The sequence below is a fragment of the Streptococcus sp. 2020WUSS084 genome (genome assembly GCF_044427445.1).
Lineage (GTDB): Bacteria > Bacillota > Bacilli > Lactobacillales > Streptococcaceae > Streptococcus > Streptococcus suis.
On the sequence record NZ_JAOTGC010000017.1, the window covers coordinates 1 to 40,732 of the forward strand.

Genomic DNA, 40,732 nt, shown 5'->3' on the forward strand with positions numbered 1-40,732 from the left:
CTAGTTATTATGGACAGAGGGTATGAATCCTACAATGTCATGGCACACTGTCAAGAAAGAAATTGGTCCTATATTATCCGTATTCGTGACGGGAATCATTCTATGAAGTCAGGATTTAATCTCCCTGACACCTCTTGTTTTGATGAAAAATTTGACCTAAACATCTGCCGGAAACAAACCAATGAGATGAAACAACAGTATCAAAATTTACCTAATCACTATCGCTGTTTACCTAATCACTCACCCTTTGACTTTCTACCAAGCTCTAGCCGAAAAAATGATCCACTCCAGTTTTACGAACTTCATTTCCGAATGGTGCGTCTCGAAATCAAGCCGGGAGTCTTTGAAACTTTGGTGACAAACACCGATTATTCTCCGGAAAAATTAAAAGATCTCTATGCTTACAGATGGGGCATAGAGACCAGTTTTCGTGACCTAAAATACAGCATCGGTCTGACTCATTTTCACGCGAAAAAGAAGGAAGGGATTCTCCAAGAAATCTACGCTCGCTTTATCAATTTTAATGTTTGTAAATGGCTAACCTCATACGTTGCTATTAAAACATCAAAGTTAAAACAGGCTTATAAAATTTGTTTTTCAGACGCTGTTTATGCCTGTCGAAAATTTCTTAGAGCTGAACTCACTTCCTTCCAATTGGAAACTTACATTGCCAAACATTTATCCATCGTCCGACCCAATCGAACCTTCCAAAGAAAGATAAAAAGCAAGGTACCTGTAAGCTTCACTTATAGAGTAACATAATAGTTGAAAAATAGGGTTAAAAAACCTCCTTTTTGTGCGCCCTAAATACAAAAACTATTCCCGTTTTGTCATGAACTGCTCAGACGAGAATAGTTTCTTTTATTGCTTAAATGCTTAACTTAATGACATTGGGCAAAAAGCCCAGCACCGCTTCTCAAAGTTAGTATCAACATCTAAACGCAGTGGTTGATTGGGTTTAACAGTCCAGTGGACTGTTAAAGGTTGGAGATAAGATTTGCGAAGCAAATCTCAGCAATTCGTTTTTCACACTCCAAATCTGACCATTACGACTGTTGCGAACAAAGTTCGCTTCACCTCCAACCTCAAACTGTCTCCCAGGCAGTTTGAGCTGTGCGGGGGTGGGAGTGAAACAATATGGGAATAGACTGTTTCAGCTCAACAACTAGAAATAAAGACTTGTTGACGAACTCTTCTATGAATGGTCGAGTTCTGTCCCACTCCCTTTTTAATAATATTATTCTTCAACCCATGTTCCCCAGTTACCGCCAAGACGACCAAAAAATTTCAAATAGTTAAACATGTTACTAATCTCCTTTAATCTTTATGAGTTTAGTATAATGCTTTTCACAATTCTTCAACAGGACAAAAATGTCACTTTATTGATTGTCAACTCTCCAATCTTCTTCAATCTTTTGTTCTAACTCTCTATTTTCTATCAATTTTGCAAATAGCACCGCATCTAGATAATGCTTTTCAGCCTCATCCCGATCCTTATCCACAAAAAGTGCATATTTCCATTTTAATACACTAACAATGGGCTTTTTCTGAAAATCTTGTGTCGACTGTATAATCTTATCTACACTGTCAAATATCTTTGGTATTGGTTCGTAATATTTTTTACTTCCCAAAATGTTTACACAAGATAATAATGTATCCCTTAGAACAAATAAATCATTTGAATTGATGATATTGATTTGCTCATGTAAATGCTCTATAATTTTCAAAAACTGTCTAAATATTTCTGAATCACAGCTAGATAACCTAACATATTCAAGATGGAGCCTAACAATCAACAAATCATTCAATTCATACTTTCGTTTGCGAAAAATTTGTTCAAAGTAGTCTTCCAGTATCTCTTTTCCAAAGCCTGCTGTACCTGACTCTAAAGTATCAATTCGTGATTGAATCGCATCTATTGCTATCTTCTCCTCCTCAGGCAATTCATCATAATAATCGTCATAGATTTCTGTCATCATGGCATCTCGCTTTTCCGCCAAATCTTCATTACCATAAGTTGGGGTGCGAAGTACATCAAACTTCAGCTTGGAATATCTTTCGGGTAAGGATACGTAATCTGGCATAAGTTCGTAAAGTCCCATACCTAAACGAGTTGCAATATACTGAATCTTTGAAAAAGTCGGCTTGGAAGTACCTGCTTCAATACGAGTTAATTGGCGCACAGAGAGTTCCAGTTCATCGTCACAAAACTGTTCACGTGTCATGCTAACAGATTCTCGTAATTGACGTACACGCTGTCCAAATTCCTTATCGTTCATAAACCACACCTCCAAATATACTTTTTAAATTATATCAAATATATTACACAAATTCCATATCATGCTCTTCTTAAAACAGACGGCTGGATTCGTTTTTTATTATAGCTTGAAGCCATAACAAGATAAAGGCCCGATATTACGGGCATTAATCAAGTAGTCATAGCACTAGCCTAAACGAAGTTCAGCGGACGTCTTTAGATGTTGCTGGAGAGAAACAGCTTATAGCTGGTATACAAGCCACCCGTTTTCACAGGTTGTTATGACTTGATTTATCTGTTAATACTTGTTTTATGTCCAATAAAGAAACAATCTTCCAATTCTGCTCCACGCCATCAATTTGCAGATTGATACTATGAATACCTGCATTAATAGCCGTTTCCACATCAAGCCGACGGTCACCAATATAGTAAGTACGTTCCTTTTCCAGGTCGTATTTTTCGATGAGAAATAGCAGAGCTTCTGGACTTGGTTTGCGGGAAAAACCAGAATCGCTGGTCAAGATTTCTGTGAAATGGTGAGCAATGCCCAACTCCTCCAAAACCTGAAAAGCATTGTCACTCTTGTGAGTATAGACAAAGTTTTGAATACCTTGTTGAGCTGTCCAGTCCAAGATTTCCGCCGCACCAGTCATCAAAGGAATTTGCGTATTTTTCTCCTTCAAGGAAGTCGCTCGTACGCGATTAAGCTCATCACTATCTAGACCGTACTTGTCCGCATCACGCACCAGCAAGTCTTTAACAGAATAGCGGAGAATATATTTTCTCACTTCTTCACGGTTAAAAGGAAGTTCATATTGCTCATAAGTTTCCTGGATGCCAGCTAAAATCGCTTCATACGAATCTAGAAGTGTTCCATCCAAATCCCAAATAAATGTCGGTGTCATCTTATCTCCATTCAAATGCTTGATAAGGCTTGTCCAATTGGTAGCCCAATTTTTCAGCCAGTTTCAAGGAAGTCAGAGTATGGGCATCCCAGCTAGGATAGAGATTACGGTCTAAACAAGCTAAGATTAACTGAGCAGCACAAGCTCTAGCTAAACCCAAACCTCGATAGTCTTCCCTAGTATCCACTTCTATCTCAATCCCACCTGAATAACTGGCATAGGATGAGGCACCTGACACCACCTGTTCCTTATGCAAGATGACATAGCCTAGCCCCAAGTCTAAAAACTGCTCCACATCAGCATAATTACCAACCAAATCGCGTGACCAGTCTTCCACCAGACAGGCATCATACAGATTACGGTCAATCACTTTCAGGTCAAACTCTTCAGGTAGGGCATCAATCAGTTTCTGCAAATGCCCAAGGTCAAAACTAGTATCTTTTTTCGTAGCATAACGGGTAAAGGACCGGATACTGTCTCCGTAAGTCCCTTCTATCAAGTCTGACCAGGCCTGGTTTTGAGGGACTAAAATAATATCCTTTCCCTCACACATTTTTACCAAGTCTCGATGTGGCTGGCCAGCTAAAAAACTAAAGAAGCTCTGCCGTCCATAGAGAGCTAGAGCTGACTGGGTCAATTGACTGTCATCAACATAAATGTCTCCCATGACACCTTCTAAACAGGTCCAAATAATTGCCTCAGGCCAATCTCCAAATAAACTAGCTACTCGTCTCATCTGCTCTGCCATTATTTTTCCGTATAAGGATAACCCAAGTGCTCGTAAGCCTTAGCTGTCGCAACCCGCCCCGTCCGTGTCCGCATGAGGAAGCCCTGCTGAATCAGGTAAGGCTCGTACATGTCCTCCACCGTTTCACGCTCCTCGGCGATATTGACCGACAGGGTGTTGAGGCCGACGGGACCGCCACCGTACATCTCAATCATGGTACGGAGAATCTTCTGGTCCACATAGTCCAGACCTTCACGGTCCACATCCAGCATAGTCAGGGCCTTATCCGTAATGCTATCGTCAATCAGGCCGTCGCCCATAATCTGGGCAAAATCCCGCACTCGCTTGAGCAGGCGGTTGGCGATACGTGGAGTTCCGCGGGAACGACGAGCCAGCTCGATAGCTGCTTCATGGGTAATCTCCATCTCAAAGATGTCCGCTGTCCGCTCGACAATCTCCGTCAAATCAGCCAGTTCGTAATACTCCATGTGACCAGTGATACCAAAACGGGCCCGCAGGGGATTGGACAGCATCCCCGCACGAGTGGTCGCTCCAATCAGGGTAAAAGGCGGCAACTCCAGATGCACAGAGCGACTGGCCTCCCCAGCCCCAATCATGATGTCAATGTAAAAATCTTCCATGGCAGAGTAGAGAATCTCCTCAACCGCCATGGGCATACGGTGGATTTCATCGATAAATAGGACATCTCCTGGCTCCAAATCGTTGAGAAGGGCCACTAAATCGCCTGCCTTTTCAATGACGGGACCACTGGTCTGCTTGATATTGACCCCTAGTTCGTTTGCAATGACAAAGGCCATGGTGGTCTTACCCAGACCCGGAGGACCAAAAAGAAGAGTATGGTCTAAGGCTTCATCACGGAGTTTTGCCGCCTCGATAAAGATTTTCAACTGGTCCTTGACCTTGTCCTGACCGATGTATTCATTTAATTTCTGTGGACGCAAGGTACGCTCGACATATTCCTCGTCCTGCATTTGTTCCATGTCTAAAATTCGATTTGTCATGAAACCATTATAGCATAAAATGAAAATACCAGACTCAGTGAGTCCAGTATTTCCAGGAGATTATACGATCCCTAGCTCTTGTCGCTTGCGACTTAGAGCTAGGGACACCTTTAGGTGAAAAGTATTTCTGCTATTTCTAGCTTGGATATAGTATAGCACGCCAAACTTAAGGGAAAGTAAAACAGAATTCATTTTATGTGTTTTTCATTATTTATAAAAACATCTGTGATTTTTGCTCATAGCTACTTTACTCCTCAATCCGCACATGAACAAACCATTTGTCAATACTCCTCTTCCCAGAACGCCGTAACCGCTCTGCGATTCCCTCCATATATTTTTCAAACCTTTCTTCCATTTTTAAGACTCTAGAGCTCCCTCTGTCACTTCCTCCCAAAGATAATGTATATGTTGTTTGTTTCATTCTCTTCTCCTATCTATTTATTATACAAGTAATCATTAGTGTTCCATTTTATTATTAGGTAACCCTAGACTTAGACTGGTCGGTCCATCGACTCCCATTCACTAACTGGCTTGCGGTAAGCCTCTTAAGAAATCTTGATAGAGATGATTTCTCTCCACTAACTGCTGGTGAGGACCATAATCGGCTACTTGCCCATTTTTATCTAAGACCAGAATCGCATCCGCCTCACGCACTGTGTGCAAACGGTGAGCAATGGTTAGCCTTGTTTTCCCAGCTGTTAAACGGTCAATCGCTTTGCTAATGACACGTTCTGTGACAGTATCTAAACTCGCTGTCGCCTCATCCAACAAATAGATAGGATGCTCTAACAACAAGGCTCTCGCAATGCTAAACCGTTGTTTTTGGCCTTCCGACAAACCTGTCCCATTTTCTGAAATCCGAGTATCTAAACCATCTTCCAACTCAGCTACTAAATGAGACAATCCCAACTCCTTGAGAATATGAGCAATACGCTCTTCAGACACAGACTCGTTCTTTCCATACAATAGATTTTCTCTAATCGTTCCATGGAAGAGAGTATTGTCTTGAGGTATGAAGGAAATCAATCTTCTCATCTCCTTGGTTGAAATATCACTTAAGCATTGTTGACCAATCCGAATCTCTCCTTGGTAGTCTTGATAGTATTTCATCAGCAAGGCAAAAATAGTTGACTTTCCTGCCCCACTTGGACCAACAATCGCCACATGAGAACCCGCAGGAATGTCAACAGATAAACCGTTCAACACTGGTTCTTCACGGTAAGAAAAATGAAGATTCTTTAATTGAATACCCGTATTCTCAATAACCATCTCTGTATCTACTTGTTCTTCCTTGTACAATTCCAATAATTCTACCAAGCGTTTAGAAACCGCACGAAACTCTGTCAACTCGTTTAAGGAAGAAGCAATATCTGTCACAGGCTCAATCAATTGCATCATATATAAGACAAATGTTGTCAGTGTTGCCATAGTCATCACACCCTTGGTCACTTCTATACCTGCTACAAGTAACACCAGGATGATAAAACCCGTCATCAGACTACTAACTAATGCGTGTTGCAAAACTGAAAATTTAATAATTCTTTCAAAACTAAGAGCTAAATGGTCAAATGCTCTGCCCATGTTATGGAATTCAGCCTTTTCACCTTGAAAAGCTTTCATTAAACGAATATTAGTAAACTTATGACTGATGCGACTAGAAATATTTCCTAATCCCTCTTGATAATCTACGTAGCTATTTTCTAATTTTTGACTCATAGGTACCATGATCAAAGCCAGAAGAGGAACAAGCAACAAACTCATAAGGGTAAGAGAGGGACTAATCATCCAAAGAAAATAAACAGACCCTCCCAGAGTTAGGACATTCATCAAGAAATTTGGAAGAATAACGGTGATGAAGTTCAGAACAACCGACATATCATTGGTCAAACGACTAGCAAGATCACCTGATTGGTATTGATCCAGTTCTGAAACTGATGTTTTTAACAGAGACTGATAAATGAATTTTTGAAGACGGTTCAGAGACTGGCTGCCACTTCGACCAATTAGATAGCCCGATAAAGCCTGTATTGTATAGACTGATATAAAGAAAAGGATGAAGCCACTTAGTAATAGTGGTTGTGCTAATAGACTTCTTAAATAAGTTTGATCTAGCAACTTACCAATAAACTGGGGCAGGAACAAGCTCATTCCAACCCCAAGAACACTCAGCGCTATTCCAAACAAGAACATCGTTTTATTGAGCGATTTCAACAACACTCCGACGAGTCTTCTATTCATACCTAGAACTCCAAATTCTTGAACTTTTTCGCAGCAATTTTAGTAAATACGAGTGCGTAAACAAGCGTCACACCAATAGCTCCTAAGTAAGCAAGTCCCGCTCCTGTAAGACCTTCGCTCGCCAAAGGCATATAACTAGTTGGAAAAAGCATCGCAACTGGACCGCCAACAACTGCTAAAATCATCATCGTAATCGTCACCAAAAATCCTGTGACCATTGTGGTAATATTTTTCAGATACAAACAAAGAGCAGTTGCCAAACTAACCGATAAAATATCTTTTAGCAAATAAGCGACAATACAAAACACATTACTCAAACTCTCTGCCAAACTAGTATCAAAAACGGACGGACTACCAAAAGGCAGATGGATTACCCTGACATAATGTACAAATGCAGATGTCGCAAAGAAGAGACCATAGAAAATAACAATTGTTGCTAAGAGACCCAAATATTTAGACCAGAAAATCTGTTTCCGCCCAAGATCTCTGTATAAAAACATGGTATGTTCATCTACTTCTTTCCTAAAGACAGAGATAGCCAAGAAATACAGGGTCAAACTAGGAAGAATAAAACTATCCACAGAGCTCATCATCATATTCGTAAAGGCAACAAGGCTAACCGACCCCTCACTAGCATGAATTTGCATAAAATTCGACCCTTCAATAAATGAAGTGACTAGATAAATAAAAGGAAACAAAGTGAACAGGAGATAAATCTGCGTCTCCTTTCGCTTCCAAATCGTTCTAAAGATAGCTGGAAAAATTTGCTTCATACTCACTACCCTTTCGTAAAGATTTCTTTCAAGTGATTCTCTTTCATTTCTAGTTTCACAATCAATTCTTGACGAGCCAGCACACCAAAAATCTGATTTAGCTCACTTGTAGGTGTAGCAGTGGAAATCTCTAACACTTCCCCCTCTAGCACCACATGGTCATTGAGCAAAGCCTCTACAGAATCTAGGTTTTTAGTCGTATCCAACTGCACGAGCACACTTGGATGAGATTTGCCTTCAAAAGCCTCTGCCAATTCTCCCGATTCGATATAGACATAGCGACTGCACAAGGCCTCCAACTCACCTAGTTGGTGACTCGAAATCAGCATGGAAATTTGTCGCTCACTAGACCACTGCTTCAAGATATCAATCAATTTCTGAACACCAATCGGGTCCAAGCCCACAAAAGGCTCATCTAAGATCAGGAAATCGGGCTCCGCAACCAAGGCAATCGCCAAAGCAGTCCGTTGTTTCATACCAAACGAGAATCCCTTTGGTTTCCGATTGCGAGCTTCCCATAATTCTACCAATTTCAAAGTCTTCTCAATATTTGGATAGAGGTCTTTTTTCCCATGCAGGTCCAAATAAAACTTAAGATTGTCCATAACTGTCATTTCTGGATAGAAGACTGGATCAATCATAATCCCAAAGTCTACCAACAAATTATCCTGACTAAAAATATCCGTACCCTTATAAGTAATGGTTCCTGAACTTGGTTTTAGGGACTTGGCCATTAATTTCATGAGCGTGGATTTTCCAGCTCCGTTTTTCCCAATCAGACCAACAATCTCGCCCTTATTGATCTCTAAACTCACATCTTTTAGTGAGTAAAATTCGTTTCCTGCAAACTGTTTTGATAAATGATTGATTTTAAGCATAAGTAACTCCTTTTTCTAACTATTTCTAAAACTCCAGCTTTTCAAAGTTCGAACGGCCTTTGAGATAGATAGCAACAATATAAAATGTCGTTATAGCTACTACCAAGGACCATGCAAGCAGTGGCTGATTAAGGTTCATCTGAGCATAGCCATTCGGTACGACATAACGAACTCCAATGAGAAATGGTGCAGTTGTTGTAAACAGCGACCAAAAAACTCCTGCTAAAACTGCCTGTAAGGATTTGGCTTTGATAGAAACCATGGCAACCAATAGAATACCGATAACATTGATTGAAATTGTTGCAAAAATAGATAGGAGAGTGGACTGTACATTATTCCAATCATCCGATACTACTTTTCCAGAAGCATTCAAGAAACCAAAATAAGCAATCGCACTTGTCAGCATTGTTAGAAGGACATAAGAGGCATACATCGTCACTAAACTAATGATTTTTGCATTAAAAAGTCGAGTTCTATTCAGATCTTTATATAAAAATAGAATACCACTATCAATCTCATCCCTAAAAACTGCGGAAATTATCAAGGATAACAGCAATGTTGGTAACACAATCCCATCCTGTGTTGCCAATGCTGCCCCTAGAAAATCTAAAAAATTATCCGTATATTCAGCTTTTACGCCTACTAAAAATTTAGACAATATCGGAACTAAGATTGGTAAACCAGCAAAGGCATAGAACAAAGCAACATCTCTTCTATAGATAATCGATTTAAAAATAGACCTAAACATATTCATATTGTTTCCCCTTTTTATCAATAAGATAGATGAGCAATAACTCCCTCACCTATTCATTCGTAAACAAAAAGAAAAATTCTCTGGAAAAACCAAAGAATTTTAATACTCATATTTCACCATCAATTATGGTCTCAAATAATGTGCCGCCACATAACCAACAACGAAACCTGTAACTGCAGCTACTAGCATGTATTTCTCCTCCTTCATAATATAATACTCTTTCTTCAATTTCCTATTAGTTTTGAATACAATAAACAATAATTCCTACACCGACACCGATAATGAATGCTGATACCATAAATTTCTCCTTTCTAATTTATTCATACTATAAAGAATATTGAATTTTTTCTTTTATTCCTGATAGGGAGTTCCTAAAATATTTCCTCCAATTTCCCAAATAGAGAATCAAGGCCAAACTAATCAGGACAATCCACCCCAATAGGTAATAGAATTCTTGATTCAAAAGTTCAAAATGGGGATTTTTGAAAAATTCAATATAAGCTCCTAGAAAACTATATTTCAAAATCTGCCCCACTGTCTCATTCATCAAAGACAGGCTAGGTCCCATAGATACTGCCATTGTGATAAGCATAGAGGTAACCTGTGACTTGGATTGAGATTGGGAAGTTGCTCCGATCAAAAGATTAATTAGAATAGAAGCCAGAGATGTCAAAAGCATGATAACCGAATAGCTAAGAACATATCCTGATACATCAGCCTGTGTGATAGCTGGAAATAGAATGAGGTTGACAAAGCTAATGACAACAGGATAACACAAAATAGACAGCACATATTCACTCGGGCGAACACCTGTCAGTAACAAGGTAGACAGATTATTCTTTTCCTTTTCTTCAGAAATCATTGCTGATATAGGACTTCCTACTGACATACCAATAGCCATTGAAAAACAAATTCCCATTAAATCCATTGCCTTGGTATCATCTGTTTTCATCACAAACTTAAACAGCAGTAACATGAAATAGGGCATCAAAACTGGCAATAGAATGTTCTTATTGGTCACCAAGACTTGTGTTCGAAGCCAAAGTAAGGCTAAAAATCGTTTATACATTTAAGGTTGCTCCTGTCTGTTGAATAAAAATATCTTCCAAAGTTGGCTCACAAGAGTGAATAGTTGTCGCCTGAGCTAACTTTTCAGGTATCAATTCACTAAACAATAGCTCATGATCACTACCGTCCTCAAAAGTAACCCTCACTTTTTTAGTGACATTGTACTTATGAATCAAATCCTGCGGACTTCCCTTTTCAACCAAATTTCCTTGATTCAATAGAACCAATTGATCACATAAGAATGTCGCTTCTGCCATATCATGCGTGGTCAAGAAGATCGTCGTCCCCTTACCCTTTAGCTCCAATAAGAGTTCATGAATCCGCTTTGAAGTTGTAGGATCTAGACCGCTTGTCGGCTCATCAAGAAACAATACTTTTGGTGAATTGATTAAGGCTCTTGCAAGCAACATTCGTTGCTTCATGCCTGTAGATAGTTTTTCTGCAATTGTCTTTTTACTATCCAGCAATCCTACTTTTTGTAGAATAACCTCTACTTCTTTCGAACTGACACCAAAGAATTTTGCATAGAACAACAAATTATTTTCCAAGGTCATCTTCTCGAAGAAACCACTTGAATCACTGACCAAGCCCATTGCTTCAAAGTCCTCTGGCGACAATAGGGTCGATTCTTTACCTAGTAGATAAGATTTTCCGCTATCTGCTGGTAGCTGCCCGGTAATAATCTTAATCATGGTTGTCTTTCCCGAGCCAGAGGGACCCAAGAATCCAAAGATTTGTCCTTCTTGAATGTCAAAGCTAATGTTGTCTAAGGCAACCTTGTCTCCAAACTGTTTATGGATATGTTGAACTGTTATCATCTCTACTCCCCTAAATTAAAACAAACTTATTTTTTCCACCATGATAAAATCCATAAAGCTGGTGCTATAATCATCCTTCTTCTCCTTTCATTTTTCCTACACTTGTTTATTCGTAAATCATTTGGAAAATGATTTACGAATAAACAAGTGTGTATCTCCTTGAGGGGAATTTTCCCTCTCACTTACTTATTCGCAAATAGTTTTCATTTTTTGAAAAAATCTTATTTTTTTGAATAAGTTGTGAGCTTGCTTCCCCTACACTTATCTATTCGTAAAATTTTGGGAGTGGGACAGAACTCGACCAATCTAAAGAGTTCGTCTTCCCACCCCCGCACAGTTGATTAGGTCAGATTTGGAGCGTGAAACACGAACGAATCTGCCAATCAACCACTGCGCTGAAATGTTGATACGAACTCTGAGAAGCTGGGCTGGACTTTCTGCTCATCCTCTTACGAATGATTGTCTAGCGGAAGGAGCTTGTTTTCCCCTTCACCTATTTATTCGCAAATAAACAAAAAAATTCTCTGGAAAATCCAAAGAATTTTAATTTTTTATAACCCAAGTCGTTCAAAGATGTCATCCACCCGCTTAGCATAGTAGTCTGGGTTGAAGAGTTCATCGATTTCTTCCTGGCTAAGTTTGGCAGTCACACGCTCATCCGCTTCGAGAAGGGGCTTGAAGTCCACTTGATTATCCCATGACTGTGCTGTTTTTGGTTGCACCAAGTCATAGGCTTCCTCACGGGTCATGCCTTTTTCAATCAAACTGAGCATGACACGCTGGCTGTAAATCAAGCCAAAGGTCGACTCCATATTGCGTTTCATATTTTCAGGGAAGACCGTCAAGTTCTTGACAATATTACCAAAACGATTGAGCATATAGTTGATGAGAATGGTCGTATCCGGCGTGATAATCCGCTCCGCTGACGAGTGGGAAATATCGCGTTCGTGCCAGAGAGCCACATTCTCAAAAGCCGTCACCAAGTGACCACGCACCACGCGAGCCAGACCGGTCATGTTTTCAGAGCCGATAGGGTTGCGTTTATGGGGCATAGCAGAGCTGCCCTTTTGGCCTTTGGCGAAATACTCTTCGACTTCACGTTGTTCAGATTTTTGTAGCCCACGGATTTCTGTCGCCATACGCTCGATAGACGTTGCAATCAAGGCTAGGGCTGAGAAATATTCTGCGTGAAGATCACGAGGAAGGACCTGAGTCGAAATTTCCTGCGGACGAATGCCCAATTTGCCACAAACATACTCTTCCACAAACGGAGGAATGTTGGCAAAGTTTCCAACTGCACCTGAAATTTTACCAGCTTCGACACCCTTGGCTGCCACATCAAAACGCTCCATGTTGCGTTTCATTTCGCTGTACCAAGTTGCTAATTTAAGACCGAAGGTCGTTGGCTCCGCATGGACACCGTGGGTCCGCCCCATCATAATCGTGTACTTATGCTCACGCGCCTTGTCAGCGATGATATTGGTAAAGTTTTCAAGGTCACGACGGATGATGTCGTTGGCCTGCTTGTAGAGATAACCGTAAGCCGTATCCACCACATCGGTCGAAGTCAGACCGTAGTGGACCCACTTGCGTTCCTCACCAAGACTTTCCGAAACCGCACGAGTGAAAGCCACCACATCGTGACGGGTCTCCTCTTCAATCTCTAAAATGCGGTCGATGTCAAAAGTCGCCTTCTCACGGATCAAAGCCACATCTTCCTTGGGAATCTCACCCAACTCAGCCCAAGCCTCATCAGCGAGGATTTCCACCTCCAACCAAGCTTTGTACTTGTTCTCTTCACTCCAAATAGCCGCCATCTCTGGACGGGAATAACGTGATAACATATGTACTCCTACTCCATATAAATATAATTTTTTATTTTTGAAATAAATTATCAGTTCTAAATTCTAAACAATAGTGATTTTTCTGCGTGAATATTTTCTAATCTATCAAAATAGTATAAATTAAAAATCTTATACTTCTTATTCCTTTTGACATCTATATACTCACTTTTTATTTTCAAAGTAACATGACCATTTGAAGGTAACTCTGAAATCGTTTGTCTTTCTTCATTTTTTATTTCAAGTATTTCTATTGGGTAAATTAACTCATCATGTTCAATGTACCAATGCTTTGCAAAATCATCATTTGTATTATTATTCCAAAGATTAACCTGATTTAAGTCGAAATATACCTCAATAATTCCATCTTTCTCAAAATCAGACTCCAAAAATACATTGGAAATATCAGTATGTCCACTTAAATTGTAAAGCTTGTATTCCTTTTCTTCTTCAAACTTAATGCTTTCGCTTTTTATTTTCAAAACAACATGACCATTTGGAGGCAACTCTGAAATCGTTTGTCTTACTTCATCTCTTATTTCAAGTATCTCTACGGGGTGTTCTCCATTATTATTGATGAACCATTTGGATTTTAGAATCTTATATTCGTTCATGAAATCAACTTGTTTTGAATTAAAATCAACTCTAGCAGTTGCTTCTGGAAAATCTATCTCATAAATATTATTAAGCTTAACAAGTATTGTACCATTTATAAGTCTTTTAACGTATAAATTATTGAGATAGTGATAAACTAGTATTAACGCACAATCAATAAAATGAAAAAATTCTTCCATATTATCTATATTTACATACTCATCACATTCTCCTGAGTGCGCTAAACTATTTCTCTTATCCACTAAACTATCTATATATCCTTCAAAACCATTTGGATTCTCCCCTTTTTTTGAATATTTTGATATAGAACCTGTCTCCAAATTTTCGATGCATCGTTGCATTTTGGGAAATGAGTTACTCATCTTAAGAAGTTCCTCACTTGACGCTTCCGGATATAATCTTTTTATCAAATCAATTAAATTGTTAAACCACAGATTATTACTTGAAAAATAATAATCTTTTTTTATAGATAATTTCCAATTTACAATAGATTTAATATACTCTTCTTTGACATATTGTGTTGAATTAAGAATTGTCTTATAAAATACAGCTGTAAAATTATTATCACAAATTATCTCATTCTTTTCTTCTAGATGCTTAAAAAGAATACCTTTTGATTCATTTTCCCAAATGGTATATAGAGTAATAATAAAATTTTTCTGTAATGTTTCCTTCATAAAATTTTTCTGTTCAACTATATCAATAATATCATTGAAATTTTTTATATTATTATAAAAATTATCGCTCAGAATAAAACTATTCATTTCCCAATAGTTCCCTTTTAAAAATACCTACTCTAGATTTTACATTTGAAATAGCAGTATACTTTCCATTAAAGTCACTTTTATTTTCTTTAATGATAGAAAATTTACTTTCTTCAAACATTAAATCAGTTAAACTTTCTAGTCGATCCAGTTCATTTGCAACAAAAAGCATTGTACTATCATAAACCATATTCTCTGCTTTGCTTTTACTTATGCTTGACCTAAAAGCTTTTTTACCAAATAATCTTTTTACAGTTGTTATCACTGCAATAAAAAATCCCTCCAATTCAGCAATATCACTCTCTGTCCAATCTTTTGACGCTTCCATATACAAATCTAAAAGTTTTGATGTTGAAATAGGAGTAATATCCCCATTTATAGCGCTATAATATGCAAAGAAACGCACTACTTTCTCTGAATATTCTAACCTATTATTATACTCATCCTTTTTAGCAGGTGCCCAAAGTTCTTTAAAAATATTATTTTCAGCTAAACGATTTATTAAGTCATTAAATTTACCAGTATACAATGCATTTCTGACTTCTTGCTTATTTAATGCCAACCCACCAGTATTTAATCTTTCAAACACCAACCTCCTCATATTTTCTCTTTCAAATTCATTTTTTGTTGATTCACTCAATAATATTGTTGCAGAAATATATCTTCTTGTTATCATATCTTGAATATTTGCTGGTAGATTTGAAAAGTTCATCCCTTCATATTCAGGGAAAAATTCTAACGATTCCAGTGCAAATTCATCATCTAAAAATGAAATAATAGTTGAAATCCTTTGTTTTCCATCCATAATTTCATACTTGCCATAATCATATTCGAATAAAAAAATTGATGGAATTGGAATATTAATTATAAAACTCTCAATCAGTTTCGATTTTTTTGAGTTTTGCCAAACTATGTTCCTTTGATAATAGGGAGCTAGGTCGTAGCTTTGAAAAATTTCTTTTACATTATTTAGTGGATACCTTGCTTGCTCTGTAACAATTCGAAAGTCAACTTTTTCAGTGACCGGTGAATTCAAAATATTTTTTATTGTATCCTTAGTTAAAAGTTCAGATATGCGTCGACTCATATTTACACCACCATAATATTTAATAATTTTAAGTGAATTTTCACCATCTTACACACTATCACAACCCTCCCCCAACACCGTCACATGTCCCATTTTGCGATTGTGCTTCGCTTCTAGTTTACCATAAAAGTGGGGATGGGCGGTAGGGTTTTCTTGAAGAAATGTTTGGACGGCTTCCATGTCTTGTCCGAGGACGTTGATCATAACGGCTGGAGAGAGCAGGCGAATAGGAGGTAAAGGCTCCCCTAAAACGCCTCGGATATGGGTATCAAACTGTGAAAAATCACAGGCTTCAATGGAATAATGCCCCGAATTATGTGGCCGAGGGGCGATTTCGTTGACCAGAATATCCTGACCTGCTACAAACATTTCAACACAGAGGGTGCCTGCCAAATGGAGCCTGTCTGCGATTTGCAGGGCCATGGTTTTGGCTTTTTCAGCTAGTTCATCTGAAATACGGGCAGGCACGATAGTCTTGTAAAGAATATTATTGCGGTGGATATTTTCCTGTACAGGAAAGACGGTGTAGTCGGAGCCATTGCCAGACACAAGGACGGAGATTTCCAGGTCGAAATTCACAAACTCTTCCAAGACACACTCAGCAGTATTTGCCAGTTGACTGGCTTCTACCAAGTCCGCTTCTTCTCGAATGACCTTCTGGCCATGTCCATCATAGCCCCCAGTGGCTGTCTTTAAGACATAGTTTTTGCTGAGGTCCAGACCTTCTAAGTCTAGGCTAGATGTGACGACTTTGTAGGGGGCGACTTGCACGCCAGCTTTTTTTGCCAAAAAATCCTTCTCAAAAATGCGGTTCTGGGAAATGCGGAGGAGGTCTGTCCCTTGAGGGAGCTGGCCGTCCTTGATGACCGCGTCCAGTCCGTCGGCGTCGACATTTTCAAACTCGTAGGTCAAGACATCGCACCGCTCCGCCAACTGTTTGAGGGCCGCCACATCGTGATAGGGAGCGACGATGACCTCGCTGACCTTGGAGGCTGGGCAGTCCGCCGCAGTATCCAGCGTGATCACCTTGTGACCCATGTAAATAGCGGAAATAGCCATCATCTGCCCTAGCTGACCGCCACCGATAATTCCGATTGTCTTAGATGAGGTCATCTGTCATCGCCTCCGCAATTTTTTCCTGCTCCTTGGCAAAATCTGCCAGCTGAGTCGCAATGGTTTGGTCTTCAATAGAGAGAATGCGAAGAGCCGACAGGGCTGCATTGGTCGCACCTGCTTCACCGATTGCCATGGTCGCAACAGGTACGCCACCAGGCATTTGCACGATAGAATAGAGGGAATCCACACCGCTGAGGGCACGGGATTGGACAGGGACACCGATAACAGGCAGGGTGGTCTTGGCTGCTACCATACCTGGCAAATGAGCCGCACCACCCGCTCCTGCGATAATGACCTTGATGCCACGCTCACGTGCTTCTTCGGCGTGACGGAACATGAGGTCTGGGGTGCGGTGGGCAGACACTACTTTCTTTTCATAGGCTACGCCAAATTTATCCAGCACATCGGCTGCTTTTTTCATGGTTTTCCAGTCGGAACTAGAGCCCATGATGATGGAAATTGGAATGTTCATACTTGTACTTCCTTTTCTTTATCCCTTATTTTACTGCCTTACTTCCAATATCTGTCCGATAAAAGAGGCCTGTTGTATCTTGTTTCTTCAGCTCCGAGTAAATTTTTTCCTGGGCTTCTTGGACGGTGTCTGCTGTGGTGACTAGCATATAAACCCGACCGCCGTTTGATAGCAGTGCTCTGCTATTTTCCGCAAAACGAGCCCCTGCATAGTAGGTCGTGAGGTCGCCCTCGGTCTTTGCTGGCAACTCTACGCCTTTCTCATGGTCCAGAGGATAGCCGTTTGAAGCCACGACCACACCCAGCGTCACGCCACTATCCAGCCAGGTCAGCTGGGTCGGACGTTTGTGGAGGATGTCGTCGATGTTCTGAGCAAAGTCAGAGGTCAGACGAGGCAGGACAATCTGGGTTTCTGGGTCGCCAAAACGGGCGTTGAACTCGATAACCTTGGGACCTTGGTCGGTCAGAATCAAGCCAGCATAGAGCACGCCCAGATAAGACCGCCCTTCCGCAATCATGCCCTCCAGAATTGGCTTGACAATAGTGTCAACTGCTGTGTCCACCACGCTTTGAGGCAGGTGGGGAACAGGAGCGTAAGCCCCCATACCGCCTGTGTTGGGCCCCTGGTCGCCGTCAAAGGCACGCTTGTGGTCCTGGGCTGTCGACAGGATATAGAACTGGTCGCCGTTGACCAGAGCAAAGAGGGAAAACTCCTCGCCCGCCAAGAACTCCTCGATGACTACGCGGGCACCCGAGTCACCGAATTTGTTGTCCAAGAGCATCTCCCGTGCCGCTTCGACCGCCTGCTCGACGGTTTCCGCCACGACTACGCCCTTGCCCAGTGCCAAGCCGTCCGCCTTGACAACGATGGGAGCCCCCTGCTCTTCGATGTAGGCTTTGGCTTCTTCGAAGTTGGAAAATGTGCCAAAGGCTGCTGTTGGAATGCCGTATTTGACCATGATTTGTTTGGCAAAGTCTTTTGACCACTCCAGCTCCGCGGCTAGACGACTTGGGCCAAAAGCTTTTAGTCCCGCCTGTTCAAAATCATCAACGATACCTGCTGCCAAAGCATCATCTGGACCAACAAAAGTCCAAGCAATGTCATTTTCCTTGGCAAAGTTTATGAGAGCAGAATGTTCGGAAATTCCAATATTGACCAATTCAATACCGTCCAAGGTCATTCCGTCATTTCCAGGAGCGACAAAGACCTGTTCTACCTGCTCAGACTCTAACAATTTCTTTGCAATAGCGTGCTCACGACCACCAGACCCGACAACCAAAAGTTTCATTTTTTCACACCTCAAAAACGGATTTTCTATAAACAGTATAGCAAAAATGGACGGATTTTGATAGAACGAACAGAAGAATGTTCGGGAATAGAAAAAGCACCACAAGAGTGGTGCAGAGCTATAGGCAATAAACTAACAATGCTCTTAAAAGAAGTATGAGCAATAAAACAACAAATGCAAAAATATATTTACAATCTACCATTGGTGCAGATACTCTTTCATCAAAATCCCTTTCATCAAACATTAGCCCTTCAGTATAGAATTGTCTCGTTTCATTGTGCTCTTTCTTCAAAGCGGCAATTTCTATAAAATAGGTAGCCATTATAGATACTAACGCAATGATGAGAAGAAATATCAAAATACTAATTTTAGAACTAGCCTTGAAAAATAAATCGTATAATATGTTTTGACCAGAATAATCCTTGACTTCCTCAAAAATTAATATTCCTATAGCTGAAAGCCAGCCAATAATCTTTAAATGCAACGAACGATACAAGTCATTTTCTCTGCTAATTAGTTTAAAAAAGTCGTTCTTTAAATTACCAATTTCCTCAAAATATTTATCTGTTTCCTGTCGAATAACTCGCTGAAATATACTTTTAGCACTAAATAATATTTGATGGCTGAGTTGATAATTGAACCTCAGCAACTGTTCCCTTACAATTTCTAATTTTTGCTTATAGGCATATTCAGATCCTTCTTCAAATAAAATCCAATTGTAAATTGATAGTAACAGCTCATAATCCTTGTCTGCTGCTTCTCTAAAATCTAATGTTTTAACCACAACACGCTCATCCCTTTGAACTCTGAAAGTAAAAATTGATTCCGAGTCATAGTCAATATTTGTCGATAACATTATTAAGATATAAATCATCGTCACTAAACGAACTTTCGGGTTATCATTTTGACAACTACTCAATAATCTGACAGAAATATTGTTAATTTCTGGACTTAAGCGAACAATATTATTTTGCTTAGTAATAGCTTTATACTTTTCTACTTCCTCCCTATAATCTCCTGACTGAATTTTCTTGTCTATACTAAAAATACTAAAGTCAGTTGTAAAATCTTTCCCTTTAAAATAATCAATATAGTTATTAAAAAAGATTTGTTCTTCGATATATTTCTCTGGTAAAAATGCTAGACTCTTATCATCATTATAGACTATATATTTTGAGGATTCTTCATCTATAGTCCCGATATTCATCTCTTTTAAAAGATTTATTAATCCTTGGTTATCTGGAATAACATCTATCTCGTAAGAAGTTCCTACCCAACGCCCACTAGTCATCTCAAATACCTAAATCCTTTTTAACCTCAGCAATATAATCATTTGGAACTGTTAGTATTAACTGATTGCCGTCCAACTTAATTAGTTGTTGCCTCTGTAGTTTTTCAAGGTTATGTGTTTTTAATACTGTAGTGTCCGAAATAGTTATAGTCTTATGGTATTTTTCTTTCAGAGCATCTTGAGAAATCATAAAATTTGCATCAAGTTCTGAAGACTCCGTGGAATACACTACACTTTCCACGTCTGGCAATGACAAATCTAAATCCAATAACTTAGCAACAGGCAGGCGACCGAGCAATTCAGTCTTATCAAACTGAGCACTCTCAAAAATATAATTTTTAGTTTCACTTACAATTTCGTTAATCTCTGGTAAGTTTCTTACAGTTTCAGAGAATAATTGTTTATTTTCAACTAGCTCAATCAGTTCTAATGTATTAACTTTATCATTTCGAAACTCTTTAAGTCCCAAAAAATCATTTAACCAGTACGAAGCAACTTTTTTACTTTTGTCGATAATAGCTATGTTATGCAAATCTCCAAGATATAGACAAGCTTTATAATAATGTTTATCCGTCCCCAACTGACTATCTAGTTTAAACGTTTCCTTATCGGCGACAGAAGTTTTCTCTAACTTCAATAGCGTCAATGTTCCATTATGTATTTTTACAAAAAGAAAACCTTCTCGAATCCCCTTACTTCTCTTTCCAGTTGATTCAGCTCTTTCTGAATCTAACAATTTATGTGCAAATTGTTCAATATCAAAATTATTTTCCTTTGAAAATTTGGCTAAAATACTATTATCATCAATAATTTCCGCTCTAATTTTTGAGTGAGTCGCCTTTTTTCCTGATTCACCTATAATGGTATCAAAAATTTCAGCTATATTCCTCACTTTTTCAGTTGTCAACTTAACTTCATTCACACTATCTGTAATTTCATAAACAGCAACATCTTTTCTCATTTACAAAATTCTCCGTCAATCCTTTTCTTTTAATTATACCAAAAAAGCCCAGTAACCACTAGGCTTTGAAGATTATGAACACGTCGTACGCATGAAGAAAATGCATGTAACCATTTTCTTGCTACATGCATTTTTTCAATTTATTTTCATGGATTTTACATTTGGTCATGGATAATTCCTCAAATTCAGACTAATTATAGCATAAATTTTTGCTAAAAAACTGTACAAAATATGAAAATGTGTTTTCTGAAAACAAAATTTTCTTCATGCATTTGTCGTGGATTAGGAAAAAGAAATGTTATTTACCAATGTTATTTAGGATTGACTATAAATGTAGCTTCTCTTACTTAAACAAAGCCAAAGGTATTTTAGCTCTTCTTATTCAAATTCCTCAATGTCTAAAATGTCTTACTCCCGTGAAGACCATGGTCAAGCCGTACTTGTTGGCCATGTCAATGGAGTCTTGGTCACGGACGGATCCACCCGGCTGAATGATAGCCTTGATGCCTGCCGCTGCGATCTCCTCCACATTATCAGCAAATGGGAAGAAGGCATCCGATGCCAAAACGGCTCCTTCCAAACGGTCCTTGGCCTGCTCGATGGCGATACGGACGGACGCTACACGGTTGGTTTGCCCTGGTCCCACGCCTAAAGTCATCTTGGCATTGGTGATGATGATGCCGTTGGACTTGACATACTTGGAGGACTTCCAAGCGAACTCCATGGCCGCCCACTCTTGCTCGGACGGTTGACGCTCGGTCACCACCTGCCAGTCCGCTGGGCTTTCCACCACCACGTCCTGATCCTGCACCAAGAGCCCGCCGACAACGCCTGTGAACTCTTTTTCAACTTCGCTCGCATCCTGTGCGTCAAAGGCTAATTCTAAAATCCGAAGATTTTTCTTTTTATTGGTCAAAATAGCTAGCGCTTCTGCCGAGTAGCTCGGTGCGATGATGATTTCTAAGAAAATCGGGTGCATCTTTTCAGCCGTCGCAGCATCTACTTCCCTGTTCAGCACGACGATGCCTCCGAAAATCGACACTGGATCAGCCTCATAAGCGTAATCCCAAGCCTGTTCAATGCTTTCTGCCTGCCCGATACCACAAGGGTTCATGTGTTTGAGAGCCACAACAGTTGGACGGTACTTGAAATCACGGATAATCCGAATGGCCGCATCCGCATCACGAATGTTGTTGAAAGACAGCTCCTTACCATTTAACTGCTTAGCAGCTGCAATAGAATAGTCTGTTGGCAGGGCATTTTGGTAGAAATCCGCATTTTGCTGGGGATTTTCACCGTAACGCATAGGCTGATTGAGGTCATAAGTAATGGTTAATTTTTCAGGCTTATCTTCGCCTACTTGCTTGGTAAAATAATCTGCTATTAGGGCATCATAAGCTGCGGTATGACGAAATACCTTTGCAGCCAGTCGCTGACGTGTTGCATAGCTCGTTTCCCCCTGCTCTGCAATTTCCCCTAAAACCGTCGGATAATCTGTCGGATCCACTACAACTGTCACGCTGGCGTGGTTCTTAGCTGCCGAACGAAGCATAGAAGGACCACCGATGTCAATATTCTCCACCGCCAAATCATAGGTCACATCTGGACGTAAAATAGTCTCTTTGAAGGGATAGAGGTTGACCACCACCAAGTCAATCAAGCCAATTTCATGGTCGTTAGCTGCTTGCAAGTGACTTTCTGTGTCACGTCGCGCCAAAAGCCCACCATGGATTTTCGGATGAAGTGTCTTAACACGGCCGTCCATCATCTCTGGAAAACCGGTCACATCATCAATGGCAATAGTCGCTACGCCTGCCTGATCCAAGGCAACTTTTGTGCCTCCTGTCGAGATGATTTCCCAACCAAGTTTGGTCAATTCCTGGGCAAACTCCACAATGCCCGCCTTGTCGGATACGCTAATTAACGCACGTTTTGTCATGATTTCTCCTATCCTAATTCATATAATGTTCCCAAATAAAGAATGCTTCATTAGCTATTTCTTTATATGGGGCCGGAATGCCAGTAATCTGCTCCATTGTAGTAAATCCCATATGAAATAAACGAAGATTCAATAAATTCACATTTCTAAGACTTTCAAAATGCTCTTCAATGTCTAAAGGATACTTCAAAAAGAAGTCTGCTTGTTCTCTAAAAATACCAAATGCATGAGGATCCAAAAAACTAATCAATTTCATAAATATATAATTTAGAGTGACCCATGATCTTCGATACGAATTACCATATATTGTTTGAACTCTTTGTGGAATCGATTCAGAATCTACACCTCTTTTTATCCAACTTTGTTCTAATATCTCATATAATACCCAGCTCTTTATCTTTGTTCTTCTTTCGAGATTGTCAAATTCCATATCCCAATTTGCATTGAAATCCGGATCCATAAACCCTGCAATTATTGAACGTCCATGTGCAGAAGCATTACGCAATACTGATAGTTCTGGAAAAAAATCTGCTGCATGTTTAATCAATTCTAATTGACGCGACATAAATCTCCCTTTGCACGCTTCATACCAATAATTTATAAATTCTCGAAGTTCTGTTAAGTCTAACTGATCAAGTATATCCTCAATCGGAGCAAATTCATTTAAAATGTAATCATAAGAATCGGAATCTCTTCGGTATTGTTTTACTATCCTTGCTTTTTCAATATGCTTTGTCCCTTTTTTTCGCTTCCACATATCCAATGTTTCACTAACTATGACCCTAGCATTTTGATCAGTCAACACTCTACTGATATATGATTTGATAGCATTCTCAATTTGTAATACCCACTCCATCAAATATAGACGGAATTTTTGATCAATCTTATCTAAAACGACAATAATTTGTGGTTTTAACTTAAAATCATCAACTGAAGTTCCTTCTGGAATAAATAGATTTAATGATGTTTTACTAATAAAAACCCCATCCACAAGATAATTTCGCATCCTTGGTTGAAAATCTATTATCTTAAAATATTCGTAAATTTCAGTATCATTCATTTCTTCTATATCTGAAACATCAAAATTAAACATTTTTAACTTTTCAATAGTATCTCTAACATAATTTTGATTTGGTAATTGACGTAACTGTCTCAGAAGTTCACCCTGTCCCTGAATTTCAATAGCTTCAATTATTCTTCCTTGTCTACGTATACCATCTGCATTATTTAAAGAAAAAGATACATATTCAAAATAGTTGACATAAGTAACCCCATCTTCTTCTAAAATCATATCCTTAGTAATTTGAAACGGAAACTCTTCTTCAATACCTTCTTTATTAAACGACGAACTACTTATAATTCCATAATTATTGTAAATTTTTATAATTCTACCTGTTCCACGCTTTTTAGCCATACTTTACCTCCATACTAAAACTAATAATCCATACTCTACTTCACTCCCAACTCCTCCAAGACTGCTGGATAGAGTTGGTATTCTGCTTCATGTATTCTGGCTTCGAAGGTTTCCAGGGTATCCTCAGCCAGCCTTGGTACTCGGACTTGTCTGATAATTTGTCCTGTGTCGACGCCGCTATCAACCCAGTGGACTGTTACACCACTTTCAGACACGCCTGCCTGCCAGGCATCTTCAATCCCATGGGCTCCTGGAAATTCAGGCAAGTAGGCGGGGTGGATATTGATGATCCGACCTTCATACTGAGCCAGCAGGGTTGGTCCCACAATCTTCATATAGCCTGCCAAGACCACCAAGTCAATCTGGTGCTTGTCTAATAGTTGGATAAGGGCTTCTTCGTAGGCCTGTTTATCTGCAAACTCTTTTAATTCAAAAGCAAAGGCAGGCACCCCTAGTTTTTCAGCCCGTTCCAAGACATAGGCATTTCTACGGTCTGAAAAGACAAAAGCTACTTCAAACTGCTCTGCGATGACTTGGAAATTGGAGCCGTTGCCTGATGCAAACACTGCTATTCGTTTCATTTGATGACCACACTCTTATCTTCCTTGGCGATGATGCGACCAATGGTGTAAACTTCCTCGTCAACTAGTTGACAAACACTGTCAACCTTGTCTGGACTGACTGCCAGGACCACGCCGATTCCCATATTGAAGATTTCAAACATTTCTTCATGCTTGATGTGGCCATATTTTTCAAGGGTCGTAAAGATTGGAAGGACTGGAATCTTATCCTCTTCAATCTCAGCTGCTAGATTGTCTGCAAACATACGGGGAATATTTTCGATGAAACCACCGCCTGTGATATGGGCAATGCCATTGACCAGCCCTGCTTTTACCAGAGGCAATACCTGCTGGACATAGATACGTGTCGGCTCTAAGAGAACATCCTTTAGAGCTCTGCCATTGAGCTCTGGCAAGAGAGCGTCGCCAGAAACATCTGCAAAAACGCGTCGGACCAAAGAATAGCCGTTGGAGTGGATGCCGCTGGAAGCTAGGCCGAGGAGAATGTCGCCCTCCTGGACCTTACTGCCGTCGATAATCTGGGACTTCTCCGCAATACCGACAGCAAAGCCAGCCAGGTCATAGTCATCCTCTCCGTACATACCAGGCATTTCAGCCGTTTCACCGCCAATCAGGCCGCAACCAGCTTGGACACAGCCTTCAGCCACACCGGCCACCACCTGCTCCAGCTTGGCTGGTTCATTTTTTCCTGTCGCGATGTAGTCGAGGAAGTAAAGTGGCTCCGCACCTGCTGCGATGATGTCGTTGACACACATAGCCACGCAATCCTGACCAATGGTGTCGTGCTTGTCGTACTGAATCGCCAGCATGAGCTTGGTACCGACACCGTCTGTTCCTGATACCAAGACTGGCTCTTTGATGTCCAGTTTGGTCAGGTCAAACATACCGCCAAAACCACCGAGAGCTCCCATAACACCCAAGCGTTCTGTCCGAGCCACGTGCTTCTTGATGCGTTCGACAACTTCATATCCAGCTTCGACGTCAACGCCCGATTGGGCGTAGGCATTTTTATTTGTCATTTTGATTCCTTTCAACAGTTTACAGGTCTGTCAAGTAACATTGACACCTCTGTCACTTACTTAACATTTTCAATGTAGAAACTCGTTTTCTCTTCTAGGCTACGGAGGTATTCTTCCTCATAGTCATAGAGAGGTGTTGGAAATTCTCCATCAAAGTAGGCTACACAGAGCCCGCCTTTTGGCGCATCGGTTTCGATGCCGATGGCTTCAATCATCCCCTCAAGAGAAAGGTAGGTCAGACTGTCTGCCCCAATAATCTCACAGACTTCCTCAACGGTATGGTTGGCTGAAATCAGCTCCCGACGGGTCTGAATATCAATGCCATAGAAACACGGGTACTTGAGTTCTGGGCTACCGATAGCCACATGGACTTCTTTTGCCCCTGCATCACGAAGAAGCTGGACAATGCGGCGGCTAGTTGTACCGCGAACAATGGAGTCGTCAATCATGACCACGCGCTTGCCTTTGACAACACTTGAAACGGCTGACAACTTCATGCGAACCCCCTGCTCCCGCAATTCCTGGGTTGGTTGAATAAAGGTCCGCTGTGTATATTGATTTTTAATCAGCCCCATTTCATTTGGCAAGCCAGACTCCTCTGCAAATCCCATAGCCGCAGATAGGGAAGAGTTTGGCACACCAACGACAATGTCTGCTTCCTGTTGAAATTCCTGGGCCAAACGACGTCCCATATTTTTACGAGCCGTGTGGACATTGACACCATGAATGACGGAATCTGGGCGAGCAAAATAGACATACTCCATAGAGCAAACTGCCAGTTGCGTATCTCTTGTATAGCTATCATATTGAATCCCTGAATCATCAATGACGACAATTTCACCAGGCTCCACATCTCGCACCCAGTCAGCCCCCACTACTTCAAAAGCACAAGTTTCACTAGCAACTACCCAGGCACCATTTTTCATTTTGCCTATTGAAAGTGGTCGGAAGCCATTTGGATCCAGGGCTGCGACCAGCTTATCTTCCAGCATAATCAGGTAGGCAAAGCCACCTTTAACAGTATTGAGGGCTTCCTTGATTTTTCCCATGAAGTCTGGATTGTGACTGCGGCGAATCAAGTGCATTAGAATTTCAGTGTCAGAAGAAGAAGAGAAAATGGAACCATTTTTTTCAAGTTCAGCCTTCAAACTGACCGCGTTGGTCAAATTCCCATTATGTGCCAAACCCACCTGCATATCTGCAAAATCAAAGAGGAAGGGCTGGATATTATTGATAGAAGCAGAGCCAGAAGTTGCATAGCGGACATGACCAATGGCAGCCGTTCCTGTCAAGGCTTCTAAATCTACTGGATTTTTGAAGACTTCTGCAATCAGACCTGTTCCACGATGGCGACGCAAATGCCCACCATCATTGGCTAAAATCCCTGCCCCTTCTTGCCCTCGATGTTGCAAACTATGGAGACCAAAATAAGTAACCTGAGCAGCCTGCGGATGTCCCCAAATGCCGAAAACACCGCATTCTTCATTGAGTGATTTAACTTCGTATGTCATATTTATTTTCCTGTAAAATAGCGAACCGCTGAGGCAAAGAGTCCTTGGTCTTTCTTACCTGGAATGTTTTGGAAAAGACCGTCCTCGTAACGCTCCGAATGCCCCATTTTCCCGATGATTTGTCCGTTGCGACTGGTAATGCCCTCAATGGCATGGCTAGAACCGTTTGGATTGTACTTAGAATCCATGCTTGGCTGGCCAGTAAAGTCAACGTACTGGCTGAAAATCTGACCATTGTCCCGCAAGACAGCGAATTCCTCGTCCGTCACCACAAACTTCCCTTCCCCGTGGGATATTGGGATAGCATGAATATCCCCGATTTGAACACCAGCCAACCATGGTGAGTTGACATTGGCAATCCGCGTTTCCACCATTTTGGCAACATGCTGGTTGGCATCGTTGTAGAAGAGGGTCGGACTGCTTTCACCTGCCTCCTCAAAGTTTCCATACGGCAGCAAGCCCGATTTGACAAGGGCCTGGAAGCCATTACAGATACCGATGATGAGGCCACCTTTTTCGATAAATTGGTCAATAGCAGAGCGGACCTTGGCGTTTCGTAAGATGGTCACGATAAACTTAGCAGACCCGTCTGGCTCATCCGCAGCCGAGAATCCCCCTGCAAAGAAAAGAATATTGGCCTTGGTAATATTGTCAACCATAGTGTCAACTGACTTTTCAATACACTCTGCATCCAAGGTCACAAATGGAATAAGATTAACCTTGGCACCAGCCTGTTCAAAGGCCTTAGCAGAATCATATTCTGAGTTGGTACCTGGGAAGACTGGGATGTAGACTATCGGCTCTTCGATAATTTCTTTAGCTTGAATAACTGCTGTATTGGCTACCGCCGGAACATCCTGCAAGTCTGTCGCCTGTTCAAATTCCGTTGGGTAAACCTCTTCTAACTTACCTTCAAAGGCTACCTGTAAGTCCTGCCCTGCTAGGTTGACACCGTTGACAAGGAGTGTAAAGTCAGCGGTGGTTTGTCCAATTTTCACAGCATCTGGAATGTCTTCTTTCGATGTAAAGACAAAGCCGCCAAGCTGACCTGTCAAGCTGGTTTCAAGGTCTGCAAGCTCGGCTCTTGCTCCGATTTGGTTTCCAAAGGACATGAGGGCTAGACTTTCTAGAACACCACCATACTTGACTGCACTAGCAGCCGTAATCACGTAATCGCTCTGCCATTTTTCAAAAACCTCAAAATTAGACTTCATCAGGTCAAAATCAATGTCTTCGGACAAAATCTGACCTGGAAGATAATAAATGTGCTCACCAGCCACCTTGAACTCAGGTGATAGGACCTTGCGGCTGTCTGCCGTGGTCACACCAAAGGCAACCAGGGTCGGCGGAACTGTCAAGTCCTCAAAGGTACCAGACATGGAGTCCTTACCACCGATAGAGGGCAAACCCAGCTGAATTTGAGCCTCGATAGAGCCCAGAAGTGCTGCCACCGGCTGACCAAAACGCTCTGCCTGCTTGTCCATGCGCTGAAAATACTCCTGATAGGAGAAGCGAGCCTTGGACCAGTTGGCGCCTGTTGCCACCAAGCGAGCTGTCGCTTCGATGACCGCGTAGGCTGCAGCGTGATAAGGAGACCATTCTGCCAGATAAGGATGATAGCCCTGAGCCATGACAGAAGCCGTCGTCGTCACACCGTGTTGGACAGGTAGTTTCTGTACCGAACTTTCTGTCGGTGTCAACTGGTGGCGACCTCCGAGTGGGTGGTTGACGGTTGAACGACCAACAGATGAGTCAAAAATCGTCTGCAAACCTTTCTGACTAGCATGGTTGAGGTCTGAAAGAAGGTCTTTCAAGTCCTCCTGTAACGTTTCAACGGAAGTTCTACGTGTTTCTGGTAGATTGACAGGACTGTCAACTACCTTGGCATCGACGACTACACGGACACCGTTGGTATCAAGGAAGGAACGTTCCAAATCAACAATAGTTTGTCCATTCCAAGTCATGACTAGGTTTGGTTTTTCCGTCACTTTGGCCACGACAACCGCATGGATATTTTCCTGACGGCAGGCTGCGATGAAGGCGTCTACATCCTCTGGACGAACAACGACGCTCATCCGCTCTTGTGATTCCGAAATTGCAATTTCCGTTCCATTCAAACCTGCATACTTGAGTGGAACCTTGTCTAAGTCGATTTCTAAACCGTCTGCCAGTTCTCCAATAGCAACGCAGACACCTCCTGCACCAAAGTCATTGGATTTTTTAATCAAGCGAGTCACGGCACCATTGCGGAACAAACGCTGAATTTTGCGTTCTTCAATAGCATTTCCTTTTTGGACTTCCGCACCAGCTGTTTCGACAGACTCAACTGTCTGTACCTTGGACGAGCCTGTTGCCCCACCGATACCATCGCGACCTGTTTTGCCTCCTAACAAGATGACCACATCGCCTGCGACTGGTTTTTCACGGACTACATTTTCCTTAGGAGCTGCACCGACTACGGCACCCAGCTCCATACGTTTTGCAACAAATCCTGGATGGAAATATTCACGCACATAGGTGGTCGCAAGACCGATTTGGTTTCCGTAAGAAGAATAGCCATGTGCTGCTGTTTTAGAAATAATTTGCTGTGGCAATTTCCCTGAGCGAGTAGCTGTCAGAGGTTGGGTAATATCGCCCGCACCTGAAATCCGCATGGCCTGATAGACATAGGAACGTCCTGACAAAGGATCACGAATAGCTCCACCGATACAGGTTGCGGCTCCACCGAAAGGCTCGATTTCTGTTGGGTGATTGTGGGTTTCATTCTTGAACATGAGAAGCCATGGCTCTTTTACGCCATCCACATCCACTTCAATCTCCACCGAGCAGGCATTGATTTCATCTGACACTTCCATATCATCCAGACGACCATTTGCTCTCTCATAGCGACCAAAAATCGTCGCCATATCCATCAATGTCTGCGGCTTATCTGTCCGACCTAACTCAGTTCTCATAGCCAGGTACTTGTTATAGGTCGCCTGCAATTGCTTGTGGAATTTTGAAGCTGAAAAATCAATAGACCTGAGTTCTGTTTCAAACGTCGTATGACGGCAGTGGTCACTCCAATAAGTATCCAGGACCTTGAGTTCTGTTTCAGTTGGTACTCGACCGATTGACTTAAAGTAGTCCTGAATGAAGAGCAAGTCTTCCACTTCCATAGCCAAGCCAGCCTCACGCTTGTAAGCCGCAAATTCTTCCGCCCCATAGCTATCAAAAAAGTCCAAACTTGGAATAGTCGCATCTGACACCGAAAACTCCTGAGCCGCCAAAGGAGAATCCATATCCTTGAAACGCGAATCCACAGGGTTCAGCAAATAGTTCTTGATAGCAGCTAACTCTTCTTCCCGCACATCTCCATTCAAGATATAGAGCTGACCTGTATTGACACGCGCCTCCTGCCGACTGCCCAATAAAAGAAGGGCCTCCTGACTGCTGGCAGCCCGCTGGTCAAACTGACCAGGAAGAGCCTCAATCGCAAAATAAGCAGCTTCCTCCAAGCCCAGTTCCGCTTCCGACAAGACCTTGTCCGTCACCTGCTCGGTAAAGATATGCTTAATAGCTTGCTCCAGCAAGTCATCCTCCAGATGGAAGACATCATAAACCTGCACCAGACGTACACTCGTTAAACTTGTCAACTGCAAATTATGGGTCAACTCCTTACGAAGAGCCTCCGCCTTAATCTGAAAATCCGCCTTTTTCTCAACAAAAATCCGCTTCGCCATTTTTTCCAATCCTTACTTCACTTCTTGTAACTTTGCCAATACGACCTCGTAAACCTCGGTCAATTCCCCGAGACCCCGACGGAAAACATCCTTGTCCAGATGGTTGCCATCCACATCCCACAAACGACAATTATCAGGCGAAAACTCATCCGCCAATAAAATCTGACCAGACGAGTCAACCCCAAATTCTAGCTTGAAATCCACCAAAGTCAGCCCAATCTGAGCAAACAAGCCCTTCAAGAACCCATTGATTCGTCTTGTTTCTTCCTTGATATAGGCGATTTCTTCTGAACTAGCTAGATTAAGAAAGGCAATATGTTCATCGTTGATAAAAGGATCGTCCAATTCATCTTTTTTATAGTAAAATTCTACGATAGGAGTAGGTAAGGCTATCCCTTCCTCCACCCCGAAGCGTTTTGAGAAAGACCCAGCTGTCACATTTCGCAAAACAACCTCAAGAGGAATGATTTCCACCTTCTTATTCAACTGCTCCGTATCCGACAAACGCTTTATAAAATGCGTTTGGACACCAGCTTCATTCAATTTTTCAAAAATCAAAGATGAAATCAGATTATTGAGCCGGCCCTTACCCACAATCTGTTCTTTCTTACCACCATTAAAAGCCGTCGCCTGATCCTTATAAACCGCAACAATCTGGTCATTGTCAGCCGTTGTGTAAATGTCTTTGGCTTTTCCTGAATAGAGAAGGTCTGTTTTCATGAGAATGTTCGCCTTTCATAAAATATTCTAGTCTTTTCGTTTATTCTAACACACAATATTCGTATTCACAACAAATTTACAGTTATTTAGGAAAAAACAAAGAAAAACGCCCGTAAACTACGAACGTTTTTTTACTTCTTCATAAATAAAATCAACAATATCAGATAGGACCTCAAAATGCTCAATAGCAGCATCTGGGACATCTACATGAAATTCATCCTCCAAATTAAGAACAAATTCCATGATTTCTACTGAATCTGCTGCAATATTATCTGCCAAAGTAGATTCAGGTTGAACTTGAAAATCTTCTCCCTTTTCATCCTGAATCAATTCAACAACCCGCTGATAGACTTGTTCTCTATTCATTGTCTTCCTCCACTACAGAAAATTTAGCAACTGATTTCTCCACAATACTGGCCTCCAAAATCGAACGCGTCTGTTTAAGAGTGTAGAAAATTGATTGAGCACCGCTGGATCCATGGGCCTTGATAACTGGAGCTTTTAGACCTAGCAAAACTGCCCCACCAGCTGTTTTGTAATCCATAGCACCAAGCGCCTTTTTCAAGGTTGGTTTAACAAGTAGACCACCAATTTTAGCACGCAGACCACCATTCTTGATTGAGCCAGTCAACTGACCAACGATGGATTTTGCAGTCCCTTCAACTGTTTTCAGCACAGCGTTTCCCGTGAAACCATCCGTCACGACCACATCCACCACACTGTTGAGCAACTCACGCGCTTCCACATTGCCAATAAAGTTAATCGACTTGTCTTCCGCCAAGAGTTTATAGGCCTCTTGGTGAACTGGCGTTCCCTTGGTATCTTCCGTACCGTTGTTCAAAAGTCCCACACGAGGTTGTTTGACACCACGCACGTGCTCCGCGTAAAATGAGCCAAGAATACCATACTGATAGAGGTGATGAGCTGTATTTTCAGCATTTGCCCCCAAGTCCATCATATCAAATCCATTACCGTCCATAGTCGGCAAGGTAGACATAAGACCAGGACGGTCGATATTCTTGATGCGACCGACCACAAAGACGCCTGCCGCCAAAAGAGCACCTGTATTTCCAGCTGACAAGACCGCATCTGCTTGGCCATCCTTGACAGCCTTGGTCGCTAGGACCATAGAAGCCTCTTTCTTCCGACGAATGGCCTTGACAGGCTCATCATCTGAATTGATTTTCTCCGTTGTATGGACGATGCTGACACGCTCTGTCGCTGTCAAATACTGCTTGATTTTAGCCTCATCACCATAAAGTTGAATTTCAATGTCTGGAAAGGCAACCAAGGCTTGATTGACACCTTCTACCACTGCATGAGGGGCATGGTCCCCACCCATAGCATCTACTGCAATACGTTTCATTCTGTTTCCTCATTTTCTGTTCTTGGTTTCATAATCTGCCCCCAAGAAGACAAATCATCTATAAATTTCTTGGATTTCAAGTGAATCCCCACATATTCCTCGTACAGCTGGTCAATAAAAAGCCGTAATTTTCGCTTCATCTCAGGCTTGATGGAAATGGTTTCCAGCTCATCAAAGGAAATAGCCTGAAATTGATCAAGTAGATAGGGAACATTGGGATCCAGATAAGCCCGTCGCTCATCTTGTTGATAGTGTTGCGGACACAAGACACCGCTGTACTTGTAGGAATAGTCGAAAGGCAGGCCAACCCGATGACAAAAAGCACACTCGTGAAAATTCAGACTGATCCCAAATCGTCCCAAGAGTTGAATTTCAAAGATATTGGTCAAAATTTCATAGTCCAAACCCGACTCCATCAAATCTAAGGTCTTGACCAAAAATGCAAAGAGGGCTGGGTCATAAACCTTATCCTGCAAGGCCGCATCTGCCAAGGCCAAGATATAGGTAGCATAGCTAAGCTTGAAAATATCGCCGTTAATATTCTTAAATGGCTGTACCTGATGAAAATCTTCGATATAAGACAGACCATCATCATTGATTTTAACGATAAAATCCGCATAGGTCAAAGGCTGGATAGAAGCTACCAGCTTGGACTTAGAGGCATGTTTCACAAAAAACATTCGCTTGCCAGCCTTCTCTGTAAAAATCTTGACCAGCTTGTCATCTTCTCGAAAATTCCGATTGTAAAGGACTAATCCCCTAGTTTCAATTCGTTCCATTTTCTTCCAGATATTCCTTCAAACGAGCCATAGCTGTTTGAATTTTCTCCATACTTGCTGCATAGGAAATTCGCACATAGCCTTCTCCATATTGACCAAAAGCCGCACCTGGAATAAAGGCCACCGCTTTCTTTCTCGCAAAGTCTTGCAAGAAGCTAAAGGAATCTTGATTGTAACCCGCAGGGATTTTTGCAAAGATGTAAAATGCTCCATCAGGCTTGATAATTTTAAAGCCCAAGTCCGTCATCTTCTCGATGATGTAATCCCTACGCTTGATATACTCCGCCCGCATTGGCAGAGCATCATCCTTACCGTTTTTCAAGGCCTCAACCGCACCATACTGCATAGCAGTTGACGCTGCAGTCACGAGATATTGGTGGCTCTTGATGATTTGAGCGATGATGGGAGCCTGACTCATAATCAAGCCAATCCGCCAACCTGTCATGGCATGGGACTTGGACAATCCCTGAATCAAAATGGTCTGTTCTGGCAAAAACTCCGCAATCGAAGTATGGGGCTGGCCAGTGTAAGTCAACTCCGCATAGACCTCATCCGACAGGACAAAGACAGGATACTTACGTAAGACATCCGCAAAGGCCTGAATCTGCTCTCGTGAGTAGGTCACACCCGTTGGATTGGCAGGATAGTTGAGAATGACAGCTTTTAGCTTATCCCCCTGCTCAATAATCGCCTCTTCCAACATCTCAGGTGTCAAAACAAAATCATTTGCCGTCGTATCGATTTCAACGATATCTGCTCCCACCATATTGACAATCGGCTCATAACCAGGATAGGCAGGGGCAGGTAGAAGTACCGTATCTCCAGCTTCCAAAATAGCAACTAAACTCGCTGATAGAGCTTCTGTCGCACCGATTGTAGAGAGGATTTCATTTTCTGGATTGTAGTGTAAATTATATTTTTCAGCCACAAACTCAGCTGCTGCTTGGCGCAACTCCAAAAGACCAGCCATACCAGTATAATAGCTCTGGTTAGCATCGATTGCAGCCTTAGCCGCTTCTTTGACATGATCAGGCGTTGTAAAATCAGGCTCTCCCAAGGTCAGTTTCAAAATCCCTGGAACATCCGAAATAGACTGATCAAACTGACGAATCATCGAAACCTCAATCCGATTCAAATTCTTATTAAAACGATTTAATAAATCCATTCTGCCACCTCAAAAACATATAAAACTATTATAATACATTTTGAAAATAAATGTAAAAAAGAAGAGTCATTTGACTCTCCTCATACCTATTTAACACGACTTGCCTCAAACAAAGGTGACAAGGGACGTTTTTCATGAATACGAATAATCGCTTCCGCTAATAATTCTGCCGTTGAAATATGTTCGATTTTATCGATTAAGCGATCTTCTGCAATTTCAATTGTATCAAGAACAACCAATTTCTTAATTGCTGACTTACTAATGTTATCCATAGCAGGCCCTGACAATACTGGATGCGTACATGAAGCATAAACAGCTGTTGCCCCTGCATCTGCCAAAGCATCCGCTGCATGACAGATGGTACCCGCAGTATCAATCATATCATCAATCAAGATACAAGTCTTATCCTTAATATCACCAATAATGTTCATCACTTCTGATGTATTCATCTTATCAACACTACGACGTTTATCAATAATAGCAATCGGTGTCTTCAAGAACTGTGCTAACTTACGGGCACGTGTCACACCACCATGGTCAGGTGATACAACAACATAGCCATCACCTACCATACCACGACGCTCAAAATAATCCGCAATCAATGGAGCACCCATCAAATGATCAACAGGAATGTCGAAGAATCCCTGAATCTGTGCAGCATGCAAATCAATTGTCAACAAACGATTGACCCCCGCTGTCTGCAACATATTAGCTACCAATTTTGATGTAATTGGTTCCCGTGCACGAGCCTTCCGGTCTTGGCGTGCATAACCATAATAAGGCATTACTACGTTTACTGATTCAGCAGATGCACGTTTAAGAGCATCAACCATAATCAAAATTTCCATTAAATTATCATTAACTGGTGAGCTAGTGGATTGAAGAATATACACATGAGTTCCACGAATGGATTCCTCAATATTTACCTGAATTTCACCATCTGAAAATTGACGAACACTTGATTTTCCAAGAGGAATTCCTATTTTTTTCGACACCTGTTCAGCTAACTTCTGATTTGACGAAAGAGCGAACAATTTTAAGTCAGTAAACGCCATGACAGCCTCCTATATATTTCTACCTTTACTATTTTAACCCTTTTTCCTTCATTTTTCAAACAAAAATAGAGCGCAAATCCACACGCTCTATTTGAAAATTTCTTAATATGGAGGGTAAATGTAGTAAACTGCTCCCTCAGAAGTCGTTGTTGGATTGAAATAACCACCACGATGGTTACCAATATAACGACGACCCATGTAGTTTGATTCAACAACTTGGATACTTGTTGAAGATTGAACAGCCGTAACAACAGCTACGTGTCCATAATAGCCACCTGTCCAAACAGCAATTGCACCCTCTCTTGGAATAGAACCAGTGTTAAAACCTTCTGCACGAGCTGATGCCAGCCACTGTTTAGCATCACCCCAGTATGGACCAACCCATGAAAGCTGGGATTTAACACCCCACGTACACTCACCAACTGGATAAGACGAAGCATCATAGCGCGCATTGCTCACAGCAGCTGAGCTACTTGACCCAGAGAATACCGGTGTTGTAGATGTGCTTACTGACTGAGAAGGTACTGAAACCGTCTCAGTCACTGTAGTTGCTACTGGAGTTGACACAACAGGTGCCGATACTGAAGCCACTTGTTGTTGCGCTAGAGAAGCTTGTTGCGCTTGATACTCAGCCTGACGAGCGGCCGCTTGACGAGCCGCTTCCTCTGCTACTGCCTTTTTCTCCAGTAATGAATTCTTCTCATCTTCAGCAGTAGCTTTCTGCACAGCCAAATTTAACTTAGCAGCTTCTAATTCAGCTTGACGTACTTGCAATACTTGGGCATCATCTTCCAATTTCTGACGATTAGCAGCCAAAGTAGTGATTGCTTCTTGGTTTGCCTTCTGTTTTTCAACAATCGCTTCTTTATCAGCCTTTTGTTGTTCCAACATACGGTTATTAGCTGAAACAATCTCACGCATGGCATTAACACGAGAAACAGCATCAATGATTGATTTTGAATCCAAAATTGTATTAATGTAACTTGAAGCAGAACCATCAATTTGAGCACTACGTGCCTGCTCCCTCAAAGCACCATCACGCGATACAATATCAGCTGATAAACGCTCAATATCTGCCCCCAATGTCTGCGATTCTGCTTCCAAACGGGTATTTTCTTCTGTTAATTTCGCCTGTTCACTAACAATTGCATCAACTTGTCCTTGAATAGCATCAACTTGTTGTTGAGCTTCAGCTTGTTGTGCTGTCAACTCACTAATCTGTTGATTTTTTGCTGCAATCTGACTATCTACATCATTCGCACTAATCATAGCTACATAATTAGCATTAGATAGAACGACTGTACTTAACATAATTGTAGCCAAGATTTTTTTCTTCATATCCGAACATAACTCCTCTATACTTTCTGACTCTCTCATTTTATCAAAAAAATTGCGTAAGTATATTACGCAATTATTACATTTCTATGTCTTGTTTGTTATTCCAAATAAACGCTCAAATAACGGCTGTAGTACGAAAAATAAGACCAAATTGAATAGTAAACTTGGAAGTAATTTATTAAAAACAAAGATAAACACAGACAAGTTTGTTATATGAAAAATACGAGCAAATGAATAACTAATAAATTCAAATTGAAAAATAGCTACTAGTAAAATCAAAATATTAATTCCTCGCTTGCTGACAGCACTTTGGAAGAAGAAATAGATGCAATACAAAACTAAAGGAAGGGTTGTAGTAGCAATACCAATCAGATTAAGATAACTAATATCATATACCAAACCTAGCAAAGTAATTATGAATAATGAAAAACCAAGAGATACATAGTTAGCATAAAAAATAGCTAACATAAGTACCAAATGACTTGAAATAGTAAATAATCCGACCGACCAATTTGTTACCAAGGTTGAAATCTGTCCATCAAGTAATAAAATAAAGAACAAGATGGGAAACATGAATATCTCTATCATTTTATTGCGCATTTGTTTGACCTACCACTAAAACCGAATAAATGTTTGAAAAACTAGCTGTCGGCTCAACATATACTTCTCTATTTAAACTATTACTATTTGATTTAACCGATACAACTTTACCAATTTGGACATTTGCCGGAGTCGCACCAGCCAAATCACTCGTTACAACATTGCTCCCCACTGCAATTTCATCAACTGAGTTCAACTGATTAATGACAAAACTATTTGTATCTGCATCATAGCCCGATAAAATACCATAAATTTCTTTAGAATCAACAGAAATTTTCACAGGCAACTTCGTGAATTCATCCGAATTCGTAAATAAAGTAACAACCGCCGAATCTGAACTCAATGAACTCACGATGCCAACTAATCCACCATTAGCAACCACAAGTGCATTAGATGTCACACCACTAGTCTCACCAATATTAATTGAAATATGCTCCGACCACGATGAAGGAGTCCTCACTAAAACTGATCCTGGAATAAGTTGTTTTTCTGGAAAATCAGACACCACACCTAAACTGCTACGAAGCGATGCATTCTCTTCTTTCAAGCTAGTATTTTCAGCAGCCATCCCTTCAAGGCTCATAATAGCTTCCTTTAATTGTTTGTTTTCCTCGTAAGCGTTAATCAAATCTGTCAAGACATCTTTCTGCTCAGAAAAAAATCTAGTAGGCACTGAAATAACCGATTGAATTGGCGTTACAACAACACTAACGATATTATTTAAATATGGTACCTGTAACCCCTTAGAGAAAGTCACAAACAAAAGAGAAAATGACAGTAATAAAAAGATAGAAACAACTACTACTAATTTTGAAAATTTATTCATAATAGACCCTCACCAAGATACAATAAAACGAGAATATCAAGCGATAATCTCGTTCACTACGGAGAATAAGGGATTCGAACCCTTGCGCCAGTTACCCGACCTAACGATTTAGCAAACCGTCCTCTTCAGCCTCTTGAGTAATTCTCCATCAATATAATATGGGCACGAGTGGAATCGAACCACCGACCTCACGCTTATCAGGCGTGCGCTCTAACCATCTGAGCTACGCGCCCAAGATAATAAACTTGGACAAAGTTAAATTAATGGCGCGAGACGGAATCGAACCGCCGACACATGGAGCTTCAATCCATTGCTCTACCAACTGAGCTACCGAGCCACATCTTAAAGAAATTGCGGGAGCAGGATTTGAACCTACGACCTTCGGGTTATGAGCCCGACGAGCTACCTAGCTGCTCCATCCCGCGGTAGTAGAAAAGGAGGATGTGGGATTCGAACCCACGCACGCTGTTACACGCCTGACGGTTTTCAAGACCGTTCCCTTCAGCCGGACTTGGGTAATCCTCCAATATATGGACCTTGTAGGACTCGAACCTACGACCGCTCGGTTATGAGCCGAGAGCTCTAACCAGCTGAGCTAAAGGTCCAGCAAACAAGAGTATATAGCGGCGAAGGGAATCGAACCCCCGACCTCCCGGGTATGAACCGGACGCTCTAGCCAGCTGAGCTACACCGCCAAAATAATATAATCGGGAAGACAGGATTCGAACCTGCGACACCTTGGTCCCAAACCAAGTACTCTACCAAGCTGAGCTACTTCCCGATACTATTAAAAATAAAGCTCCCCTAACGTCTCCATTAAGCGAGTGATGCACCCTAGAGGATTCGAACCTCTAACCGCCTGATTCGTAGTCAGGTACTCTATCCAGTTGAGCTAAGGGTGCTAACTATTATAATCTTCATGCCGAGGACCGGAATCGAACCGGTACGATGTTGCCATCGCAGGATTTTAAGTCCTGTGCGTCTGCCAGTTCCGCCACCCCGGCCTCTCAAAGCGAACGACGGGATTCGAACCCGCGACCCCCACCTTGGCAAGGTGGTGTTCTACCACTGAACTACGTTCGCAATCTTTCCTAATGCCGGCTACATGACTTGAACACGCGACCCTCTGATTACAAATCAGATGCTCTACCAACTGAGCTAAGCCGGCCTATTTCTATTCTATGCGGGTTAAGGGACTTGAACCCCCACGCCCGAAAGCGCCAGATCCTAAATCTGGTGCGTCTGCCAATTCCGCCAAACCCGCATATGACTCGTGCTGGGCTCGAACCAGCGACCCATTGATTAAAAGTCAATTGCTCTACCAACTGAGCTAACGAGTCTTCTCTCTTTTCTAAGAGGATGTAAGCTATGCTTACTTCATACAAACTTCAAAATGTCCCCTAGACATCTCGAACGGTCCCGACGGGAATCGAACCCGCGATCTTCGCCGTGACAGGGCGACGTGATAACCGCTACACTACGGGACCTATCTGTACTCAAGCTAAAATCCTAGTGAAAAAGATAAACTTCCTAGAGTCATTGACTCTGCGTCAGTTTCCTATTTCCATACGGATTTCTTAACGCTTTTAGTAACATGATATGGGAGTTAACGGGATCGAACCGCTGACCCTCTGCTTGTAAGGCAGATGCTCTCCCAGCTGAGCTAAACTCCCAAATGGAGATCTCTCTCCAACTTGCTAAGCGACTACCGTATCTAACAGGGGGCAACCCCCAACTACTTCAGGCGTTCTAGGGCTTAACTGCTGTGTTCGGCATGGGTACAGGTGTATCTCCTAGGCTATCGTCACTTAACTACTGAGTC

The 40,732-nt window shown here is 41.5% G+C and carries 35 protein-coding genes, 16 tRNA genes and 1 rRNA gene; 1 reads left to right on the forward strand and 51 read right to left on the reverse strand.

Features of this window, described 5'->3' with window-relative positions:
• Positions 1 to 762, forward strand: a 762-nt coding sequence (locus tag ODU50_RS08725) for an IS4 family transposase (RefSeq protein WP_398581396.1), incomplete at its 5' end; no start/stop codon positions are given.
• Between the two features lie 617 nt (positions 763 to 1,379).
• Here ODU50_RS08725 and ODU50_RS08730 read toward each other — a convergent pair.
• The 51 genes from ODU50_RS08730 to rrf form a co-directional block, all read right to left on the reverse strand.
• Entirely contained in the window at positions 1,380 to 2,279 is a 900-nt protein-coding gene (locus ODU50_RS08730) for a helix-turn-helix domain-containing protein (protein ID WP_105138897.1), read from the reverse strand.
• Positions 2,280 to 2,526: 247 nt separating this feature from the next.
• The gene (locus tag ODU50_RS08735; RefSeq protein WP_105153201.1) at positions 2,527 to 3,162 is read right to left on the reverse strand and encodes an HAD-IA family hydrolase; all 636 of its coding nucleotides are present in this window, start codon (positions 3,160 to 3,162) and stop codon (positions 2,527 to 2,529) included.
• A 1-nt stretch (position 3,163) separates the two neighbouring features.
• The gene (locus ODU50_RS08740; protein ID WP_105153202.1) at positions 3,164 to 3,910 is read right to left on the reverse strand and encodes a GNAT family N-acetyltransferase; all 747 of its coding nucleotides are present in this window, start codon (positions 3,908 to 3,910) and stop codon (positions 3,164 to 3,166) included.
• Positions 3,910 to 4,911, reverse strand: coding sequence for a Holliday junction branch migration DNA helicase RuvB (gene ruvB, locus ODU50_RS08745; RefSeq protein ID WP_105118966.1), 1,002 nt, complete (start codon positions 4,909 to 4,911; stop codon positions 3,910 to 3,912). Before ruvB ends, ODU50_RS08740 begins: the two co-directional genes overlap by 1 nt.
• Positions 4,912 to 5,158: 247 nt before the next feature.
• Complete coding sequence (locus ODU50_RS08750) at positions 5,159 to 5,332, reverse strand: hypothetical protein (protein ID WP_172013734.1); 174 nt, start codon at positions 5,330 to 5,332, stop codon at positions 5,159 to 5,161.
• A gap of 101 nt (positions 5,333 to 5,433) precedes the next feature.
• Positions 5,434 to 7,149 (reverse strand): ABC transporter ATP-binding protein, encoded by a 1,716-nt coding sequence (locus ODU50_RS08755; protein ID WP_105153203.1) that lies wholly within the window; start codon positions 7,147 to 7,149, stop codon positions 5,434 to 5,436.
• 2 nt (positions 7,150 to 7,151) lie between these two features.
• A complete protein-coding gene (locus ODU50_RS08760) occupies positions 7,152 to 7,922 on the reverse strand; it encodes a hypothetical protein (protein ID WP_105153204.1) in 771 nt (256 codons plus the stop codon).
• A 5-nt stretch (positions 7,923 to 7,927) separates the two neighbouring features.
• Entirely contained in the window at positions 7,928 to 8,800 is an 873-nt protein-coding gene (locus ODU50_RS08765) for an ABC transporter ATP-binding protein (RefSeq protein WP_105153205.1), read from the reverse strand.
• Positions 8,801 to 8,825: 25 nt separating this feature from the next.
• A complete protein-coding gene (locus ODU50_RS08770; RefSeq protein ID WP_105153206.1) occupies positions 8,826 to 9,554 on the reverse strand; it encodes an amino acid transporter in 729 nt (242 codons plus the stop codon).
• 325 nt (positions 9,555 to 9,879) lie between these two features.
• A complete protein-coding gene (locus ODU50_RS08775) occupies positions 9,880 to 10,623 on the reverse strand; it encodes an ABC transporter permease (protein WP_044683413.1) in 744 nt (247 codons plus the stop codon).
• Entirely contained in the window at positions 10,616 to 11,440 is an 825-nt protein-coding gene (locus ODU50_RS08780) for an ABC transporter ATP-binding protein (RefSeq protein ID WP_105153207.1), read from the reverse strand. The genes ODU50_RS08775 and ODU50_RS08780 overlap by 8 nt, the downstream gene beginning before the upstream one ends.
• Before the next feature lie 551 nt (positions 11,441 to 11,991).
• Positions 11,992 to 13,284 carry an adenylosuccinate lyase gene (gene purB / locus ODU50_RS08785; RefSeq protein ID WP_105153208.1) on the reverse strand — a complete coding sequence of 431 codons (1,293 nt, stop codon included), beginning with the start codon at positions 13,282 to 13,284 and terminating at the stop codon, positions 11,992 to 11,994.
• Between the two features lie 56 nt (positions 13,285 to 13,340).
• Positions 13,341 to 14,660, reverse strand: coding sequence for a HEPN domain-containing protein (locus ODU50_RS08790; protein WP_044769457.1), 1,320 nt, complete (start codon positions 14,658 to 14,660; stop codon positions 13,341 to 13,343).
• Positions 14,653 to 15,747, reverse strand: coding sequence for a DUF262 domain-containing protein (locus ODU50_RS08795; protein ID WP_105121292.1), 1,095 nt, complete (start codon positions 15,745 to 15,747; stop codon positions 14,653 to 14,655). Before ODU50_RS08795 ends, ODU50_RS08790 begins: the two co-directional genes overlap by 8 nt.
• 48 nt (positions 15,748 to 15,795) lie before the next feature.
• Positions 15,796 to 16,860 carry a 5-(carboxyamino)imidazole ribonucleotide synthase gene (gene purK, locus ODU50_RS08800; RefSeq protein WP_105153209.1) on the reverse strand — a complete coding sequence of 355 codons (1,065 nt, stop codon included), beginning with the start codon at positions 16,858 to 16,860 and terminating at the stop codon, positions 15,796 to 15,798.
• Positions 16,847 to 17,335, reverse strand: a complete 489-nt coding sequence (gene purE, locus ODU50_RS08805) for a 5-(carboxyamino)imidazole ribonucleotide mutase (RefSeq protein WP_105153210.1) — start codon at positions 17,333 to 17,335, stop codon at positions 16,847 to 16,849. Before purE ends, purK begins: the two co-directional genes overlap by 14 nt.
• A gap of 25 nt (positions 17,336 to 17,360) precedes the next feature.
• Complete coding sequence (gene purD / locus ODU50_RS08810; protein ID WP_398581397.1) at positions 17,361 to 18,623, reverse strand: phosphoribosylamine--glycine ligase; 1,263 nt, start codon at positions 18,621 to 18,623, stop codon at positions 17,361 to 17,363.
• Positions 18,624 to 18,741: 118 nt separating this feature from the next.
• Complete coding sequence (locus ODU50_RS08815; RefSeq protein WP_024389658.1) at positions 18,742 to 19,914, reverse strand: hypothetical protein; 1,173 nt, start codon at positions 19,912 to 19,914, stop codon at positions 18,742 to 18,744.
• A 1-nt stretch (position 19,915) separates the two neighbouring features.
• Complete coding sequence (locus ODU50_RS08820) at positions 19,916 to 20,875, reverse strand: nucleoid-associated protein (RefSeq protein WP_024389657.1); 960 nt, start codon at positions 20,873 to 20,875, stop codon at positions 19,916 to 19,918.
• A 391-nt stretch (positions 20,876 to 21,266) separates the two neighbouring features.
• Positions 21,267 to 22,814: a bifunctional phosphoribosylaminoimidazolecarboxamide formyltransferase/IMP cyclohydrolase gene (purH, locus tag ODU50_RS08825; RefSeq protein WP_105153212.1), complete on the reverse strand. Its 1,548-nt coding sequence runs from the start codon at positions 22,812 to 22,814 to the stop codon at positions 21,267 to 21,269.
• A gap of 13 nt (positions 22,815 to 22,827) precedes the next feature.
• Positions 22,828 to 24,228: an Abi family protein gene (locus ODU50_RS08830; RefSeq protein WP_105153213.1), complete on the reverse strand. Its 1,401-nt coding sequence runs from the start codon at positions 24,226 to 24,228 to the stop codon at positions 22,828 to 22,830.
• A 35-nt stretch (positions 24,229 to 24,263) separates the two neighbouring features.
• Positions 24,264 to 24,809 (reverse strand): phosphoribosylglycinamide formyltransferase, encoded by a 546-nt coding sequence (purN, locus tag ODU50_RS08835; protein WP_105153214.1) that lies wholly within the window; start codon positions 24,807 to 24,809, stop codon positions 24,264 to 24,266.
• Entirely contained in the window at positions 24,806 to 25,828 is a 1,023-nt protein-coding gene (gene purM, locus ODU50_RS08840; RefSeq protein WP_105153215.1) for a phosphoribosylformylglycinamidine cyclo-ligase, read from the reverse strand. Before purM ends, purN begins: the two co-directional genes overlap by 4 nt.
• Positions 25,829 to 25,884: 56 nt before the next feature.
• Positions 25,885 to 27,339, reverse strand: coding sequence for an amidophosphoribosyltransferase (gene purF / locus ODU50_RS08845; RefSeq protein WP_024389655.1), 1,455 nt, complete (start codon positions 27,337 to 27,339; stop codon positions 25,885 to 25,887).
• Between the two features lie 2 nt (positions 27,340 to 27,341).
• Positions 27,342 to 31,061, reverse strand: coding sequence for a phosphoribosylformylglycinamidine synthase (locus ODU50_RS08850; protein ID WP_105153216.1), 3,720 nt, complete (start codon positions 31,059 to 31,061; stop codon positions 27,342 to 27,344).
• 12 nt (positions 31,062 to 31,073) lie between these two features.
• The gene (purC, locus tag ODU50_RS08855) at positions 31,074 to 31,781 is read right to left on the reverse strand and encodes a phosphoribosylaminoimidazolesuccinocarboxamide synthase (RefSeq protein WP_105153217.1); all 708 of its coding nucleotides are present in this window, start codon (positions 31,779 to 31,781) and stop codon (positions 31,074 to 31,076) included.
• Positions 31,782 to 31,898: 117 nt separating this feature from the next.
• The gene (locus ODU50_RS08860; RefSeq protein WP_105153218.1) at positions 31,899 to 32,147 is read right to left on the reverse strand and encodes a phosphopantetheine-binding protein; all 249 of its coding nucleotides are present in this window, start codon (positions 32,145 to 32,147) and stop codon (positions 31,899 to 31,901) included.
• Positions 32,140 to 33,147, reverse strand: a complete 1,008-nt coding sequence (plsX, locus tag ODU50_RS08865; protein ID WP_105153219.1) for a phosphate acyltransferase PlsX — start codon at positions 33,145 to 33,147, stop codon at positions 32,140 to 32,142. Before plsX ends, ODU50_RS08860 begins: the two co-directional genes overlap by 8 nt.
• Positions 33,144 to 33,926 (reverse strand): DNA repair protein RecO, encoded by a 783-nt coding sequence (gene recO / locus ODU50_RS08870; RefSeq protein WP_024385103.1) that lies wholly within the window; start codon positions 33,924 to 33,926, stop codon positions 33,144 to 33,146. The genes plsX and recO overlap by 4 nt, the downstream gene beginning before the upstream one ends.
• Positions 33,913 to 35,091: a pyridoxal phosphate-dependent aminotransferase gene (locus tag ODU50_RS08875; RefSeq protein WP_024385104.1), complete on the reverse strand. Its 1,179-nt coding sequence runs from the start codon at positions 35,089 to 35,091 to the stop codon at positions 33,913 to 33,915. Before ODU50_RS08875 ends, recO begins: the two co-directional genes overlap by 14 nt.
• Before the next feature lie 86 nt (positions 35,092 to 35,177).
• A complete protein-coding gene (locus tag ODU50_RS08880; protein WP_002935337.1) occupies positions 35,178 to 36,146 on the reverse strand; it encodes a ribose-phosphate diphosphokinase in 969 nt (322 codons plus the stop codon).
• A gap of 102 nt (positions 36,147 to 36,248) precedes the next feature.
• Positions 36,249 to 37,484 carry a peptidoglycan hydrolase PcsB gene (pcsB, locus tag ODU50_RS08885; RefSeq protein WP_105138873.1) on the reverse strand — a complete coding sequence of 412 codons (1,236 nt, stop codon included), beginning with the start codon at positions 37,482 to 37,484 and terminating at the stop codon, positions 36,249 to 36,251.
• 84 nt (positions 37,485 to 37,568) lie between these two features.
• Positions 37,569 to 38,084: a rod shape-determining protein MreD gene (gene mreD / locus ODU50_RS08890; protein ID WP_105138872.1), complete on the reverse strand. Its 516-nt coding sequence runs from the start codon at positions 38,082 to 38,084 to the stop codon at positions 37,569 to 37,571.
• Positions 38,074 to 38,910 carry a rod shape-determining protein MreC gene (mreC, locus tag ODU50_RS08895; RefSeq protein WP_105153221.1) on the reverse strand — a complete coding sequence of 279 codons (837 nt, stop codon included), beginning with the start codon at positions 38,908 to 38,910 and terminating at the stop codon, positions 38,074 to 38,076. The genes mreD and mreC overlap by 11 nt, the downstream gene beginning before the upstream one ends.
• A 59-nt stretch (positions 38,911 to 38,969) precedes the next feature.
• A tRNA-Ser gene (locus ODU50_RS08900) sits at positions 38,970 to 39,057 on the reverse strand.
• A gap of 12 nt (positions 39,058 to 39,069) precedes the next feature.
• A tRNA-Ile gene (locus ODU50_RS08905) sits at positions 39,070 to 39,143 on the reverse strand.
• Between the two features lie 31 nt (positions 39,144 to 39,174).
• A tRNA-Phe gene (locus ODU50_RS08910) sits at positions 39,175 to 39,247 on the reverse strand.
• A 14-nt stretch (positions 39,248 to 39,261) separates the two neighbouring features.
• Positions 39,262 to 39,335: transfer RNA gene (locus tag ODU50_RS08915), tRNA-Met, on the reverse strand.
• Between the two features lie 10 nt (positions 39,336 to 39,345).
• Positions 39,346 to 39,435 (reverse strand) — tRNA-Ser (locus tag ODU50_RS08920).
• Positions 39,436 to 39,441: 6 nt separating this feature from the next.
• Positions 39,442 to 39,515, reverse strand: a tRNA-Ile gene (locus tag ODU50_RS08925).
• Positions 39,516 to 39,531: 16 nt separating this feature from the next.
• Positions 39,532 to 39,605: transfer RNA gene (locus ODU50_RS08930), tRNA-Met, on the reverse strand.
• Between the two features lie 12 nt (positions 39,606 to 39,617).
• Positions 39,618 to 39,691 (reverse strand) — tRNA-Pro (locus ODU50_RS08935).
• 47 nt (positions 39,692 to 39,738) lie between these two features.
• A tRNA-Arg gene (locus tag ODU50_RS08940) sits at positions 39,739 to 39,812 on the reverse strand.
• A gap of 18 nt (positions 39,813 to 39,830) precedes the next feature.
• A tRNA-Leu gene (locus ODU50_RS08945) sits at positions 39,831 to 39,914 on the reverse strand.
• A 7-nt stretch (positions 39,915 to 39,921) separates the two neighbouring features.
• Positions 39,922 to 39,993, reverse strand: a tRNA-Gly gene (locus tag ODU50_RS08950).
• A 12-nt stretch (positions 39,994 to 40,005) separates the two neighbouring features.
• Positions 40,006 to 40,078, reverse strand: a tRNA-Thr gene (locus tag ODU50_RS08955).
• A 14-nt stretch (positions 40,079 to 40,092) separates the two neighbouring features.
• Positions 40,093 to 40,174: transfer RNA gene (locus ODU50_RS08960), tRNA-Leu, on the reverse strand.
• Positions 40,175 to 40,177: 3 nt separating this feature from the next.
• Positions 40,178 to 40,250: transfer RNA gene (locus ODU50_RS08965), tRNA-Lys, on the reverse strand.
• A gap of 74 nt (positions 40,251 to 40,324) precedes the next feature.
• Positions 40,325 to 40,397: transfer RNA gene (locus ODU50_RS08970), tRNA-Asp, on the reverse strand.
• Between the two features lie 113 nt (positions 40,398 to 40,510).
• Positions 40,511 to 40,583: transfer RNA gene (locus ODU50_RS08975), tRNA-Val, on the reverse strand.
• 23 nt (positions 40,584 to 40,606) lie between these two features.
• A 5S ribosomal RNA gene (gene rrf / locus ODU50_RS08980) occupies positions 40,607 to 40,722 on the reverse strand.
• Positions 40,723 to 40,732 lie beyond the last annotated feature (10 nt).

Bases quoted from the DNA above. Each gene is read 5' to 3' on its own strand.
- ODU50_RS08730 (WP_105138897.1), bottom strand. From the start codon at position 2,279: ATGAACGATAAGGAATTTGGACAGCGTGTACGTCAATTACGAGAATCT.
- ODU50_RS08735 (WP_105153201.1), bottom strand. From the start codon at position 3,162: ATGACACCGACATTTATTTGGGATTTGGATGGAACACTTCTAGATTCG.
- ODU50_RS08740 (WP_105153202.1), bottom strand. From the start codon at position 3,910: ATGGCAGAGCAGATGAGACGAGTAGCTAGTTTATTTGGAGATTGGCCT.
- ruvB (WP_105118966.1), bottom strand. From the start codon at position 4,911: ATGACAAATCGAATTTTAGACATGGAACAAATGCAGGACGAGGAATAT.
- ODU50_RS08750 (WP_172013734.1), bottom strand. From the start codon at position 5,332: ATGAAACAAACAACATATACATTATCTTTGGGAGGAAGTGACAGAGGG.
- ODU50_RS08755 (WP_105153203.1), bottom strand. From the start codon at position 7,149: ATGAATAGAAGACTCGTCGGAGTGTTGTTGAAATCGCTCAATAAAACG.
- ODU50_RS08760 (WP_105153204.1), bottom strand. From the start codon at position 7,922: ATGAAGCAAATTTTTCCAGCTATCTTTAGAACGATTTGGAAGCGAAAG.
- ODU50_RS08765 (WP_105153205.1), bottom strand. From the start codon at position 8,800: ATGCTTAAAATCAATCATTTATCAAAACAGTTTGCAGGAAACGAATTT.
- ODU50_RS08770 (WP_105153206.1), bottom strand. From the start codon at position 9,554: ATGAATATGTTTAGGTCTATTTTTAAATCGATTATCTATAGAAGAGAT.
- ODU50_RS08775 (WP_044683413.1), bottom strand. From the start codon at position 10,623: ATGTATAAACGATTTTTAGCCTTACTTTGGCTTCGAACACAAGTCTTG.
- ODU50_RS08780 (WP_105153207.1), bottom strand. From the start codon at position 11,440: ATGATAACAGTTCAACATATCCATAAACAGTTTGGAGACAAGGTTGCC.
- purB (WP_105153208.1), bottom strand. From the start codon at position 13,284: ATGTTATCACGTTATTCCCGTCCAGAGATGGCGGCTATTTGGAGTGAA.
- ODU50_RS08790 (WP_044769457.1), bottom strand. From the start codon at position 14,660: ATGAATAGTTTTATTCTGAGCGATAATTTTTATAATAATATAAAAAAT.
- ODU50_RS08795 (WP_105121292.1), bottom strand. From the start codon at position 15,747: ATGAGTCGACGCATATCTGAACTTTTAACTAAGGATACAATAAAAAAT.
- purK (WP_105153209.1), bottom strand. From the start codon at position 16,860: ATGACCTCATCTAAGACAATCGGAATTATCGGTGGCGGTCAGCTAGGG.
- purE (WP_105153210.1), bottom strand. From the start codon at position 17,335: ATGAACATTCCAATTTCCATCATCATGGGCTCTAGTTCCGACTGGAAA.
- purD (WP_398581397.1), bottom strand. From the start codon at position 18,623: ATGAAACTTTTGGTTGTCGGGTCTGGTGGTCGTGAGCACGCTATTGCA.
- ODU50_RS08815 (WP_024389658.1), bottom strand. From the start codon at position 19,914: ATGACTAGTGGGCGTTGGGTAGGAACTTCTTACGAGATAGATGTTATT.
- ODU50_RS08820 (WP_024389657.1), bottom strand. From the start codon at position 20,875: ATGAGAAAAGATGTTGCTGTTTATGAAATTACAGATAGTGTGAATGAA.
- purH (WP_105153212.1), bottom strand. From the start codon at position 22,814: ATGACAAAACGTGCGTTAATTAGCGTATCCGACAAGGCGGGCATTGTG.
- ODU50_RS08830 (WP_105153213.1), bottom strand. From the start codon at position 24,228: ATGGCTAAAAAGCGTGGAACAGGTAGAATTATAAAAATTTACAATAAT.
- purN (WP_105153214.1), bottom strand. From the start codon at position 24,809: ATGAAACGAATAGCAGTGTTTGCATCAGGCAACGGCTCCAATTTCCAA.
- purM (WP_105153215.1), bottom strand. From the start codon at position 25,828: ATGACAAATAAAAATGCCTACGCCCAATCGGGCGTTGACGTCGAAGCT.
- purF (WP_024389655.1), bottom strand. From the start codon at position 27,339: ATGACATACGAAGTTAAATCACTCAATGAAGAATGCGGTGTTTTCGGC.
- ODU50_RS08850 (WP_105153216.1), bottom strand. From the start codon at position 31,061: ATGGCGAAGCGGATTTTTGTTGAGAAAAAGGCGGATTTTCAGATTAAG.
- purC (WP_105153217.1), bottom strand. From the start codon at position 31,781: ATGAAAACAGACCTTCTCTATTCAGGAAAAGCCAAAGACATTTACACA.
- ODU50_RS08860 (WP_105153218.1), bottom strand. From the start codon at position 32,147: ATGAATAGAGAACAAGTCTATCAGCGGGTTGTTGAATTGATTCAGGAT.
- plsX (WP_105153219.1), bottom strand. From the start codon at position 33,147: ATGAAACGTATTGCAGTAGATGCTATGGGTGGGGACCATGCCCCTCAT.
- recO (WP_024385103.1), bottom strand. From the start codon at position 33,926: ATGGAACGAATTGAAACTAGGGGATTAGTCCTTTACAATCGGAATTTT.
- ODU50_RS08875 (WP_024385104.1), bottom strand. From the start codon at position 35,091: ATGGATTTATTAAATCGTTTTAATAAGAATTTGAATCGGATTGAGGTT.
- ODU50_RS08880 (WP_002935337.1), bottom strand. From the start codon at position 36,146: ATGGCGTTTACTGACTTAAAATTGTTCGCTCTTTCGTCAAATCAGAAG.
- pcsB (WP_105138873.1), bottom strand. From the start codon at position 37,484: ATGAAGAAAAAAATCTTGGCTACAATTATGTTAAGTACAGTCGTTCTA.
- mreD (WP_105138872.1), bottom strand. From the start codon at position 38,084: ATGCGCAATAAAATGATAGAGATATTCATGTTTCCCATCTTGTTCTTT.
- mreC (WP_105153221.1), bottom strand. From the start codon at position 38,910: ATGAATAAATTTTCAAAATTAGTAGTAGTTGTTTCTATCTTTTTATTA.